General features: G+C 60.4%; 52 protein-coding genes and 2 tRNA genes (1 of these 54 only partly in view). 20 read left to right on the top strand and 34 right to left on the bottom strand.

From position 1 onward, the window contains the following. Positions 1–76: 76 nt before the first annotated feature. Positions 77–604, bottom strand: coding sequence for a YceD family protein (locus tag ACI2KB_RS24640; RefSeq protein ID WP_404638920.1), 528 nt, complete (start codon positions 602–604; stop codon positions 77–79). 106 nt (positions 605–710) lie between these two features. Here ACI2KB_RS24640 and ACI2KB_RS24645 point away from each other — a divergent pair, with 106 nt between their 5' ends. Further along, positions 711–1289: a Maf family protein gene (locus tag ACI2KB_RS24645; protein ID WP_404638922.1), complete on the top strand. Its 579-nt coding sequence runs from the start codon at positions 711–713 to the stop codon at positions 1287–1289. A gap of 49 nt (positions 1290–1338) precedes the next feature. On the opposite strand, the gene sppA is transcribed toward ACI2KB_RS24645, so the two are convergent. From sppA to rluC, 3 genes are read right to left on the bottom strand one after another with little or no spacing between them, the layout of a single operon-like run. Next, positions 1339–2331, bottom strand: a complete 993-nt coding sequence (sppA, locus tag ACI2KB_RS24650) for a signal peptide peptidase SppA (RefSeq protein ID WP_404638924.1) — start codon at positions 2329–2331, stop codon at positions 1339–1341. A gap of 7 nt (positions 2332–2338) precedes the next feature. Further along, entirely contained in the window at positions 2339–3019 is a 681-nt protein-coding gene (locus ACI2KB_RS24655) for an HAD-IA family hydrolase (protein WP_404638926.1), read from the bottom strand. Further along, on the bottom strand, positions 3009–3965 hold the full coding sequence (gene rluC, locus ACI2KB_RS24660) for a 23S rRNA pseudouridine(955/2504/2580) synthase RluC (protein ID WP_404638928.1): 957 nt from the start codon (positions 3963–3965) through the stop codon (positions 3009–3011). The genes ACI2KB_RS24655 and rluC overlap by 11 nt, the downstream gene beginning before the upstream one ends. Positions 3966–4681: 716 nt before the next feature. Between rluC and ACI2KB_RS24665 the strand changes: the two genes are divergently transcribed. Next, the gene (locus ACI2KB_RS24665; RefSeq protein WP_404638930.1) at positions 4682–7546 is read left to right on the top strand and encodes a ribonuclease E/G; all 2865 of its coding nucleotides are present in this window, start codon (positions 4682–4684) and stop codon (positions 7544–7546) included. Between the two features lie 69 nt (positions 7547–7615). Here the strand turns inward: ACI2KB_RS24665 and ACI2KB_RS24670 are convergent, their stop codons facing one another. The 8 genes from ACI2KB_RS24670 to ACI2KB_RS24705 all read right to left on the bottom strand — a co-directional run bounded on the left by ACI2KB_RS24670 (position 7616) and on the right by ACI2KB_RS24705 (position 14710). Next, positions 7616–8206, bottom strand: coding sequence for an NTP transferase domain-containing protein (locus tag ACI2KB_RS24670; RefSeq protein WP_404638932.1), 591 nt, complete (start codon positions 8204–8206; stop codon positions 7616–7618). An 84-nt stretch (positions 8207–8290) separates the two neighbouring features. Beyond that, positions 8291–9310 (bottom strand): UDP-N-acetylmuramate dehydrogenase, encoded by a 1020-nt coding sequence (gene murB / locus ACI2KB_RS24675; protein WP_404638934.1) that lies wholly within the window; start codon positions 9308–9310, stop codon positions 8291–8293. 37 nt (positions 9311–9347) lie between these two features. Further along, entirely contained in the window at positions 9348–10112 is a 765-nt protein-coding gene (gene kdsB / locus ACI2KB_RS24680; protein WP_404638936.1) for a 3-deoxy-manno-octulosonate cytidylyltransferase, read from the bottom strand. After that, on the bottom strand, positions 10109–10294 hold the full coding sequence (locus ACI2KB_RS24685) for a Trm112 family protein (protein WP_003179363.1): 186 nt from the start codon (positions 10292–10294) through the stop codon (positions 10109–10111). Before ACI2KB_RS24685 ends, kdsB begins: the two co-directional genes overlap by 4 nt. A 17-nt stretch (positions 10295–10311) precedes the next feature. Continuing rightward, positions 10312–11307, bottom strand: a complete 996-nt coding sequence (lpxK, locus tag ACI2KB_RS24690) for a tetraacyldisaccharide 4'-kinase (RefSeq protein WP_404638938.1) — start codon at positions 11305–11307, stop codon at positions 10312–10314. After that, positions 11307–11738, bottom strand: a complete 432-nt coding sequence (locus ACI2KB_RS24695) for an ExbD/TolR family protein (RefSeq protein WP_404638940.1) — start codon at positions 11736–11738, stop codon at positions 11307–11309. The genes lpxK and ACI2KB_RS24695 overlap by 1 nt, the downstream gene beginning before the upstream one ends. After that, positions 11735–12409: a MotA/TolQ/ExbB proton channel family protein gene (locus tag ACI2KB_RS24700; RefSeq protein WP_404638942.1), complete on the bottom strand. Its 675-nt coding sequence runs from the start codon at positions 12407–12409 to the stop codon at positions 11735–11737. The genes ACI2KB_RS24695 and ACI2KB_RS24700 overlap by 4 nt, the downstream gene beginning before the upstream one ends. Positions 12410–12493: 84 nt before the next feature. Next, positions 12494–14710, bottom strand: coding sequence for a DNA internalization-related competence protein ComEC/Rec2 (locus tag ACI2KB_RS24705; RefSeq protein ID WP_404638943.1), 2217 nt, complete (start codon positions 14708–14710; stop codon positions 12494–12496). Between the two features lie 155 nt (positions 14711–14865). Here ACI2KB_RS24705 and ACI2KB_RS24710 point away from each other — a divergent pair, with 155 nt between their 5' ends. After that, a complete protein-coding gene (locus tag ACI2KB_RS24710; RefSeq protein ID WP_404638944.1) occupies positions 14866–15390 on the top strand; it encodes a DUF2062 domain-containing protein in 525 nt (174 codons plus the stop codon). Positions 15391–15623: 233 nt separating this feature from the next. Here ACI2KB_RS24710 and ACI2KB_RS24715 read toward each other — a convergent pair whose 3' ends face one another. The 3 genes from ACI2KB_RS24715 to ACI2KB_RS24725 form a co-directional block, all read right to left on the bottom strand. Beyond that, positions 15624–16403, bottom strand: a complete 780-nt coding sequence (locus ACI2KB_RS24715) for an ABC transporter permease (protein ID WP_404638946.1) — start codon at positions 16401–16403, stop codon at positions 15624–15626. Next, positions 16400–17332 (bottom strand): ABC transporter ATP-binding protein, encoded by a 933-nt coding sequence (locus ACI2KB_RS24720; RefSeq protein ID WP_404638948.1) that lies wholly within the window; start codon positions 17330–17332, stop codon positions 16400–16402. The genes ACI2KB_RS24715 and ACI2KB_RS24720 overlap by 4 nt, the downstream gene beginning before the upstream one ends. A 198-nt stretch (positions 17333–17530) precedes the next feature. Continuing rightward, positions 17531–18154 (bottom strand): glutathione S-transferase family protein, encoded by a 624-nt coding sequence (locus ACI2KB_RS24725; RefSeq protein WP_404638950.1) that lies wholly within the window; start codon positions 18152–18154, stop codon positions 17531–17533. Positions 18155–18358: 204 nt separating this feature from the next. On the opposite strand from ACI2KB_RS24725, the gene ACI2KB_RS24730 reads away from it, so the two are divergent. From ACI2KB_RS24730 to ACI2KB_RS24740, 3 genes are all read left to right on the top strand, one after another. After that, a complete protein-coding gene (locus ACI2KB_RS24730; protein WP_404638952.1) occupies positions 18359–20803 on the top strand; it encodes an acyl-CoA dehydrogenase in 2445 nt (814 codons plus the stop codon). A gap of 149 nt (positions 20804–20952) precedes the next feature. After that, positions 20953–21156: a hypothetical protein gene (locus tag ACI2KB_RS24735; RefSeq protein WP_404638954.1), complete on the top strand. Its 204-nt coding sequence runs from the start codon at positions 20953–20955 to the stop codon at positions 21154–21156. A gap of 84 nt (positions 21157–21240) precedes the next feature. Further along, positions 21241–21651, top strand: a complete 411-nt coding sequence (locus ACI2KB_RS24740) for a PA2817 family protein (protein WP_404638956.1) — start codon at positions 21241–21243, stop codon at positions 21649–21651. Positions 21652–21827: 176 nt separating this feature from the next. Here ACI2KB_RS24740 and ACI2KB_RS24745 read toward each other — a convergent pair whose 3' ends face one another. Together ACI2KB_RS24745 and ACI2KB_RS24750 are read right to left on the bottom strand one after the other, a co-directional pair. Further along, positions 21828–22628, bottom strand: coding sequence for a class II aldolase/adducin family protein (locus ACI2KB_RS24745; protein ID WP_404638958.1), 801 nt, complete (start codon positions 22626–22628; stop codon positions 21828–21830). 123 nt (positions 22629–22751) lie between these two features. After that, positions 22752–23657 (bottom strand): LysR family transcriptional regulator, encoded by a 906-nt coding sequence (locus ACI2KB_RS24750; RefSeq protein ID WP_404638960.1) that lies wholly within the window; start codon positions 23655–23657, stop codon positions 22752–22754. 190 nt (positions 23658–23847) lie between these two features. Here ACI2KB_RS24750 and ACI2KB_RS24755 point away from each other — a divergent pair, with 190 nt between their 5' ends. The 5 genes from ACI2KB_RS24755 (at position 23848) to ACI2KB_RS24775 (ending at position 29839) form a co-directional block, all read left to right on the top strand. Beyond that, the gene (locus tag ACI2KB_RS24755) at positions 23848–24456 is read left to right on the top strand and encodes a cysteine dioxygenase (RefSeq protein WP_404638962.1); all 609 of its coding nucleotides are present in this window, start codon (positions 23848–23850) and stop codon (positions 24454–24456) included. Next, entirely contained in the window at positions 24453–26033 is a 1581-nt protein-coding gene (locus tag ACI2KB_RS24760) for a rhodanese-related sulfurtransferase (protein ID WP_404638964.1), read from the top strand. The genes ACI2KB_RS24755 and ACI2KB_RS24760 overlap by 4 nt, the downstream gene beginning before the upstream one ends. A 229-nt stretch (positions 26034–26262) precedes the next feature. Continuing rightward, entirely contained in the window at positions 26263–27273 is a 1011-nt protein-coding gene (locus ACI2KB_RS24765; protein WP_404638966.1) for an ABC transporter substrate-binding protein, read from the top strand. Positions 27274–27299: 26 nt separating this feature from the next. Then, complete coding sequence (locus ACI2KB_RS24770) at positions 27300–28667, top strand: LLM class flavin-dependent oxidoreductase (protein WP_404638968.1); 1368 nt, start codon at positions 27300–27302, stop codon at positions 28665–28667. Beyond that, positions 28664–29839: an acyl-CoA dehydrogenase family protein gene (locus ACI2KB_RS24775; RefSeq protein WP_404638970.1), complete on the top strand. Its 1176-nt coding sequence runs from the start codon at positions 28664–28666 to the stop codon at positions 29837–29839. Before ACI2KB_RS24770 ends, ACI2KB_RS24775 begins: the two co-directional genes overlap by 4 nt. Positions 29840–29903: 64 nt before the next feature. Here the strand turns inward: ACI2KB_RS24775 and ACI2KB_RS24780 are convergent. Together ACI2KB_RS24780 and ACI2KB_RS24785 are read right to left on the bottom strand one after the other, a co-directional pair. Beyond that, positions 29904–29979, bottom strand: a tRNA-Gly gene (locus ACI2KB_RS24780). Between the two features lie 4 nt (positions 29980–29983). After that, positions 29984–30059 (bottom strand) — tRNA-Glu (locus ACI2KB_RS24785). Between the two features lie 264 nt (positions 30060–30323). Here ACI2KB_RS24785 and ACI2KB_RS24790 point away from each other — a divergent pair. Next, a complete protein-coding gene (locus ACI2KB_RS24790; protein WP_404638972.1) occupies positions 30324–31097 on the top strand; it encodes a hypothetical protein in 774 nt (257 codons plus the stop codon). Positions 31098–31203: 106 nt separating this feature from the next. Here ACI2KB_RS24790 and ACI2KB_RS24795 read toward each other — a convergent pair whose 3' ends face one another. Together ACI2KB_RS24795 and ACI2KB_RS24800 are read right to left on the bottom strand one after the other, a co-directional pair. Further along, a complete protein-coding gene (locus ACI2KB_RS24795; RefSeq protein WP_404638974.1) occupies positions 31204–33075 on the bottom strand; it encodes an MFS transporter in 1872 nt (623 codons plus the stop codon). 346 nt (positions 33076–33421) lie between these two features. Continuing rightward, a complete protein-coding gene (locus ACI2KB_RS24800) occupies positions 33422–34567 on the bottom strand; it encodes a TDT family transporter (RefSeq protein WP_404638976.1) in 1146 nt (381 codons plus the stop codon). A gap of 327 nt (positions 34568–34894) precedes the next feature. Here ACI2KB_RS24800 and ACI2KB_RS24805 point away from each other — a divergent pair, with 327 nt between their 5' ends. Beyond that, positions 34895–38368 (top strand): NahK/ErcS family hybrid sensor histidine kinase/response regulator, encoded by a 3474-nt coding sequence (locus tag ACI2KB_RS24805; RefSeq protein ID WP_404638978.1) that lies wholly within the window; start codon positions 34895–34897, stop codon positions 38366–38368. A 115-nt stretch (positions 38369–38483) separates the two neighbouring features. Here ACI2KB_RS24805 and ACI2KB_RS24810 read toward each other — a convergent pair whose 3' ends face one another. From ACI2KB_RS24810 to cysK, 6 genes are all read right to left on the bottom strand, one after another. Beyond that, the gene (locus ACI2KB_RS24810; RefSeq protein WP_404638980.1) at positions 38484–39338 is read right to left on the bottom strand and encodes a DMT family transporter; all 855 of its coding nucleotides are present in this window, start codon (positions 39336–39338) and stop codon (positions 38484–38486) included. A 105-nt stretch (positions 39339–39443) separates the two neighbouring features. Then, positions 39444–39611 (bottom strand): hypothetical protein, encoded by a 168-nt coding sequence (locus tag ACI2KB_RS24815; RefSeq protein ID WP_404638982.1) that lies wholly within the window; start codon positions 39609–39611, stop codon positions 39444–39446. Positions 39612–39727: 116 nt separating this feature from the next. Then, a complete protein-coding gene (locus tag ACI2KB_RS24820; RefSeq protein ID WP_404638984.1) occupies positions 39728–41137 on the bottom strand; it encodes an alginate export family protein in 1410 nt (469 codons plus the stop codon). 3 nt (positions 41138–41140) lie between these two features. Beyond that, positions 41141–42004, bottom strand: a complete 864-nt coding sequence (locus ACI2KB_RS24825) for a glyoxalase (protein WP_404639143.1) — start codon at positions 42002–42004, stop codon at positions 41141–41143. Between the two features lie 207 nt (positions 42005–42211). Then, positions 42212–43150, bottom strand: a complete 939-nt coding sequence (locus tag ACI2KB_RS24830) for an aspartyl/asparaginyl beta-hydroxylase domain-containing protein (RefSeq protein ID WP_404638986.1) — start codon at positions 43148–43150, stop codon at positions 42212–42214. A 344-nt stretch (positions 43151–43494) separates the two neighbouring features. Continuing rightward, the gene (gene cysK / locus ACI2KB_RS24835) at positions 43495–44469 is read right to left on the bottom strand and encodes a cysteine synthase A (RefSeq protein ID WP_404639145.1); all 975 of its coding nucleotides are present in this window, start codon (positions 44467–44469) and stop codon (positions 43495–43497) included. Between the two features lie 157 nt (positions 44470–44626). On the opposite strand from cysK, the gene ACI2KB_RS24840 reads away from it, so the two are divergent. From ACI2KB_RS24840 to ACI2KB_RS24850, 3 genes are all read left to right on the top strand, one after another. After that, positions 44627–45703 (top strand): DUF748 domain-containing protein, encoded by a 1077-nt coding sequence (locus ACI2KB_RS24840; protein ID WP_404638988.1) that lies wholly within the window; start codon positions 44627–44629, stop codon positions 45701–45703. A gap of 270 nt (positions 45704–45973) precedes the next feature. After that, the gene (locus ACI2KB_RS24845; protein WP_081567723.1) at positions 45974–46819 is read left to right on the top strand and encodes a MoxR family ATPase; all 846 of its coding nucleotides are present in this window, start codon (positions 45974–45976) and stop codon (positions 46817–46819) included. Between the two features lie 15 nt (positions 46820–46834). Then, a complete protein-coding gene (locus tag ACI2KB_RS24850; RefSeq protein WP_401144761.1) occupies positions 46835–48013 on the top strand; it encodes a VWA domain-containing protein in 1179 nt (392 codons plus the stop codon). Positions 48014–48250: 237 nt separating this feature from the next. Here the strand turns inward: ACI2KB_RS24850 and ACI2KB_RS24855 are convergent, their stop codons facing one another. From ACI2KB_RS24855 to ACI2KB_RS24880, 6 genes are all read right to left on the bottom strand, one after another. Further along, positions 48251–49168, bottom strand: coding sequence for a biotin-dependent carboxyltransferase family protein (locus ACI2KB_RS24855; protein ID WP_404638991.1), 918 nt, complete (start codon positions 49166–49168; stop codon positions 48251–48253). Next, positions 49165–49869, bottom strand: coding sequence for an allophanate hydrolase subunit 1 (locus tag ACI2KB_RS24860; protein ID WP_404638993.1), 705 nt, complete (start codon positions 49867–49869; stop codon positions 49165–49167). Before ACI2KB_RS24860 ends, ACI2KB_RS24855 begins: the two co-directional genes overlap by 4 nt. After that, positions 49866–50618, bottom strand: coding sequence for a 5-oxoprolinase subunit PxpA (locus tag ACI2KB_RS24865; RefSeq protein WP_404638995.1), 753 nt, complete (start codon positions 50616–50618; stop codon positions 49866–49868). Before ACI2KB_RS24865 ends, ACI2KB_RS24860 begins: the two co-directional genes overlap by 4 nt. A 387-nt stretch (positions 50619–51005) precedes the next feature. Beyond that, a complete protein-coding gene (locus ACI2KB_RS24870) occupies positions 51006–51530 on the bottom strand; it encodes a DUF2937 family protein (RefSeq protein ID WP_404638997.1) in 525 nt (174 codons plus the stop codon). 13 nt (positions 51531–51543) lie between these two features. Continuing rightward, complete coding sequence (locus ACI2KB_RS24875) at positions 51544–52317, bottom strand: class II glutamine amidotransferase (protein ID WP_404638999.1); 774 nt, start codon at positions 52315–52317, stop codon at positions 51544–51546. 36 nt (positions 52318–52353) lie between these two features. Then, positions 52354–52857, bottom strand: coding sequence for an MFS transporter (locus ACI2KB_RS24880; RefSeq protein ID WP_404639001.1), 504 nt, complete (start codon positions 52855–52857; stop codon positions 52354–52356). A gap of 141 nt (positions 52858–52998) precedes the next feature. Between ACI2KB_RS24880 and ACI2KB_RS24885 the strand changes: the two genes are divergently transcribed. Continuing rightward, complete coding sequence (locus ACI2KB_RS24885) at positions 52999–55056, top strand: S9 family peptidase (protein ID WP_404639003.1); 2058 nt, start codon at positions 52999–53001, stop codon at positions 55054–55056. Positions 55057–55160: 104 nt separating this feature from the next. After that, positions 55161–55634, top strand: a complete 474-nt coding sequence (locus ACI2KB_RS24890; RefSeq protein ID WP_404639005.1) for a cyclic nucleotide-binding domain-containing protein — start codon at positions 55161–55163, stop codon at positions 55632–55634. Positions 55635–55694: 60 nt separating this feature from the next. Here the strand turns inward: ACI2KB_RS24890 and ACI2KB_RS24895 are convergent, their stop codons facing one another. After that, positions 55695–55979, bottom strand: coding sequence for a hypothetical protein (locus tag ACI2KB_RS24895; protein ID WP_404639007.1), 285 nt, complete (start codon positions 55977–55979; stop codon positions 55695–55697). A 144-nt stretch (positions 55980–56123) separates the two neighbouring features. Between ACI2KB_RS24895 and ACI2KB_RS24900 the strand changes: the two genes are divergently transcribed. After that, positions 56124–56486 (top strand): YajD family HNH nuclease, encoded by a 363-nt coding sequence (locus ACI2KB_RS24900; RefSeq protein ID WP_404639009.1) that lies wholly within the window; start codon positions 56124–56126, stop codon positions 56484–56486. Positions 56487–56563: 77 nt separating this feature from the next. Then, a protein-coding gene (locus ACI2KB_RS24905; protein WP_404639011.1) for an RNA methyltransferase crosses the window boundary here: on the top strand, positions 56564–56730 show its 5' end (the start). The gene runs 322 nt beyond the window's last position; the window shows 167 of its 489 coding nt (coding positions 1–167); the start codon lies at positions 56564–56566; its stop codon lies beyond the right edge, outside the window.

The following is a 56730-nucleotide window of genomic DNA, read 5'->3' on the forward strand; positions in this document are numbered from 1 at the left end:
AGCGTCGTGCCAACTCAGCATGTCACGGGAAGAGACGTAATATTTGTTCTCCTTAACATAAAAAATTGATTAACTCCTAAACGTTTGGGTCACGCTTTAACTGCGCCAATACACTGAACGGGTTGGACCGCGTTACCTCGTCCACGCTCGGCTCGGGCTCATCGAGGCCCGCCGGCTGCTGGCATTCTTTCGGATCATGAGCAGGCACAATGGGCAAGGCGAGCAACAGCTCTTCCTCGATCAACGCCAGCAGATCCAATGGATCTTCGCCGAGTTCCAGCACGTCATAGCCTTTCGGCAACGACTGGGTGTTTGCACCCTCCTTTACCACGGCGTAACTGCATTCGCTGTGGATCGGCAGGGTGACCAGCTCAAGACAACGCTGGCAAACCATTTTGACTTCGACGTCGATGTCGCTGTGGAAAACCACGGCGCGTCGCTCGTCTCGTTCAAAAACGAATTTCGCCTGCACTGTACCGAGATTGTCAGCAAGCGGGTCGCAGAGTCTCTCCAAATCAGCCAGCGGCAGCGCTCCCTGGAGAGTGGCGCCACGATCAGCTAATTTGCGCGGGTCAACGTGAGGTGGAATCGGGTCATTCAACATAGGCGCAGCATTCTAGGGACGACCCCGGCGACTGTCAAAGGAAATTCAGGGCTGTTCGCAACCTGACCCGCTGATTACACTCGACTTTCATGTTTCGGAGAACCCCATGCTGCCTCTGCTTCTCGCCTCCAGCTCGCCTTATCGCCGTGAATTGCTCGGCCGCCTGAACCTGCCGTTCGTCTGCGCGTCGCCTGATATCGATGAAAGCCACCGCCCTCAGGAGTCTGCTGTCGCACTGGTGAAACGCTTGGCACAGGAAAAAGCCATGGCCCTGGCAGCGCGGTTTCCAGACCACCTGATCATCGGTTCCGACCAGGTCGCGGTACTCGGCGAACACATCCTCGGCAAACCGCACACGTTCGAGCGCGCCGCTGAGCAACTCAGTGCCAGCAGCGGCAAAAGCGTGAGTTTTCTGACCGGTCTTGCGCTATACAACAGCCAGACCGGCCATTGCCAGGTCGACTGCGTGCCGTTCACCGTGCACATGCGCCAACTAGGTACAGATCAGATCAGCCGTTACCTGCACGCCGAACAACCTTACGACTGCGCGGGCAGCTTCAAGGCCGAAGGCTTGGGCGTAAGCCTTTTTCGAAGCACCGAAGGCCCCGACGCCACCAGCCTGATCGGCCTTCCTTTAATAAGGCTGGTGGACATGCTCATGAATGAAGGCGTGCTCATTCCCTGACAACAAAAAACCCGACCAATGGCCGGGTTTCTGTCACCTCGCAACGGTATCAGCGCAGCGAAGGCCCGCCAAAGCCGGCCCACATTGCGATCTTCTCAGCAACGCTGGAACCGATCTTCTTGGAGAACCGGTCCAGTGGCGACTCCTGAACGGTGTAATCGACAATCTCTTTCTCGCCAATCACATCACGCGCAACGTAGCTGGCACTGCCCAGACCATCCACCAACCCCAGCCCTACCGCCTGCTCGCCTGTCCAGACCAACCCCGAAAACAGCTCGGGATGATCCTTGTCCTTCAAGCGATCCCCTCGCCCAGCTTTCACGCTGGCAATGAACTGCTTGTGCGTCGTGTCCAGCACACCCTGCCAGAATGCCGTTTCATCAGCCTTTGGCGGCTGGAACGGATCGAGGAAAGCCTTGTGCTCACCCGAGGTGTAGACGCGACGGTCGACACCCAGCTTCTCCATGGTGCCCACAAAGCCAAAGCTTGCAGCCGTCACGCCGATGGACCCCACCAGACTCGCCTTGTCGGCGTAGATTTCGTCAGCCGCACTGGCAATGTAGTAAGCGCCGGACGCCCCCAGATCACTGATGACCGCATACACCTTGATGTTCGGCTTCTTCGCGCGCAGACGGCGGATTTCGTCATAGATGTAGCCTGACTGCACCGGACTGCCGCCCGGGCTATTGATGCGCAAGATCACACCTTTGGTCTTCTCGTCATCGAACGCAGCCCGCAGACTGCCGACGATATTGTCGGCACTGGCGGCCTCGGTGTCGGCAATCATGCCTTTGACTTCTATCAGGGCCGTGTGGCTGGCCTTGCGCGACGCGCCCTTGCCGAAATCCATCAGCGGCGAGAACAGCGCCAGCGCCGCAAACAGATAGATGAACGTCAGCGATTTGAAGAAAATCCCCCAACGCCGCGTGCGGCGATGCTCTTGAACATTCGCCAACAACGTTTTTTCCAGCAACTTCCAGCTTTTTGCATCCCCCGCGTCGTCCCGCTCTTGCGAAGACGGCGATTTCCATTCGTCCGACATAGTTCATTTACCCCAACAACGAAGATTCGGTGGCTCTCTTGCCTAGCCAGGTGCGCAACTCGGAAAAATGATCGATGGCCAAGCGTGGCGAATATTGAAGGAGAGCGTCCAGCGTCTGGGCGCCGTAACTTACAGCAACAGAATCCATGCCCGCATTGCGCGCCATCAGCAGATCGAAAGACGCGTCCCCGACCATCAATGCCTTTTCGGGCCTTACGCCACAATGCTGAAGAATCTGATTGAGCATCAGCGGATCAGGCTTGCTCGCCGTTTCGTCGGCCGCTCGGGTGGTATCGAAATAATCCAGCCAACCATGAGCCTTGAGCACACGATCCAGACCGCGGCGCGCCTTGCCGGTCGCCACCGCCATACGGTAGCCCTCGGCCCGAAAGGCTTCCAGAGACTCGCGCACGCCATCGAACAACTTGGACGGCTCGGCATCCATGGCCATGTAGCTGTCGGCGTAATGCTGGCGAAAATCGATCAGATCGTTGGCCGTGATGTCCGGGTACAGCGTACGAATCGCCTCTGGCAACCCCAGGCCGATGATGCCCTTGATCGCTTCGTCGTCTCGCACCGGTCGCCCGGCCAGACCTGCCGCCTGTCGCATCGCGTCGATGATCCGGCCAATGGAATCGGACAACGTGCCGTCCCAGTCAAAAATCAGCAGTTCGTAATCAGGGCGCACTCAATCGCTCCACGGTCTTGGCCCACATCTCGTCGACAGGCGCCTGTAATTCCAGCTTGCCACCATCAGGCAGCGGCACGGTCAGCGCGTAAGCATGCAGGAACAACCGCTTGCCGCCCAGATCCCGAATCTCGCGGGTGAAATCTTCGTCGCCGTACTTGCTGTCGCCCGCAATGCTGTGGCCCGCATGCAATGTGTGCACGCGGATCTGATGGGTACGCCCAGTGATCGGGCGCGCCTCGACCATGGTGGCGAAATCGCCGAAACGGCGCAGAACCTTGAACAACGTCAACGCCTCCTTGCCTTCGTCGTTCACCTCGACCATGCGCTCGCCGGACCGCAGATTGCTTTTGAGCAACGGAGCTCGCACCTGCTTCTGCGAAGTCGGCCAGTTGCCACGCACCAGCGCCATATAACGCTTGTCGACACCATCACCGCGCAGTTGCTCATGCAAATGCCGAAGCATGCTGCGTTTTTTCGCAATCATCAGCAGACCGGAGGTGTCGCGATCCAGGCGATGGACCAGTTCCAGTTCTTTGGCATCAGGACGCAACTGACGAAAGGCTTCGATCACACCGAAACTGAGGCCGCTACCACCATGAACCGCGATGCCAGCGGGCTTGTTGAGCACGATCAGGCCTTTGTCTTCGTAGACAATGGCTTCCTCCAGCCGCTGCAAAAGCCCTTGGGCCACCGGCACCGGCTCGTCGCGCTCAGGCACGCGAACGGGCGGAACACGCACGATGTCGCCCGCCTGAAGCTTGTACTCTGGCTTGACCCGCCCCTTGTTCACTCGCACTTCGCCTTTGCGCAATATGCGGTAAATCAAGGTCTTGGGAACGCCCTTGAGGTACGTGATCAGAAAATTATCGATGCGTTGACCGGCAAGTTCCGGCGCAACCTCTACCAGCTGAACGCCGGGGGTTGGGGGGGTGATAGTCGTCATGGCGCAAATCATAACAATTTTTTATGGATTTGAAGCACTTAATGATTGCTGCTATAGTCGCGAACGCCGCCAAAAGCGGCCTGGACAGCGGACAAACGGTAAGACTACCGGCCCTGCCCAACGCAATTCACAAGGGCGCGAGGCCGTCCTACGGGGCTTTCGGTGACAACGAATGGCCAGCCGGTGTAACGAGCGCAGGTGACATGAGGCCTGAAACAAGCCCGATCGCAGAGTGAAACACTCGCCGTCGAGGCCCACGTTCAAGGGCAGTTCACAAAGTGCAGTCGCCGGTGGTTGATTCGAGCGAATGCTTCGCAAACCACGCCTTAATTTGAGCCATGAGGCGCGAACTTCCCATCGAAGATCGCGTAAATGCAAACCCGCTGCGGATTCAGCGCGCGGCAGCACCCGAATTATCAGGGATACGTGTGGGGTGGAGACGCACAACCGTCGGACTGTGTAGCAAAAGGCTTTAATCAAGACGCTTCATATCGTCCGCTACCGATGGTTGATTCCTCCTCCTGACCAAGCTTTTGCTGACAGGGTGTCATTTGTCACCACAGCAAGCAGGAAACGTCGTCGCGACGATGGCCCATCTGGCCGGACATCGCTAGACACTGGAGTGTCCAAGCACTCCTGACGCGCCCTGACACCGACCGTGAGAAGTCGTGTGTGCCGAACGCCGTTTCCGGCAGCCCGGAAACCGACGGTACTACATGAAAAGAATGCTGATTAACGCGACTCAACCCGAAGAGTTGCGTGTTGCGCTGGTAGACGGCCAGCGCCTATACGACCTGGACATCGAATCCGGGGCCCGTGAACAGAAGAAGGCCAACATCTACAAAGGCCGGATCACGCGTATCGAGCCAAGCCTTGAAGCGGCCTTCGTCGACTTCGGCTCCGAGCGTCACGGCTTCCTGCCGCTGAAAGAAATCTCCCGCGAATACTTCAAGAAAGCCCCGGAAGGTCGCGTCAACATCAAGGAAGTCCTGAGCGAAGGCCAGGAAGTCATCGTTCAGGTCGAGAAAGAAGAACGTGGCAACAAGGGCGCGGCCCTGACCACCTTCATCAGCCTGGCCGGCCGTTACCTGGTGCTGATGCCGAACAACCCGCGTGCCGGTGGCATCTCGCGCCGCATCGAAGGCGAAGAGCGCAACGAACTGCGCGAAGCGCTGAACGGCCTGATCGCCCCTGCCGACATGGGCCTGATCGTGCGCACTGCCGGCCTTGGCCGCAGCAGCGAAGAAATGCAGTGGGACCTCGATTACCTGCTGCAACTGTGGACCGCCATCAAGGAAGCGTCCCAGGACCGCGCCGCGCCGTTCCTGATCTATCAGGAAAGCAATGTCATCATCCGCGCCATCCGCGACTACCTGCGCCAGGACATCGGCGGCCTGATCGTCATCGACTTCATCGACATGACGCCGGCCAAGAACCAGCGCGCCGTGGAAGAAAAAGTCCGCGAATGCCTGGAAGCCGACCGCGCCCGCGTACAGATCGGTCGCATCTCGCGCTTCGGCCTGCTGGAAATGTCCCGTCAGCGCCTGCGTCCATCCCTGGGCGAAAGCAGCGGCATCGTCTGCCCACGCTGCAACGGCACCGGCATCATTCGTGACGTCGAGTCGCTGTCGCTGGCCATCCTGCGCCTGATCGAAGAGGAAGCCCTGAAAGACCGCACCGCCGAGGTACGCGCTCAGGTGCCGATCCCGGTCGCGGCCTTCCTGCTCAACGAAAAACGCAACTCGATCACCAAGATCGAACTGCGCACCCGCGCCCGCATCGTCATTCTGCCGAACGACCACCTCGAAACGCCGCATTTCGAAGTGCAGCGCCTGCGCGATGACAGCCCGGAAGCCCACAGCCTGCAATCGAGCTATGAAATTGCTGCCGCCGCTGCCGAGGCCGAAGAGGTTCTGCCGACTGCCGCGACCCGCACCCTGGTTCGTCAGGAAGCTGCCGTTAAAACCGCTCCAGCCCGTGCCAACGCTCCGGTCCCGACCGAAGTGGCTGCACCGGTTGCCGCACCTGCGCCTGTGGCGCATGAGCCAAGCCTGTTCAAAGGTCTGGTGAAATCGCTGGTCAACCTGTTTGCCACCAAGGAAGAACCCGCCGCACCGGTCGCTGCCGTTGAAAAACCGACCGCCGAGCGCCCTGCCCGCAACGAAGAGCGTCGCAACGGTCGTCAGCAGAGCCGCAACCGCAATGGCCGCCGTGACGAAGAGCGCAAGCCGCGTGAAGAACGTGCACCGCGTGCGGAACGCGAAGAACGTGCACCACGTGAAGAGCGTGCTCCTCGCGAAGAACGCGCGCCACGTGAAGCACGTGAAGCACGTGAAGCACGTGAAGAACGTACACCACGTGAGCTGCGTGAAGCCCGCGACGACAGCGCCCCACGCGAAGAGCGTGCACCCCGTGCTCCGCGTGAAGAGCGTCAACCACGTGCCCCGCGTGAAGACCGCAAGCCTCGCGAGGAGCGTGTGCGTGAACTGCGCGAGCCACTGGATGCCGCACCGGCCGTCAACGTCCAGCGCGAAGAGCGCCCGGAGCGTGCGCCGCGTGAAGAGCGCCAGCCACGTCCGCCGCGCGAAGAGCGCAAACCTCGCGAAGAGCAGGCCGTTGCAGCCGCTGAAGACGAAACCTTGTTGAACAACGAAGAGCAGTTGGACGACAACCAGGAGAACGCCGAAGGCGATCGCCCGCGTCGTCGCTCCCGTGGTCAGCGTCGCCGCAGCAACCGTCGTGAGCGTCAGCGCGACGCCAACGGCAATGTGATCGAAGGTGCTGAAGGCAGCGAAGGCACTGAAGCCACTGCCGAAGTCCGTCAGGAAGGTTCCAGCGAAGAAATCGCTGCGGGCCTGGTCGTGACTGAAACGGTTGCCGAAGTGGTCATCAGCGCTCCCGCCGAAGCCGAAGCCAATCGCCAGGCCGAACGCGCAACCGCAGCAGTCGAAGCCCCTGTAGCCGAAGCCGCACCCGTCGAGAAGGCCGAAGCGCCCGTGGTTGAAGCGCCGGTCATTGAAAAGCCAGCAGCTCCGGCCAGACGTTCGGTCATGCCGGAAGTTGAAGTGGCACAGTTCGATGCGTCGCTGAGCCCGTTCGAGCGTCAGGTGAAAGCCGCCGCCGAGGCCGAAGCCCCGGCAGCGGTCCCAGCACCTGCCGCTGTGGAAGCGCCAGCCGTCGTTGAGACTCCCGCTATTGAAGCGGTGGTTGAGACGCCTGCACCCGCACCGGTCGTCGAGGCACCTGCTGCACCGTTTGAGGCACCGAAAGCGGTCGAGCCAGTGATCGAACAGCCTGTCGCTGTCGCTCCAGCCGTGATTGAAGCGCCAGTGGAAACCGCATCGCCGGAAATCGTCGCCGCACCAGTTGCCGCTGAAGCAGCACCTGCGCCAGCCCCGGCAGCCGTCGAGAAGCCGTCCCTGCCAATGGCCAGCACCGGCCGTGCAGCGAACGACCCTCGCGAGGTTCGTCGCCGCCGTCTGGAGGCCGAGCGCCTGCAGAAAGAGGCCGAGGCCGCCAAGCAGGTCGTGACTGAAAACGGTGAAGAGCTGGAAGAAAGCAAAGAACCAAAGCCTTTGTAATCTCCGCTAAATGAAAAGCCCCACCTGTGTGATGCAGGTGGGGCTTTTTTATGCCCGATGATACGGCGGCTACTTGTAGTACAAGGCGGCAGGCACATCCACATCCCACAACACGCCCGGATCGTCGACTGCCAGCTCGTTAATGTTCGCGCCTTGAAACAGCCGTTTTGCGCCCTTCTCTCCAGCCAGCCCCATCAAGGCCGAACCAAACCCGCGCCCAAATCCCACAGGATGACCATAACACCCGTCATGCACGGGCACGCTGATGGCGTCTGGCGCCACAGACTGGGCTACACATTTGAGGGTATTCACCTGAATGAAGGGCATATCACCCAAAACGATCAACCAGCCACGATGATCCGGCTCGGCGGCCACTGCCGCTGCGATGCTGTCACCCATGCCGGGCGAGTCCAGCACCACAACCTCGCAACCGTGGCGCAGACCCAGTTCGGCCACGCTGGTGTAGTCAGGGCGAGTGAGCAGCACGATTTTGTCGACGACAGGGCGCACGTTCACCAGCACATGCTCCAGCACTGCGCGCTCCACACCATCGCGCCCTGCGCATTGCGCCAGCAGTTTGTTGCGATGTGGACCGGCCACCTGCCGATAACGCGACCCATGCCCGGCGGCAAGGACGATGGCACACAGGGTTTCACGCATGCTTTGCCTCTGATCTGGAGGGAATCACATCAAAAAAGCAAAGGCCAGGCCAGAACGCACGTTCACACCCTGCCCTGGAGCAGATCAGTACAGGTTAGGCTCCATTTCCAGCGAAACGCCGAAACGCTCGTGGATGTCTGCCTGGATTCGTTGCGCCAGGTTCAGCAGGTCACGCCCCGAAGCAGCGCCATAGTTGACCAGCACCAGTGCCTGAAGCTGATGAACGCCGGCATCACCCTCACGAAAGCCCTTCCAGCCCGCCTGCTCGATCAGCCAGCCTGCCGCGAGCTTCACCTGCCCGTCCGCCTGCGGATAAGCCACCAGCCCCGGATGAGATTCACGAATGCGCGCGGCCAACTCGGCGGACACTAACGGATTCTTGAAGAAACTCCCCGCGTTGCCCAGCGTGACAGGGTCCGGCAGTTTTTCGCTGCGGATCGCACAGATCGCCCGGCTGACGTGAATCGGCGTCGGCTCGATCACGCCCTGCTCCTGCAAACGCTGGCGCACCGGGCCGTAGTCCAGGTGCAAGGTCGCCGAAAAGCTCAGGCGAAACCGCACCCGCAGAATCAGCCAGCGACCCGGCTGCTGCTTGAAAATACTGTCGCGATAGCCGAATGCGCATTCAGGCAGGGTGAACTCCCGCAGCTCGCCCGTCTGACGATCCAGCGCGGTCAGGCTGTGGAAAACGTCTTTAAGCTCGACCCCGTACGCTCCGATGTTCTGCATCGGGGCAGCGCCCACGGTGCCGGGGATCAGGCTGAGGTTTTCAAGCCCCGACAATCCCTGCGCCAGCATGTCCTGGACGAAGGGGTGCCAAGGCTCGCCCGCTTCTGCCTCGACAACGGCCATGCCGCAATCTTCGTGAGTGATGCGAACGCCACGACTGGCCATGCGCAACACCAGGGCATCGATGTCACGGGTCAACAGCAGGTTGCTGCCGCCGCCAATCACCAACAGCTCGACCTTGTGCTCGGCCGCATAGGCCAACGCTTCGCGCACATCAGCATCGCTGTGGGCTTCGGCGAACAGGCGGGCGCGAACGTCGACGCCAAAGGTGTTGAACGGCTTGAGTGAAACACCGGATTGAATCTGCAGGCTCATCGACGAACCTGCACAGCCACGCGACGGTCCATCACGGTCAGGCCTCCAGCAAGCGCCTGACGCGCTCCAGGTCTTCTGCCGTGTCGACACCCGCAGGTGGCGCTTCCAGTGCATCGGCCACATGAATGCGCACGCCATGCCACAGGGCACGCAGTTGTTCAAGGCTTTCGGTGTTTTCCAGCCAGCACGGCCCCCAACTGACGAAGTCATGCAGGAAACCGGCACGGTAGGCGTAGATGCCGATGTGGCGACGGTACGGCACGCCTTCGGGCAACACGTCACGGCTCTTGGCCAATGCATCACGCGCCCATGGCAACGGGGCGCGGCTGAACGTCAGGGCCAGGCCGTTGATGTCCGAGCTGACTTTGACCACGTTCGGATTGAACAGCGCCGCCACGTCATCGATCGGTTCGGCCAGGGTCGACATCCGTGCTTCCGGGTGTGACGCAAGGTTTTCGGCCACCTGATCGATCACAGACGGGGGAATCATCGGCTCATCGCCCTGCACGTTGACCACAATGGCATCGTTGGCCAAGCCCAATTGAGATGCCACTTCTGCCAGCCGATCGGTGCCTGAATTGTGATCATCGCGGGTCATCAGGACTTCCGCACCGAAGGCCTGGCAGGCTTCCACAATGCGAGGATCGTCAGTGGCCACGACCACGCGTTGCGCACTGCTTTTGCGCGCCTGCTCCCAGACGTGCTGGATCATCGGCTTACCCGCGATGGTTTTCAGGGGTTTGCCGGGAAAACGGCTGGAACCGTAGCGCGCAGGAATAACGACGGTAAACGCTGCAGTCATTTGTCCAGACGCTCATCAGTGGTCAGGGTGCGGGCTTCGCTTTCCAGCATGACTGGAATGCCATCGCGAATCGGGTAGGCCAGACCGGCGCCCTTGCTGATCAGCTCGGTTTTGTCGGCGCTGAGCTTGAGCGGGCCTTTGCAGACCGGGCAAGCGAGGATGTCGAGCAATTTGGTGTCCATAAAAAATCCTGAGCGAGTCATGGCAAAAGCCGGGTTAACTGCACATCGAACCAACTGACGAAGGCCGGAGAAGGCACCGCCTCCACCGCCAGATACCACCAGTCGGGCGCTGCGAAGGAGGTGCACTTCACGGCGTCTTTTTCGGTCATGACCACCGGCAGCACGGGCGTGAACGCCAGGGCCTCTGCGGTAAATTCGGCATGATCGGCGAATGCATGGGGAACAGGGCGCCAGTGTAGTCCTTCGAGGGTGTTGAAGAAACGTTGCGGATTGCCAATGCCCGCTACTGCGTGCACGGCCTGGCCCGCCGGAAAATGATCGACCGCCCGGCGCTCGCCGCTCAGCAGATTGACCAGTGCGCTCGGCTGCAAGGTGAAGGCGTACCCCTCGTCGCGGTCCTCGCGAGCACCGTTGTAAAGCAGCGCATCGACGCTCTTCAGGCGCTCGACCGGCTCACGCAAAGGACCGGCAGGCAGACAACGGCGATTGCCCAATCCGCGAGCGGCATCGATCAGCACGAGTTCCAGGTCGCGGGCGAGGCGGTAGTGTTGCAGGCCGTCGTCGGACAGAATCACGTCCAGCGGCCCGGCAGCGAGCAAGGCGCGCACGGCACGGGAGCGATCGGGATCGATCATCAATGGAACGCCGGTACGCTTGACGATCAGCAGCGGCTCATCCCCTGCCTGATCAGCAGGCTGCTGCGCAAGCACGCACCACGGCAGGCTGGGCGGCTTGGCGCCGTAGCCGCGACTCACCACGCCCACGCGCAGACCGCGCCGACGACAGTGTTCGATCATCCATAAAATCAGCGGTGTTTTGCCCGTACCGCCCACGGTGATGTTGCCGACGACGATGACCGGCACCGGAGCTTTGTAGATATCGCCTTCGCCCGCCACAAAACGTGCGCGCTTGTTGTTCACCACGCGGCGATACAGGACTTCCAGAGGACGCAGAAGTACCAGCGCCGGATGGCCGCCGTACCAGGCGTCGAGCAAACGATCCGTCAGTGCCATCAGTTAGCCGAGGCGGCCTCGACAGTGGTCATGCGCAAATGCGCGAAACCCAGCTTGCCCGCGGCATCCATGGCGGTGATGACCGCCTGATGCGGCGTCTTGCCGTCGGCGCTGATGGACAGCGGCAGGCTGGTATCACCACCGGACTCTTTCTGCAACGCGTCGATCAGGGTGTCCAGCTTGTTGTCGGCCAGCAGGGTGTTGTTCACCGAATAGACGCCATCGGCGTTGATCGTGATGTCGACGTGTTTCTTGTCGACATCGTCCGCCGATGCACCGGTCACGGATTGCGGCAGGTCCACGCGCATCTGCGTCTCGCGGGTGAAGGTGGTGGTGACCACGAAGAACAGCAGCAGGATGAACACCACGTCGATCAGCGACACCAGGTTGATGTCGATGGTCTCCCGGGCTTTGCGACGACGGAACTTCACTTCTTGCGACCCTCGCCACGGGCGGCGGCCTTGAGGTCCGGCTTGGCGTCGGTCAGGTCGACATCACGGTCGCCTTGCACCACCTCGACGAGCTTGATCGCTTCCTGCTCCATGCCGACCACCAGTTCATCGACACGGTTTTGCAGATAACGGTGAAAGAAGATGGTCGGAATCGCCACGGTCAGGCCCGATGCGGTACAGATCAGCGCCTTGGAAATACCGCTGGCGAGCATGCCCGCATTACCGGTCATGCCAGTGGCGGTGAACGAGCCGAAGATGTCGATCATGCCCAACACAGTACCCAGCAGGCCCAGCAGTGGCGCCATGGCGGCGATGGTGCCGAGCGTCGCCAGGTAGCGCTCCAGATCGTGAATGACCCGGGCAGCGGCCTCTTCGATACACTCTTTCATGATCTCGCGACCATGGCGGGAGTTGGCCAGGCCCGCGGCGAGGATTTCACCCAACGGTGAATCGGCGCGCAGCTCCTTGAGCTTGTCGCCGCTCAGTTGTTTGTCCTGAATCCAGCGCCACACCTGACCTAGCAGATGCGGTGGCGTAATGCGGCTGGCGCGCAAGGTCCACAGACGCTCGATGATGATCCCGACGGCGGCGATGGAACTCAAAATGATCGGCAGCATCATCCAGCCACCCGATTTGACCAGCTCCCACACAGCAACCACCCCCTGAAAAAAAGTGGCGCCACTCTACCATAGGGTGACGGCCTCGCCGAACCCGCCGATCAATGAACCTTCACTTCAGTTTCGCCAGAATCGACGAACCGCACGCTCGCTGATCACACCGCCGAATGCGCCTAATTGCAAGGTAATAGCACCCAGCTCGGCACTGTCGTGGGTGTCGATGCCCAGCCAGCGATAACGGGACATGACCAGCGGATGAGGATGGCCAAAGGCATTGTTTCGACCTCGGGAAATGAGCACGCCTTTCGGCGAAACAGTCTGTATGAAGCGCTTGGATGACGACGTGCGACTGCCGTGGTGCGGCGCTTGCAGCCAGTCGGCGCGCACATCGACGCCCTCCTCCAGCAGGGCGCGCTCGGCCTGAGCGTCGATGTCGCCGGTTAGTAACAGGCGTTCGCCCCTGGCGTCGATCATCAACACGCAGGAACCCTGATTGCCTTCTGCGGCCTGCCCCCAGATCCAGGTGGAAAATGTCACCTCGTTCCACGTCCATGCCTCACCGCTCTGGCAGCGCTCGACCGACAAATCGGGCGGCATTCGTTCGACGTCGCCACCCAGCAGTCGCGTAACCGGCAAGGCCTGCTGGATGGCCAGCGCGCCACCGGCATGATCGGCATCGGCGTGGCTGAGCAACATAACGTCCAACGCGCTGATCCCTGCGCGCCGAATCGCAGGCAACACCACGCGCTCGCCGATATCGAACTCGCCGAAACGCGGCCCGGCGTCATACAGCAACGCGTGATCGCGCGTGCGCAACAAAATCGCCAGCCCCTGCCCCACGTCCAGATGCTGCACTTCGACTTCTCCGACAGGAATGTTTTTCTGCGGCGCGAACACACACAACAGCAGCATGGGCCAGCCCAACGGGCGCATTGGCAATCCGTTGGGCAGCAATAAAAGCAGCGCGCCCAACAGACTCAAAGGCCAGACCCACATCGGCACCGCAGGCCCTGTCCACGCAGGCGCGGTCTGGGCGACATAAGAAAGAAACTGAAACAGCCCCGCCATCGCGCCTCCCGCCAGCCAGAGCAACGTCTCGCCAACCAGCGGAATCGCCAGAAAAAACGTGCCGAACAGCGCCAGCGGCAGGATGAAAACACTGACCCACGGCACCGCAATCAGGTTGACCAGTGGACCGCTTACGCTGACCGGCAGATTGAGCGCCAGCAACACCGGCAGTAGCCCGACAGCGATCAGCCACTGCGCCCGTGTCCAGCTTTGCAGCCAATGCCAGGTGCCGAGTCGACCGCCGAATATCAGGATCAGGATGCCGACCGCCGCAAACGACAGCCAGAAACCGGGGCGCAGGCTGATCAGCGGCTCGGCGAACAGCAACAGGTTCAGCGCAATCAGGAACGGCCAGACCACGCCCAGATGACGAAAACGCAACCGCCACAGCAGCACTAACCCCAGCATGACGCAAGCCCGTTGCACCGGGACGTCGAAACCGGCCAGAAAGCCGTAGGCCAACGCCCCGGCAAATGCCAGGACACAGGCCGAGGGCAGCCAGGGCACGGCACGCGGCCACAGCCCCCAACGAGCGAGGCTGGCCACCAGCCCGTAAAGCAGGCCTGCAAGCAACCCGATGTGAGTGCCGGAAATCACCAGCAAGTGGACGGTGCCCGTGTCCTGCAACACCTGCCAATTCTCGGGACTCAGCCCTGAATCGTCGCCGAGCACCAGCGCCGCCAGCCCGCCCTCATGGCCCTGCGCGTCGACGGCCAGCAAACGCTGGCGAACGTGATCGCGCCAAGGCGTTGCCGTGGCCTTCAGCAACTCGCCATCGACCACCGTTCCGGTCGCGCCAATGCGCTGCGCCAACAACCAGGCTTCGTAATCGAAGGCGCCGGGGTTGGCCAGCCCACCCGGTCGCTTGAGTTTGACCGCCAGCCGCCAGCGCTCACCACTGCTGACCGCCGGGCCGCCGTACCACGCCACACGAATGCGCTCGGGCAAACGTGCGCGGCGCGACACGGGATCTGCCAGTTGAAAGCGCACCACTGCGTCGACGGTGCTCGGCAAACCGACCACTTCCCCTTCCAGCCACAAGGTCTGGCCGTCGAGGCGTTCGAGCAGTCGGTCGTCCAGCGCGCCTTTGGCGGACACAACAGCCCACGTCAGTCCGAACAGAAAAAAGGCCAGTGGATAGGTGCGAAACGGCAACAATATGAGCCCGACGATCGGCATCGCCAGCATCAACCAGACCGGCGGCAACACCGGCAAAAAACGCAGCACCAGCAACCCCAGTGCAAGCGCCACCATCCCTGTGCGCATAAGGCTTTCCTTCATGGGCGGATGAAATTCACCTCCATGACTTAGCGCACTGAGTCCATCGTGCATTTATTAATTGTCACAATGTCTGAATTTCCATCCGCCATCATCCATGCATACTTTCCCGACTTCCCCGCCCAGCCCCCCGGATTTCCTGTATGCCACGCCAGTTGATCAAACGGTACATGCCCGATCCGAACAGCATTCGGGAACATAAATCCTTACGCTTTCTCGGCACCTTGCTGCATGATCCGAACCTCTGGCACCTCAATCGTCACTCAGTGGCCAGGGCCATGGGGATGGGGCTGTTCGCCGCGTTGATGCCCATGCCGTTGCAGATGCTGCTGGCTGCTTTTCTCGCCGTGTGGGTGCGCGCCAACATGCCGATTGCGGTGAGCCTGTGCTGGCTGACCAACCCGCTGACGATGCCGCCGGTGTTCTATTGCACCTACAAGATGGGCGCCCTGTTGATGGGCTTGCCGCCGAGAAACTTTCCGGACGAGATGAGCTGGGAATGGATCAGTGGGCAGTTGTCGACGCTGTGGCAGCCGTTTTTGCTGGGTTCTGTCGTAGCGGGAGTGATGCTGGGGGTGATCGGCTATTTCGCGACAATGGGGTACTGGCGCTGGTGGGTGGGGCGGCAGTGGAAAGCGCGTCAGCACAAACGCAGCTCTGGAGGCTGAACGCAATCCACTGTGGGAGATTCTATGTTGGCTGGTCAACCGCCTTCGTCGGAACGCCGCCCGCACCAAGGCGGCTCCCACAATAGCCGCGCCGGATTCAGGCCGTTTGTTCGACACCGACCTGTGGGGGCCGGCTTGCTGGCGACGGCGGTGGGTCAATCACAATAACGTTGAATGACACTCCGCATTCGCCAGCAAGCCGGCTCCCACAACGATCGGCATATCCAGCCCAACTACTGCCGCATCCCGCGTCCACTCACCAACAGCCGTGCGCAACCCAGGTAGAGCACGACCGTCGCCACGACCATGAACGCCAATGCGATGCTGATCTTGATGTCCGACACCCCGAGAATCCCGAAGCGGAACGCGTTGACCATGTGCAGCACCGGGTTGGCCAGCGATACGGTCTGCCAGAACGGCGGCAGCAGGTTGATGGAGTAGAACACCCCGCCCAGGTAGGTCAGCGGCGTCAGCACGAAGGTCGGGATGATCGAAATGTCGTCGAAGTTGCGCGCAAAGACCGCATTGATGAAGCCCAGCAGCGAGAAGATCGTCGCCGTCAGCAGCACGACCACCACCGTCACGCCCAGGTGATGCACCTGCAGGTCAGTGAAGAACATCGACAGGATCGTCACGATCACGCCTACTGCCAGACCGCGCAGCACGCCACCAATGGTGTAACCAATGAGGATGGTATGCGGCGACACCGGCGAGACCATCAATTCTTCCACCGAGCGCTGGAACTTGGCGCCGAAGAAGCTGGACACCACGTTGCCGTAAGAGTTGGTGATCACAGACATCATGATCAGGCCCGGCACGATGTACTGCATGTAAGTGAAGCCACCCATGTCGCCAATCTGGCGACCGATCAGGTTGCCGAAGATCACGAAGTACAGAACCATGGTGATCGCAGGCGGCAAAAGGGTCTGTGGCCAGATGCGCATGAAGCGGCGGACTTCGCGATAGACAATGGTGTTCATCGCGATCAGGTTGGGGCGCAGTTCCGAACTCATACCGCCACCTTCGACAGGTTCTTTTCCACCAGGCCCACGAACAACTCCTCAAGGCGATTGGTTTTGTTGCGCAGGCTCAACACCTGAACGTTCTGCAAGGACAACTGGCTGAACAACGCCGTGATCCCCACGGTCTTGTCGACCTGCACTTCCAGCGTGTGGTTATCCACAAGGCGCGACGGGTAGCCCACCAATTGTGGCGCGACCTGCATCGGGTCCTTGAGGTCCAGCAGGAACGTCTCGACGTGCAGCTTGTTGAGCAGCGTCTTCATGCCGGTGTTTTCGATGATCGTGCCGTGGTCGATGATGCCGATGTTGCGGCACAGTTGTTCAGCCTCTTCCAGATAATGGGTGGTGAGGATGATGGTGATGCCTTTCTCGTTCAGCTCGGTGAGGAAGGTCCACATCGAACGGCGCAGCTCGATGTCCACCCCCGCCGTCGGCTCGTCGAGGATCAACAGACGCGGCTCGTGAATCAGCGCGCGGGCGATCATCAGACGCCGCTTCATGCCACCGGACAGCGAGCGCGAGGGCACATTGCGCTTGTCCCACAAGCCCAGTTGCGTCAGGTACTGCTCGGCGCGCTCCTTGGCGACTTTCGCCGGAATGCCGTAGTACCCGGCCTGGGTCACGACGATGTCGAAGGTCTTCTCGAACTGGTTGAAGTTGAACTCCTGCGGCACCACGCCAATCGAGCGCTTGAGCTGCGCAGGGTTCTTGTCCAGATCGTTGCCAAAGATGTTTACAGAACCGGTGGTCTTGTTGACCAGGGTCGAGATGATCCCGATGGTGGTGGATTTGCCCGCACCGTTAGGGCCGAGCAAGGCAAAGAAATCGCCTTCGGCGACGTCCAGATCGATGCCCTTGAGGGCCTGGAAACCGTTGCCGTAGGTCTTGGTTAGCTGCCGGATGGACAGAGCTGAACTCATGACGGAAAACACACCAATAAAAGGAAATGGGAAAAGGGACGAATACAAAACACGCGGGCATTGCGCAGACCGAGGTGACGTGCCCGGCCTCAGAAACAATCTGTAGCAAACGCGACGCGGACCCCAATGTTGCGTGCCGACGTCGCGCAAGTACAGCGAGATCTATTGATAGTCGTTATTAATCTAACGCGCTAAGGCTTACGTCAGTTCCGTCATCACCGCCTTGCGGTAAGCCGGACGCTGCTTCAGACGCTCGTACCAGGCTTTGAGATGAGGCAGCTCGACACGTTCAATCGGCATTTCAAACCAGGCGTAGATAAAACTGCCCAGCGGGATGTCGCCCATGCCAAATTCAGCACCCGACAAATACGGCTGGTCGGCCAGCGCCTTGTCGACGATGCGCAGCAAACCTTCCAGCGTCACTTTGGCCGCGTTGATCTGTGTCCAGTCTTGCTGCTCGGCCGGGGTACGCAACACGCCCCAAAACACGGTACGGAATGGGCCTGCGAGGGTCGACGTGGTCCAGTCCATCCACTTGTCGGCCTGAGCGCGCGCCTTGGGGTCACTCGGATACAGCGCAGAATTGGCGGCGTGTTGCGCGGCCAGATAACGCACGATGGTGTTGGATTCCCACAACACGAAGTCGCCATCTTCGATCATCGGCACCACGCCGTTGGGGTTCTTGGCCAGGTATTCCGGCTGGTTGTTCAAACCGAAAGCCCCGCCAGCGTTGATCGCTTCATAGGTCAGCCCCAGCTCTTCGGCAATCCACAACGCCTTGCGAACGTTGGACGAATTCTTGCGGCCCCAGATTTTCAACATGGCTTCTTGTTCTCCTGTGCGCGAATGGACGAATTGCTGGCATATGCCTGCGGCCCGTCAGTCTACTCCGAGAAGGGGGTGTTCGAGCCACAACTTCACGCGCATCGGCCAGCGCCAGAACTCCCATGACGGCACGGGGTCACTAACGATGCGCGGGCCAGAGCGACCGCGTGCGAGATTGCGGGTCTTTCTGGAGGGATTCTTATGCTGTTGTTGTGGATCGTAGTGCTGGTGATCGGCGTGGCCTGGATGGCCCATCGGCGTATCGCGCCCTTCCCTGCACTGGGGATTGTGGCGATTTATCTGCTGGCGATGGGTGCGCTGAGTCATGCCCATGGCTGGATGATCATTCCCTGGGTGTTGTGGCTCGCCGTCGCGTTGCCGTTGGCCCTGCCGGACCTTAGGCGCAAACACTTCAGCGCGCCGATGTTCGCCTGGTTTCAGAAAGTGCTGCCGCCGATGTCGGAAACCGAACGCGACGCCATCGACGCGGGCACCGTCTGGTGGGACGGCGAGCTGTTCAGCGGTCGCCCAAACTGGAATACCCTGCTCGCCTATCCAAAAAGCCAACTCACCGAAGAAGAGCAGGCGTTTCTCGACGGCCCGACCGAAGAGCTGTGCGCGCTGGTCAGTGACTGGCAGATTGGTCAGGACATGGATCTGCCGCCCGAGGCCTGGGCACACATCAAGGAACACGGTTTCTTTGCACTGATTATCCCCAAAGAATATGGCGGCAAGGGCTTTTCGGCCTATGCCCACTCCCAGGTCGCGATGAAACTGGCCACCCGCAGCGGCGATCTGGCGTCCACTGTCATGGTCCCCAACTCCCTCGGGCCTGCTGAATTACTGCTGCATTACGGCACCGACGAACAACGCAATCACTACCTGCCGCGCCTCGCCCGGGGCGACGATATTCCCTGCTTTGCCCTCACCGGACCGCTGGCAGGTTCCGACGCGGGCGCCATGCCCGACACCGGCATCATCTGCAAAGGCCAATGGCAAGGAGAAGAGGTCGTTGGCCTGCGCCTGAACTGGGAAAAACGCTACATCACGCTGGGGCCGGTCGCGACCCTGCTGGGCCTGGCGTTCAAAGCCCATGACCCTGAGCACCTGCTGGGTGACGAGGAAGAATTGGGCATCAGCCTGGCCCTGATCCCCACGGACACACCGGGCGTGGAAATTGGTCGTCGTCACCTGCCGCTGGGCGCAGCCTTCATGAACGGTCCGAATTCGGGCAAAGACGTGTTCATCCCGCTGGACTACCTGATCGGTGGCCAGGCCATGCTCGGCAAAGGCTGGATGATGCTGATGAACTGCCTGTCCGTGGGCCGCTCGATTTCCTTGCCTGCCGTGGGCACAGGCGCGGCGAAATACACCAGCCTGGTGACCGGTCAATACACCCGCGTTCGCGAGCAGTTCAACGTGCCCCTCGCGGCTTTCGAAGGCATTCAGGAATCCATGGCGCGCATCGGCGGCAACGCCTGGCTGATGGACAGTGCCCGTATGCTGACCGCCAATGCCGTGGATCTGGGCGAAAAACCGTCCGTGCTGTCGGCCATTCTGAAATACCACCTGACCGAACGTGGCCGCGAGTGCATCACCCACGCCATGGACGTGCACGGCGGCAAAGGCATCATCATGGGGCCAAACAATTATCTGGGGCGCTCATGGCAAGGCGCGCCGATTTTCATCACCGTCGAAGGCGCGAACATTCTGTCGCGCAACCTGATGATCTTTGGTCAGGGCGCCATTCGTTGCCATCCTTTCGTCTTGAAGGAAATGGTGCTGGCCGGACGTGAGGATCGTGACCAGGCAGTGAAGGAATTCGACGACCTGTTGCTGCAACACATCGGTTTCGCGGTGCGCAACGCGGCCAGTACGCTGGTGCTGAATCTGGGATTCGGTCATTTCGACAGCATGCCCGGCGACCGCTTGAGCCAAGGCTATTTCCGCGCACTCAACCGTCAGGCCGCAGCGTTCGCGATGCTGGCCGACCTGAGCATGATGTTGCTGGGGGGCGAACTGAAACGGCGCGAACGGCTGTCGGCGCGACTGGGTGACGTGTTGAGCCATCTCTACCTCGCCTCGGCTGCGCTCAAGCGCTACCACGATCTGGATTATCCCGAAGCGCTGATGCCGCTGTTTCGCTGGTCGATGGAAGAAGCCCTGGGCGAGTCGGAACGTGCACTGGATGAACTGCTGAGCAACTTCCCGAACCGGGTGCTGGGCGGATTGCTTCGGGCAATCGTGTTCCCGCTGGGCCGCCGTCACACAGGCCCTTCGGATGCGCTGGATGCCGAGGTTGCGCAGATCATCGGTCGCACCAAAGGCGACCCGGCGCTGGAATCATTGCTCGCCGGTTGCTACCGCCCGACGTCGGAAAACGATCCGGTCGGTGCGTTGCAGCGGGCTGTGGATCTGTTGAATGACGCCAGACCGCTGTACGAAAAACTGCACCACGCAATGAAGGGCGGCCAGTTCAAAGCAGCGGGCGGCGAGCACGTGATCGATGCGGCATTGAACGCGGGCGTGCTGCAAGCGAGCGAAGCACAGAAACTGCACGCAGCGGAAGCGGCGCGACGCAAGGTGATCGATGTGGATGATTTTGATAAGGAGGAGTTGAAGCCCTCTGAAGGAAAAACCCGTTAACCCTGTGGGAGCGAATTCATTCGCTCCCACAGGTTTCGTATTCCACCAATTGAATGTGGTTTTCTTGAAATAGCGCTCTAGCCTGCACATTTCTCGAACCCTGTCCTACACTCCCCGGTAACAACAAGAAAACACCAAGGGGACGCATCATGATCGATCAACGCATGACTCATCGCTGCCTGCTCGCTGAAATCGCCTCGGGGGAGGATATCTTCAGCGGCAAACCCACCCAGACCCTACAAACCCTGCTGCTCATCGGTTTTGTCACGCGCCAGCCGAACCCCAACCATCCTTATGCGAATCTGGCCCTGACGGATGCCGGGCACCGTTATCTGGCCGGCTTATGGCATTGAACTGACACCCTGCTTCGGGGGATGCGTCGGCCTGCTCGGGGATCTATACTCCCGCGCCTGTTTTTTGTCTCTGAGGACTTCATCATGGCCGACGCCAATCTCGACCGCACTCTCAACCTGCTGACGCACCTGCGTGGCATTCTGGTCGCGCTCGGTGAAGCCGAACAGGTGCCCGAAGAAAGCCACGCGCTGTTCATCGAACGTTATGACGAGTTGCTGGCTCTGCTGCCGGTCGAGCCCATCGAAAGTCAGTATCTGGGCCAGGATTTACTGTGTCAGGTCATCCAGCGCTACCCGCAAATCGCGCACCTGGTGCCTCGCGACCTGCTCTGGTACTTCGGCGGCGATTGCCTGCATTACATGCCCGACGAAGAAATCGACCTGTACACCGCGCTGGAAGAGCGCCGCTACGAGGCCGAGCAGAACGAGGAACCGTTCGACTGGGACCAGGAAAAGCAATTGCTGGCGATGGGGCAAGATGGCTCGCGTCACTAAGCGGATTCAGCGCAACAGTCCCCCATGAACGCTGGGAAGGTCGCATGAATGTCACTCCTGATAGCGAAGGTTCTCTGGTGGTTTGAGGCCTGTAGCCGTCCGGTTTGCTGACGGTGGCGCCATCGAATTCGCTGCCGCCGGCAAGCCGGACCGCTACAGAAGACCATCCCCAGCCCCTACTCGCGGTACGCCGTCCCCTGCCGATCCAGTTCGCGGATCAACGCATTCCAGTGCCGCGCTACGCCAGGGCCTCTGCCGTCGTGAAACACTCTGGCCTGCTCCTCGACCTTCTTCACGACGTCCTCGGGCGGGAAGATCAGCTCTGCGTTGCCCGCAGCCTGCGCAGCGATCTGGATATTGCAGGCGTATTCCAGATTATGCAGTTGCTTGAACGCATGCTCGACACTGACGCCCGCCGTGAGCAAGCCATGATTTCTCAGAATCATCACGCTCTTGTCGCCCAAATCCGCCACCAGCCGTTCACGCTCGCCCAGATCCTGAGCGATGCCTTCGTAACCGTGGTAGGCGACACGCCCGGAAAACGCCAGCGCGTGCTGAGAGATCGGCAGCAAACCCCTCTTCTGCGACGACACTGCGATGCCATCGCGTGTGTGGGTGTGCAGCACCGCTTGCAGGTCGGGCCGCGCCGCGTGAATGGCGCTGTGGATAACATAGCCCGCGTTATTGATCCCAAGGCCGGTCGGGTCATCGACAAGGGTGCCGTCGATGTCGACCTTGACCAGATTCGATGCAGTGATTTCGTCGAACATGAGGCCGAAGGGGTTAATCAGGAAATGCTCGTCAGGCCCTGGCACCCGCGCTGAAAAATGCGTGTAGATGTGATCTGTCCAGCGCTTGAGTGCGGCGATGCGGTAGGCCGCGGCGAGCTTGACCCGTACGTCCCACTCTTCAGGACTGACCCGCTCTCGCACATTGTTTGAACCAGGCGGGACGGGCAAAGGACTGACGTTGCTCATGCATGACTCCCTGTAAGTCTGGAATAGACGTGTCGACGGAGCCTAAGCGTGCGCGAAAATGTTTAAAAATCACATTTTCTTCTAAGCTAATTATCAATATTTTTTATTATCATGACCAACGACTCAGGCTGCCTCTCGCGCCTGCTTCAACGCATCGGCTACCAATCGTCCGAACAGCGAGACCGGCGCCTGCAAGTTCCCCAGAAAGCGCGGGTAGATCAGCCACAAATCCAGCACGGGTTTGAAATCCTTCAGCGGCATCTCGGCCAGCAAATCGCGGTGGGCACTGCGCTCCAACAACGGACGCGGCACCAATCCCAGCCCCATGCCGTCCGCGACCAACCCCAATTGCAACTCAGTGCCAAAGGTCTCCAGATTGACCTTCAGGCTCAGGCCCTGATCAGCCAAGGTACGTTGCAGACCGGCACGAAAGCCACAGCCGTCGGGGTTCAGCACGAAGCCCTGCTCGAAACAATCGGCCAGCTTGACCGGCTTCTTCGGCAAACGCTCCTTGTCACAGACCACCACCAACTCCATCTTGCCGATGGATTCGCCAATGATCGCCTCGGGAAAAATCTTGCCTGCGGGGAACAGCGCCGCTGCGGCATCCAGCTCGCCATTCTCGATCTTGCCGATCAGGTGGCTGCCCCAGCCGGTGACCACCTGAGCGCGCAGGTCAGGAAATCGCCCGCGCATGTGCTTCAACGCGTCCAGCAGCACGACATCGCCGATGGTTTGCGGCACGCCTAGACGCAGAAGACCGCTGGGCGGCGTGTCGCTGGCCACCAGTTCACGCAGCGAATCCATTTCACGCAGAATCGCCAGACATTTCTGATACACCTGCATGCCCATGGCTGTCGGCTTGAGTGGCTTGGTATTACGGTCGAACAGCTCGACACCCAACGCTTGCTCGAAGTTCTGTACCCGACGGGTGATCGCCGGCTGGGTCAACTCCAGCGATTCAGCAGCGTGACTGATCGACTGGCAACGAATCACCGCCACGAAGGCATCGATATCATCAATTTTCATTCGGTTCGCACATGGAAAAAGAGAGACAAGATAGGCAAAAAGCATAATTCCAATCGACGTGGCTGGATACCCCGAGCGCCGACAGACGCCGAACAAATGCTTTTTCGTTATATCCTAATCATCAATAAATAGCATATTAATAACAATTATTATGCTTATATTGGCTAACCGAACTCGTCACGGAGCCGACATGAGCCAACCCCGACACCCCGAACGACTGCGCGCTTTCATTGGCGCACTGGCCGAACTGATTGACAGCAACCCGCGAGAGGGTGACCTGCTGCATCGTGGCGGAAAACTGCTCGGGCAACTGGTGAAACATGACGATTGGCTGCCCGATGAGTTCGCCGTACCCGATCCGACTCGCTATCAGCAATTCCTGCTGCACGCCGACTCCCGCCAGCGCTTTTCCGTGGTCAGCTTTGTCTGGGGGCCGGGGCAAAGCACGCCCATCCATGATCACCGTGTCTGGGGTCTGATCGGCATGTTACGCGGCGCCGAATATTCGCAAGGGTTCGCTCGCAGCGCCGATGGGCGTCTGGAAAAAGAAGGCACAGCCATTCGGCTCGAACCCGGCCATGTCGAGGCGCTGTCCCCCCGTAGCAACGACATACACCAAGTCAGCAACGCCTTCGACGATCAAGTGTCGATCAGCATTCATGTCTACGGCGCCAACATCGGCGCCGTGAAACGCGCCGTCTACCAGGCTGACGGCAGCGAAAAACTGTTCATTTCCGGCTATTCAAACGCTTACCTCCCGAACATCTGGGACCTGTCCAAAGAGAACCAAGCCCAATGACTCACAGCACTCGTTCATTTGCCGATATTCGCAACGCCCTGCTGGCCAAAGAAGAAGTGGCACTGGTTGACGTGCGCGAAGAAGCGCCGTTCGCAGAAGCCCATCCGCTGTTCGCGGCCAACATCCCGCTGTCGAAACTGGAGCTGGAGCTGCTGTCGCGCATTCCTCGTCGGGATACAGCCATTACGCTGTACGACAACGGCGAAGGGCTTGCGCAGATCGCCCTCTCCCGCTTGTCGGATCTGGGCTATAGCGATGTCAGATTGCTGGAAGGTGGATTGCAGGGCTGGCGCGAAGCAGGCGGCGAACTGTTCATCGACGTCAACGTGCCAAGCAAGGCGTTCGGCGAACTGGTCGAACATCATCGCCATACCCCGTCGCTGGCGGCGGAGGAAGTCAAACAACTGCTGGACGCCAAAGCCGATGTCGTCGTCCTGGATGCCCGCCGGTTCGACGAGTATCAGACCATGAGCATTCCGACCGGGGTGAGCGTGCCCGGCGCCGAACTGGTACTACGTGCCCGCGAGCTGGCGCCGAACCCGCAGACCCGCATCATCGTCAATTGTGCCGGGCGTACGCGCAGCATCATTGGCACTCAGTCGCTGGTGAACGCTGGGCTGCCGAACCCGATTTCTGCTTTGCGCAACGGTACCATCGGCTGGCTGCTGGCCGGCCAGACACTGGACCACGGGCAATCTCGGCGATTCCCGGCGGTCAGCGACGACACCTTGAACATAGCCCGCAGCGATGCCCGCAACGTGGCGGACAAAGCCGGGGTGAAGCGCGCCACCCGCGCCGATCTGAACGTCTGGCACGCTGACGCGACACGCACCACCTACCTGTTCGATGTGCGCACCCCGGAGGAATTCGAGGCCGGGCACCTGCCAGGCGCGCGCTCGACACCGGGCGGCCAACTGGTTCAGGAAACCGATCACTACGCCAGCGTGCGCGGTGCGCGGATTGTGCTGGTGGACGACAACGGCGTGCGCGCCGATATGTCGGCCTCCTGGCTCGCGCAACTGGGCTGGGAGGTGTACGTGCTCGATGGCGTGAAGGCTTCGGAATTCAGCGAAAAAGGCGCCTGGCATGCACCCATTCCGACGCCTTGGCAGGTCGAGGAAATCAGCCCGGACACCCTGCGCCAGTGGCAGCTGCGCGGCAGCGTGGCGGTGCTGGATTTCACAGCCAGCGCCAATTACGTGAAGCAGCACATTCCCGGCGCCTGGTGGACACTGCGTGCCGACCTGTCCAACGCCCTGCGCAAGATTCCGGCTGCCGAGCAGTACGTGCTGACGTGCGGCAGCAGCAAACTGGCGCGTCTGGCGGTCCCGGAAGTCGAAGCCCTGACTGGCAAACCGGTGTTTCTGCTCAACGGCGGAACCGCGAGCTGGGTTGCCGCCGGATTCGAACTGGAAAGCGGCGAAAGCCACCTCGCCTCGCCCCGCATCGACCGCTACCGCCGCCCCTATGAAGGGACCGATGCGCCGCGTGAAGCGATGCAGGCGTATCTGGATTGGGAGTTCGGGTTGGTGGAACAGCTGGGCCGCGATGGGACCCATGGTTTTCATGTGATCTGAGCCCGAAGCCACGTAGATATTTTGCTGCCGAACACACCTCCCGTGTGGGAGCCGCCTGGGTGGCGAAAGCAGTAGGGTCAGTCAGATCTCCCATAACTGACTCACCACTTTCGCCAGCAAGCCGGCTCCCACAAGAACGGCGTCTAACTCAAACACACTTACAACGCTATGCCGACCCCTTCTCCAGGCGGAGGCTGCCTACCTGACTTCAAGCCTGGAGAACACGACAATGTTCACCCTGTTTCCACCCCTGCGCCGACGCAAGCCATGGCTGCTCGGCGCGCTGTTCGCCCTGTCTTTCACTCAATTCGCCCACGCTGCCGAAGCCCTGCAACCGCTGCTGGTGGCCAACCAGAAATCCGCGCTGAAGGTCCTGCTGGACGTCTCCGGCGAGCTGAAAAACGTTCCCTACGAAATCAAGTTCTCCGAATTCCCCTCTGCTTCTCCACTCGGTGAAGCGTTGAACGCGGGCGCTGTCGATGTCGGCGCGCTGGGCGATGCGCCCTACGTCTTCGCCCTGGGCGCGGGCGGTCCGTTGAAGGTGATCAGCATCACCCACGTCAACGGGCGCTACACCACCGCGCTGATCGTACGCAATGATTCGCCGATCCAGTCCGTGGCCGACCTCAAAGGCAAACGCATCGTCACCGGGCGTGGATCCATCGGCCATTATCTGGCGATTCGTGCGCTCAACGAGGCCGGGCTGAAAACCAGCGATGTCAGCTTCGTCTATCTATTACCGAGCGAATCGCGACTGATCCTCGACAACGGCGACGCCGACGCCTGGGCCACCTGGGCGCCGTATACCACAGTCGCCACACAGAACGGCGCGCGCATCCTGCCCAACGGCCCGGACCTGCTGACCAACCACTCCTACCTCGCGGCCACGAGCAAGGCCATCACGGAAAAACGTGCGCAACTGGATGATTTCGTCGTGCGTCTGGACCGCGCCTATCGCTGGGTCAACGCCCATCCCAAGGAATACGCGGCGGCGCAGGCCAAGGTCACGGGGCTGCCCGTCGAGGTCCATCTGGCGGTCAATCAAGATACAAAAATGGAGCGTGTCAGCATTGATGACAACGTGATCCAGGGGCTGCAAAACACCGCCGACATCTACGAGCGCGAAGGCATCCTCAACAAGCACGTCGACGTATCCCACGGCTTCGATCCCCAATTCAACGCCATTCGCCTGGCCGCCGAACAGGCTGCCGAGAAAACCGATTCACAAGCGGCACGCTGAGCGGCCAGGAAAAGGAGAGCATTCCCATGAGCACACCTCGTCAACTCAAACTCGGCGCGATGGTTCACGGTGTCGGCCACGGCTGGGGCGAGTGGCGCCACCCGGATGCCGTCGCCGACGCGAGTACCAATTTCCAGTGGTACAAGGATCAGGCGCAGTTGGCAGAGAACGCGAAATTCGACTTCGTGTTCATCGCCGACAGCCTGCACATTCACGAGAAATCCAGCCCGCACTACCTCAACCGTTTCGAACCGTTGACCATCCTGTCGGCGCTGGCGGCCACGACCTCGAAGATCGGCCTGGTGGCCACCGTCACGGTCAGTTACACCGAACCCTTTCAAGTGGCTCGACAGCTTTCCTCGCTGGACCACATCAGCGGCGGGCGCGCGGGCTGGAACATCGTGACCTCCTGGCTCAGCGGCACCGCCGACAACTTCAGCAAGGCCGAACACCCGCCCCACGCTGTGCGCTATCGCATCGCCAAGGAGCATGTGGCGACGGTCAAAGGGCTGTGGGATTCCTGGGAGGATGATGCGCTCACGCGCAACAAGCAGACCGGTGAGTTTTTCGACCGCAGCAAGCTGCATACGCTGAACCACAAGGGCGAGTTCTTTCAGGTCAAGGGGCCGCTGAACATCTCTCGCTCCCGTCAGGGGCAGCCAGTGTTGTTTCAGGCGGGGACCTCGGAGGACGGTCGCAACTTTGCCGCTGAATATTCCGACGCGATTTTCGTCCATGCCGAGTCGTTCGAAGAGTCGAAGGCCTACTACGCCGACCTCAAACGTCGGGCCAAAGGCTTTGGCCGCAACCCGGACACGCTGTCGATCCTGCCGGGCATCCGCCCCATCGTCGGTCGCAACCCTGAAGAAGTGGAACACCGTTATCAGCAAGCCGTGGACCTTGTGAGCATCGAAGACGCTATCGTCGCCCTCGGTCGCCCGTTCAATGACCATGATTTCAGCCAATACCCATTGGACGCCCCGTTTCCCGACCTGGGCGATCTGGGGTCCAACAGCCAGAAAGGAGGCTCGGACCGCATCAAAAAGCAGGCCCGGGAGCACAACCTGACGTTGCGCGAGGTGGCACTGGACTTTTCCCGCCCCCGCCGTGAATTCGTCGGCACTGCGGAACAGGTCGCCGATCAGATTCAGCACTGGTTCGAGAACGGCGCCAGCGACGGGTTCATCATCAATTCGCTGCTGCCGGACGGCCTGAAATACTTCACCGAGCTGGTGATTCCCGTGTTGCAAAAGCGTGGACTGCAACGCAGCGAATACACAGGCTCTACCCTGCGCGAGCATTTCGGTCTTGAGTTTCCGGTCAATCGCTACACCGCCGCGCGAGACGACCAGACGTCGCTTGCCCCATCCCATAAAGCGCAGGTTTCAGCATGAACGCCGGATTGAACCGACGCACCGCGTTTATCGAACCGGAACAGGCTTTCACCGAATGCTTGCAGCGCCTTTCGGCGCAGTTTGCAGACACCGCACAACGCTACGACGAGAGTGGCGAATTCCCACATGACAACTTCCGTTTGCTGCATGAACACAAGTTGCTCGGCCTGACCGTCCCCACTGCGCTGGGTGGCGGCGGTGCGGATCTCAAACAGGCGCAGCAGGTCATCAGCGCCGTGGCCCGGGGCGAGCCGTCTACGGCGCTGATTCTGGTGATGCAATATTTGCAACACGCACGGCTGCACCAGACACCCCACTGGCCAGAGCACTTGCGTCGGCAAGTGGGACTGGACGCCGTTCATCATGGCGCGTTGCTGAATGCGTTACGGGTCGAGCCTGATCTGGGTTCCCCCTCACGTGGAGGGTTGCCTGTCACGACCGCGCGCCGCACGGATGAGGGGTGGCGAATCAGTGGCCGGAAAATCTACTCCACCGGCAGCCACGGCCTGACGTGGTTCAACGTCTGGGCACGCAGCGACGATGACGAGCCGTTGGTGGGGGTCTGGCTGGTGCGCAAGGACAGTCCAGGCGTGCGCATCATCGAGGATTGGGATCACTTGGGCATGCGCGCGACGTGCAGCCATGAAGTGGTGTTCGACGACGTGCTGGTGCCGCTGGATCACGCCGTCAACGTCAACCCGGCCAGCGCTCCCCAGCCGGAACTCGACGCGTCCGGGCAATTGTGGATGTCGGTGTTGCTGTCCTCGGTCTACGACGGCATCGCGCAGTCGGCAAAGGACTGGCTGGTGGATTTCCTCGAAACCCGCACCCCGTCCAACCTCGGCGCATCGCTGTCGACCCTGCCCCGCTTTCAGGAAGCCGTTGGTCACATCGACACGCTGCTGTTCGCCAACCGGACCCTGATCGACTCAGCCACCCACGGCCTGACGCCCGCCCGCCATGCGCCGCAGATCAAGTATCTGGTGACGTCCAACGCCATCCGCGCGGTGGAACTGGCCATTGAGGCCGCTGGTAATCCCGGCCTGTCGCGCAACAACCCATTGCAGCGGCACTACCGCAATGTCGTGTGTGGACGCGTGCACACGCCGCAGAACGATGTGGTGTTGCAGGGGATGGGCAAGGCGGTGTTTGCAGGGCGACGAGATCAATGATGGTGATCACCTAAAACGCGCACAAACAAAAACGCCGCTCTGTTGAGCGGCGTTTTCGTGAATTTGGAGCGGGAAACGAGACTCGAACTCGCGACCCCGACCTTGGCAAGGTCGTGCTCTACCAACTGAGCTATTCCCGCAATATGGCGTCCCCTAGGGGACTCGAACCCCTGTTACCGCCGTGAAAGGGCGGTGTCCTAGGCCACTAGACGAAGGGGACACGCTACAACATTCACTCCCTGCTGCGCTTCGCTGTGTGCTTTACGCTGCAAGTGGCGCGCATTCTATGGATCGTTGGTGAGGTCGTCAAGCCCCCAATGAAAATTTATTCAAATCAATGACTTCGCCCTCTAATTCGGTCATGGATGGCCGATACAAAAGGACGGGCAGGCATCTCTATTAATAGACGCGCCGATGACGAGCCTTCCCGCGATAGTGCGTAGCCACTACACTCGGCGCTTATCACTTGATCGAGGCTTGTACGGTGACACCACTCATTATCACCCTGTTGGTTGTAGCAGGCATCGTACTCCTGATCGCGATCGGCTACCTGAACCACGTCGCCGAAAGTAAAAAAGTCGAGCGCGCCCGCACCCTCGTCGAGCTCAATGACCGTCTGCGCCGCTGCAGCGAACTGTCCGAGACCTTCCCCGGCCAGTTGATGAGCCCGGCGCTCAAACTGCTGCTGGTGCGCCTTGAACTGAACGTGGTCAAGCGCCTGATCGCTCTGGAGCGTCGTAACAACCCTGCCATTCAGGAACACGAGACCGAACTGGAAGCGCAGGTGGCGCTGGGCGACAACATCAAAGTCAACAACCCGGTCAGCCCGATTCAGACTGAAGCCAAGGCCAAGGATGTGCGTTTCCTGCTGGAAGCGATGCACGGTCAGGTCACGCGCGCCGCCCACGACGGCTTTCTGCAAACGGCTGAAGCCAAGCACTGGATTCGCGAAATCCGCAACATGCTGGTGTTGCTGCACATTGAGTTCTTCAACAACCTGGGCCAGCAGGCGCTGAATCAGGATCAGCCCGGTCAGGCACGGCTGGCGTTCGAACGGGGTGTGCAGTATTTGAAGAACCAGCCAGAGCCCGCGCCGTGGAAAACGCATTTGCAGGCGATGGAACGTCAGTTGGCGCGGGTCAATGCCATGGTGCTTGACCAGATTGCCCCGACCGATGACGACCAAAACGAGCTGAGCGAAGGCTTGAAGGCGGACGCCGCCGATGCCGAATGGAAGAAAAAGGCCATCTACGATTAATGGCCTGAATCAGGCCTTGCGCTTCGCGGCGACTGCGGACCTTGTAGGAGCGAATGAATTCGCTCCTACAATGTCGCCACGTTAAAACCTGATATCCGTGGGGCGGTTACCGCACTTCCCCCCTCAACCCCGCCACTCGCTCGCGCACCAACGCAGGCTGGGTATCATCCCCGGCAATCGCGGGCCCGGCGACCAGCGTCACCCGCGACCACAACCGACGAAACACGCCCTTGTTCGGATCGCGGCTGAAGAAGCTGCCCCACAGCCCCTGCAACGCCATCGGAATCACCGGCACGTTGGTTTCTTCCAGAATACGGGTCATGCCACTCTTGAACTCGTCGATATCGCCCGTCGTGGTCAGTTTGCCTTCGGGGAAGATGCACACCAGCTCGCCATCGTTCAGGTATCGAGCAATGCGCTTGAACGCCTGGTCGTAAATCAGCAAATCCTCGCTGCGCCCGGCAATCGGGATCGCGCCTGCGGTGCGGAAGATGAAGTTGAGCACCGGCAAATTGAAAATCTTGTAATACATGACGAAGCGGATCGGTCGACGCACGGAGCCGGCAATCAGCAGCGCGTCGACGAACGACACATGGTTGCAGACCAGCAGCGCTGCGCCTTCGTCAGGGATCTGTTCCAGGTCGCGATGCTCCACGCGGTACATGGAATGGCTGAGCAGCCAGATCATGAAGCGCATGGTGAATTCCGGGACGATCTTGAAGATGTAGGTGTTGACCGCGATGTTCATCAGCGAGATGACGAGGAACAACTGTGGAATCGACAGTTTCACCACGCTGAGGAAGATGATCGAAACGATAGCCGAGACCACCATGAACAGCGCATTGAGGATGTTGTTCGAGGCGATCACCCGCGAGCGCTCTTTCTCCGCCGTCCGCGACTGGATCAAGGCGTACAGCGGCACGATGTAAAAGCCGCCAAAGACGCCAATGCCGAGAATGTCCAGCAACACCCACCACGCTTGGCCATAACCCAACACCGCCAGCCAATTGTTGGCCTGAACGTTTTGCGGAAAGTCGCCGGAATGCCACCACAGCAGCAAACCAAACACGGTCAGGCCCATGGAGCCGAACGGCACCAGACCGATCTCCACTTTGCGCCCGGACAACCGCTCGCAGAGCATGGAACCTGCGGCGATGCCGATGGAGAAGACCGTCAGGATCAGGGTGACGACGGTTTCATCGCCGTAGAGGAATTCCTTGGCGTAGGCCGGGATCTGCGTCAGGTAGATCGCGCCGACGAACCAGAACCAGGAGTTGCCGACAATGGAGCGGGACACCGCTTTGGTCTGCCCCAGGCCGAGCTTCAAGGTCGCCCAGGATTCGCTGAAGATGTTCCAGTTCAGGCGCATGTCCGGCGTTGCTGCAGCCGCAGGAGGAATGCCACGGCTGGCGAGGTAACCCAGACAGGCAACCAGCACCATGGCAATGGAAACAATGGGTGCGTAATGGGTGGCCGACATCATGATCCCGGCGCCAATGGTCCCGGCGAGAATCGCCAGAAAGGTGCCCATTTCCACCAGCCCGTTGCCGCCCACCAGTTCGTTCTCGTGCAGGTGTTGCGGCAGGATCGAGTATTTCACCGGGCCGAACAGTGCCGAATGGGTGCCCATGGCGAACAGGGCCGCGAGCATCAACGACAGGTGATCGAAGAGAAAACCGACAGCGCCGACCACCATGATGCCGATCTCCAGCACCTTGATCATGCGGATCAGCCTGTCTTTGGGGTATTTCTCACCGAACTGCCCGGCCAGCGCCGAGAACAGGAAGAACGGCAGGATGAACAGCAACGCGCAGAGGTTGACGTAAATCGAGCGGTCGCCGTCGATGGTCAGCTTGTAGAGGATGGCAAGGATCAGCGATTGCTTGAAGATGTTGTCGTTGAAGGCCCCGAGGGACTGGGTCACGAAAAACGGCAGGAAGCGCCGCTTGCCCAACAAACTGAACTGCGTCTGACTCATCGTCCATGGTCCTGAATGGCGCCGTTATCGGCTTACTGATTGGAACGCCTTAGCGCTGATCCGAGCCACATTGAAGACGTTGCGCGGTAGATTGTCGATAGCCCCAAATCGGGGCTACAGAAATGTCTGTGGGGGCCGGCTTGCTGGCGATAGCATTGGGTCAGATGCCCCAAAGATGAATGACACACCGCCTTCGCCAGCAAGCCGGCTCCCACAGTGATACGTGTCGAGCCCTGGATTTGTGATTGACGCTGATCCTGTGGGAGCCGCCTTTGGTGGCGAAAGCGATTGACCAGCCAACATAGAATCTCCCACAGGGTGGAACAGTGCAGGCAGAAAAATTCGATCAGGGCTTGAGTCCGGCGATACAAGGAGAAACAAACAGCTCTCCTTTATAAGCCCCCACCACCGTGCGCTTCATGATGACCAGCCACAACGCCGCCAACCCTGCGACCAACACACTGCCGAGCAGCGAGAAAAAGCCCAGATGCAGCACCGCACCCAGCTTCAACGTGGTCAGGGCGAACACGCCCAGCGGAAAGGTGAATCCCCACCAGCCCAGATTGAACGGGATGCCGTTGCGCAGGTATCGAGCCGTGATCAACACCGCAAGCAGCAGCCACCACACACCGACGCCCCACAGAACGATGCCGGCGATCAGTCCCAGCCCTGATGCGATCTCGCCTACACCCGCTAGCCCATTGGCGGCAAAGATGGCGGGAGAATCGGCGCCTAACACCATCAAACCGAACGCTCCGGTGCTGATCGGCCCCAGCGCCAGCCAACTCGACGCGGCCATGTTTTCGTGGGGCAGTTTGTGCAGGACCATGCGCAGCAACAAGATGGTCAGAATGCTGAACGCCACCGGCACTGACAGCGCCCACAGTGCATAACCGGTGATCAAGACGCTGAACTGGCTGTGCGCGTCAGCCAGGTGTGGCGCCAACAACCCTCCGCTGGCCGCTGCCACTTCGGCCGCCACCACTGGCAGCAGCCAGACGGCGGTCATTTGGTCGATGCTGTGCTGTTGACGAGTGAACATCATGAACGGGATCAGTACGCCACAGGCCAGCGACATCGCCACGTCCAGCCACCACAGTGTTTCGGCGAGCGGCAGAACACTGTCGCCCCAGCGTGGCAGGCCGAAGATCAGCAAACCGTTGATGATCGTCGCCAGCCCCATGGGGATCGTGCCGAAGAACATCGAGACCGTCGAATGCCCGAAGATCCGTCGCGCTTCGTCGAAGAACATCACCCAACGGGCGGTGTAGAGGAAGCTGAAGACCAGGAACAGGACGATGTTCAGCATCCACAAGGCTTCAGCCAGTTGAGACAGGCCCGGAATGTAAACGGGAAGCTGCGTCAGCACAGCCGACAGAATCCCGGTGCCCATGGTCGCGGCGAACCAGTTGGGGGTGAATTGACGAATGACTTCCCGCGGGTGGCTCAGTTGGCTGAACGGTTTGCGCGGCATACAAATGGCGTGGCTCATGGACGGCTCCTGTCCTCTTGTGAGGTGATCTCCATGTTATGCCGCTGGCTGATATCGACTAAGCGGGTAATTTCGCTATATGTCATAGATTTTGTAGATATACGAAAATCTCACGGCTGCCCTCGTCTTATGGGAGATTCTATGTTGCCTGGTGAAGGGCATTCGCCACCCCGTTGGCTCCCGCAATGATCGCGCTAAGCCAGTGACGGCCCGCGACACCCCGCCGCTCAGACCTTGGTCGAAACAGACGAACGTCACCCGGCGTGCGAGACTGTCTGGCCGGTGAGGGATCGCCGTCGACTGTCATTGCCTGGTTCTGGAGTTGTCATGTCACTGTCCAGCGGTTTGATCGCTGCCGTCGCCCTGGCCTATATGGCCATCATGTTCGCCATCGCCTTCTACGGCGACCGGCGCAGTGGTGCCCTGCCGCCGCGGTTGCGTGCCTGGGTGTACAGCCTGTCGCTGGCGGTGTACTGCACCAGTTGGACCTTCTTCGGCGCAGTCGGCCAGGCGGCCGAGCAGTTGTGGTCGTTCCTGCCGATCTACCTGGGTCCTATCGTGATGATGGTGCTGGCGCCCTGGGTGCTGCAAAAGATGGTGCTGATCAGCAAGCAGGAAAACATCACCTCCATCGCCGACTTCATCGCCGCCCGCTACGGCAAATCCCAGACCCTGGCCGTGGTAGTCGCGCTGATCTGCCTGATCGGCGTATTGCCGTACATCGCGCTGCAACTCAAAGGCATCGTACTGGGGGTGAACATCCTGATCGGCGCAGGTGCTGACGCCACCGGCACCCGCGCACAGGACACCGCGCTGATCGTGTCGCTTGTGCTGGCGCTGTTCACCATCGTGTTCGGCACGCGCAATCTGGACGCCACTGAACACCACCGAGGCATGGTGCTGGCCATCGCGTTCGAGTCGCTGGTCAAGCTGTTCGCATTCATGGCCGTGGGCGTGTTCGTGACCTTCGGCCTCTACGACGGCGTCGACGACCTGTTCAATCAGGCCATGCTGGCACCGCGTCTGGAGGAATACTGGAAAGAGACCGTCAACTGGCCCTCGATGGTGGTGCAGACCGCCGTCGCGATGATGGCCATCGTCTGCCTGCCGCGACAGTTTCATGTCACGGTGGTGGAAAACATCGAACCCCAGGACCTTCGCCTGGCCAAGTGGGTATTTCCCACTTACCTGCTGCTAGCCGGGCTGTTCGTGGTGCCGATTGCGCTGGCCGGGCAAATGCTGCTGCCCAACTCGGTGTTACCGGACTCCTTCGTCATCAGCGTGCCACTGGCCCACGCCCACCCGGCGCTGGCGATGCTGGCGTTCATCGGTGGCGCGTCGGCGGCGACGGGCATGGTGATCGTCGCCAGTGTCGCGCTGTCGACCATGGTGTCCAACGACATGCTGCTGCCCTGGCTGTTGCGGCGCAAAACCGCCGAGCGGCCGTTCGAAGTGTTTCGTTACTGGATGCTCTCGGTGCGCAGGGTCAGCATTGTTGCCATTCTGTTGCTGGCCTATGTCAGTTATCGCCTGTTGGGCTCGACCGCAAGCCTGGCAACCATCGGCCAGATTGCCTTTGCTGCCATCACTCAACTGGCGCCCGCGATGATCGGCGCGCTGTACTGGAAACCGGCTAACCGCCGTGGCGTGTTCGCCGGGTTGGCGGCCGGGGTGTTCATCTGGTTTTACACGCTGGTTCTGCCGCTGGCCGCCCACAGCATGGGCTGGTCGTTGAGCAGTTTCCCGCTGCTGGCGTGGTTGCACAGCAACCCGTTCAATCTGCCGATTTCACCGCTGACCCAAGGCGTTGTGCTGTCGATGGCGGGCAACTTCGCGTTGTTCGTCTGGGTATCGCTGCTGTCGCGAACTCGCGTTTCCGAACACTGGCAAGCGGGCCGTTTCATTGGCCAGGAGTTGAACGCCCGACCCAACAGCCGCTCGTTGCTGGCCGTGCAGATCGAAGACTTGCTCAAGCTGTCGGCCCGTTTTGTCGGGGAAGAGCGCGCTCAGCAAAGCTTCATCCGCTTCGCCTACCGCCAAGGCAAGGGCTTCAACCCGAACCAGAATGCCAATGGCGAGTGGATCGCTCACACCGAGCGCTTGCTGGCCGGCGTGCTCGGCACGTCTTCGACCCGGGCGGTGGTGAAAGCCGCCATCGAAGGTCGCGACATGCAACTCGAAGACGTGGTACGCATCGCCGACGAAGCCTCTGAAGTGCTGCAATTCAACCGTGCGCTCCTGCAAGGCGCGATCGAGAACATCACTCAGGGCATCAGCGTGGTGGACCAGTCCCTGCGGCTGGTGGCCTGGAACGACCGTTACCTTGAGCTGTTCAATTACCCGGATGGATTGATCAGCGTCGGACGGCCGATTGCCGACATCATTCGCTACAACGCCGAACGCGGTTTGCTGGGGCCGGGTGAGGCAGAGGTCCACGTCGCCCGACGCCTGCACTGGATGCGACAGGGCCGTGCACACACCTCCGAACGCTTGTTCCCCAACGGGCGAGTGATCGAGTTGATCGGCAATCCAATGCCGGGCGGCGGGTTCGTGATGAGCTTCACCGACATCACCGCGTTCCGCGAGGCCGAGCAGGCGCTCAAGGGCGTCAACGAAAGCCTTGAACAGCGCGTGGCCGAACGTACTCGCGAGTTGTCGCAGTTGAACCTGGCGCTGACCGAAGCGAAGGCCCACGCCGAAGCGGCCAACCAGTCGAAAACCCGCTTTCTCGCAGCGGTCAGTCACGACCTGATGCAGCCAATGAATGCTGCGCGGTTGTTCTCGGCGGCACTGCTGCATGTCGATGAGCAAATCCCCGATGAAGCTCAGAAACTGATCCAGCATCTGGACAGCTCGTTGCGCTCCGCCGAAGACCTGATCAGCGATTTGCTGGACATTTCCCGGCTGGAAAACGGCAAGTTCACCCCGACCATCGCGCCCTTCCCGCTTAACAACCTATTCGACACACTGGGCGCCGAGTTCAAGGCACTGGCTCAGGAGCAAGGCTTGGATTTCCGGGTGCGGGGCAGCCATTTGCGAGTGGCCAGCGATGCCAAGCTGCTGCGCCGGGTGCTACAGAACTTCCTGACCAACGCCTTCCGTTACGCCAAAGGCCCGATTCTCCTGGGCGTGCGGCGCAAGGGGAGCAATCTGAGCCTGGAAGTGTGGGACCGCGGCCCGGGTATCCCGGAAGACAAGCGCCAAGTGATTTTCGAGGAATTCAAACGCCTCGACAGCCATCAGACCAGGGCTGAAAAGGGGTTAGGACTAGGCTTGGCCATCGCCGATGGCCTGTGCCGCGTGTTGAGCCACACGCTCGAAGTGCGCTCATGGCCGGGCAAAGGCAGTGTATTCAGCGTCAACGTGCCGCTGGCCCGTACGCAAACCTTGCAGCAAACGGCGCCGATCGAACCGAAAAAGGCCGCGCTCAATGGCACTCAGGTGCTGTGCATCGACAACGAAGACAGCATTCTCATCGGCATGAACAGCCTGCTCAGCCGCTGGGGCTGTCAGGTGTGGACGGCGCGCAATCGAGACGAATGCCAGACCCTGCTCGACGACGGCATTCGCCCGCATCTGGCGCTGGTGGACTATCACCTGGACCATGGCGAAACCGGCACCGACCTGATGGCCTGGCTGCGCACGCAACTGGGCGAACCGGTGCCCGGCGTGTTGATCAGCGCCGATGGCCGCCCGGAACTGGTGGCACAAGTACACGCTGCCGGGCTGGAATACCTGGCCAAGCCGGTGAAGCCTGCGGCGTTGCGCGCGTTGTTGAGTCGGCATGTGAGCCTGAACTGATTTCACTGCGCGACTGTGTGTAGGAGATTCTATGTTGTCTGATCAACAGCTTTCGTCGGAGCGCCGCCCGGCCGCCCTCTCACAAAAGGCGCTTAGCGTAAGCCGATAGAGTGCGTTACCTCACCTTCCTGAACACAAACATCAACCCCACCACAATCAACACCATCCCCAACACGCTCAGCAGCGCCAGGCGGTTGCCGAAGATCAGGTAGTCCATGATCGCGGTCACCGCAGGCACCAGATAAAACAGGCTGGTGACGTTGACCAGATTACCCTGGGCGATCAATCGGTAGAGCAAGAACGTCGCCAGCACCGACACCACCAGCCCCATGTACAGCACTGGCACATAGAACCCGACACTGTGTTCGAAGTGAAACGGCTGGAACGGCACGAACACCGCGCACACCATTGTCCCGGCGAAATACTGCACAGGCAGCGTGCCAAGCGGGTTGTCGGTGATGCGTTTCTGCATGATCGAGCCGCCCGTCATGGCCAGCATGCCGAGTACGCCGAACGCCATTCCCGCCAATGAGCCGCCGTCACCGATACCCTGAAAGACCACCAGTACCAGCCCGGCCAGCCCCAGGCACAGACCGAACATCCGCGACGCTGAACGGCTGCGCTCCACCAGCACCGCCGTCAGAATCGGCTGCACCCCCATGATGGTCGCCATGACACCCGGTGCGACTTTCATGTCCAGCGCCAGCAGGTAGCAGATCTGATAGGCACCCAACAGCACGGCGCCGGTCATCAGTGCATAACGCATCGATTGGCGCGTGGCAGGCAGTTTGTAACCCAGGCTTGGAATCAGAATCCCCAGCGCGATCAACGCCAGCAAGAAGCGGAACAGCAGAAACGCGAAAGGCGAGGCGTGGGTCAGGCCCCACTTGGAAACGATGGCCCCGCTGCTCCAGAGCAGGACGAACAACGTAGTCGTGGCCAGCGAGGCCAAGGTTTTGTTAGCGAACATGGTGTCACCTGTGATTCAGACAAAATCGGACCCGGCGCAAAAAACCGGATTCACATACGTTTTGTTGGGTGATGCAGGCGAGGATCGACCGCGTCAGGCAGTCGATCAGCCCAGCACAACCACGGCGGGCGGTGCGACAACGCACACGACCGGGCTGCTCACAGGAGAAGGCGGTGGATAACGGGTGATAAAGGCGGCCTGCATGCACACGCGCGCTTCAGCATCCGCAAACGCTGCGGCACTGAATGCGAACGGTGGGCGGGATGCAGGCATTGTCTGCGCCTTTTCAAAAAGAGGGGGTAAATGTTGCGATGTGTTGCAACACCGGGGCCGACTATAACCAGCCACCGGTGCCCGTGCAACAAGCTTTTATGACGATGCGGCCGTGATCACCAACTGAACTTGAGTTCGACGCCCAAATAGTTGCTGTCATGCCCTCCGGCATCGCGCACGGCCTGACCCACATCGTAATGCACCGCCTCGATGGCACCGCTCAGGTTGTTGGTGAACGCGTAATCCGTGCGCACCTGGCCGTAGGCGCCGGTCCAGCGGCTGCCCTGCCCCGCCGTGCCGGCGATGGCGATGTTGGGCTGGACGTACACCGCGTCTTCCGTGGTTTCGCGCCACTGCAAACCGATGGCGGTCTGCACGCTGAGCTTGGCAATCGGCTTGACCGTGATCGACGGCTTCACATGCAGAATGTTCGCGTAACCGGTGTAGCCACCCAGCGAGAAGTAATAGCCGTTGGGGAACAGCGGGTTGAACGTGCCCAAGGTCCCGTCACCACTGTGGCGGTCGCCCGACGCGGCATCCAGTTGCAGGCCCAGACGCGGCGTCCAGGTCGTGTCCGCGAAGGTGTATCCCACCCGACTGCCCGCCGCCCACGCGCGAATGCTTTTGGAACCCACCGAACCGGTCTGCCCCATGGCTTCCAGGTCCCAGTCGTAACCTTCGGCAGCCCCGCCAAGGCGGGCGTCGAAAATGTTCCGGTGCTCGGCGCCGTTGGCGTCCAGGTAGCTGGCCTCATCGCGTTCGAACAGACCGACGTAGGCCGACAGTTCATTACTGCCACCGACCAGTCGTTCGACACGCAGCATGTGGAAACGGAATTCATGGTTGGAGCGGTCGTCGAAATGACGCTCGTCCTGATACTGCACCGGTCGGCTGGCGATCCCGATGAAACGCCACAGCCCGGTTTCCCAGTCCGCCCACAGGGCATCGAACGACTGGCGCACGTTCGGGCCGTCGCGGGAGGAAATGAAGCGCTGCAAGTCGAACGCGAAATCCTGCCGACCGACCCGCGCCTTGAAGGTGTTGTCGCCGAATTTATTGATGTATTCGAGAAACGCCAGACGCAGGTCCGTACGGTTCTGGTCGGCAGCACCGATGGTGGTCTTGTCGTAGGCGCGCACGTCTTCAAGCTGGGTGAACAGCCGCCAGTTCTCGTTGAAATGCAGGTCCGCGTGGACCTGAAAACGTTGCAGCAGATAGGCATCGCGCGCGATGTTACGGGTGCCAAAACTGCTGGCGTCGTTCATTTCGAAACGCTCACGCAACGTGCTGCCCAGCGACAGGTACGTTTGCGGGTCGGCCTCGGACAGCGAAATGTATTTGAGGCTGTCCAGCGGCTCGGTTCTGAGGGCCGGGTCCGCCAGGACCGACCAATCCTCCTGCCAGCGATTGGTCTTGATGGCGGGCCGCGAGGCACTGTCGTCGGCATGGGCCTGAGCGCCGATCAGCGGCAGACTCACCGCTAACCAGACGCCGCTCAGGCCCCGACTGAGTCGTCCACTGACCACCGGTCAGCCTGCTTTGGTGAGTTGGTGAATTTCAGCGACGTAGCCGCCCGGAAACTCCACCACCGCCGCTTCGCGGCCTTCACTGGTGAACGGCTCGACGAGGGTCTTCACACCCGCGGCCTTCGCCTTACCCAGTGTCTCTTGCAGGCTGCTGACTTCATAACCCGTGGTGTCATGACCGAACGGATACGGCAGGTGCCCGTCGGTGACCAGCACGACCATTTTGCCGAACGGCGATTCGATGCGAATGCGCTCGTACGTCACGTCAGCACGTCCGATTTCCACGCCGGGCGCCTTTTTCGTGTCGCTCACGACTTTGCCGTGAGAGAACGCCAGGAACGATTTGACGAAGGCCGACGCGCGATCTTTCGAGACGTAGACGCGGTTTTCCGGAATGGTCTGGAACGGCGCGTAGCTCGGCACCTTGGTGTGCCAGTACAACTGCATGTTGACGCCGCCCGGCCACTGCACCACAGCATCGCGACCAATCGGATCCGGGAAGTCAGACACGATCACGTCAGCGCCCGCCTTGCGTGCTTCCTTCAGCGCAACGTCCATGTCCTTGACCAGATAGCCGTTACGCTCCTGGCCGAACGGAACCGGGATCGGCGTGGTGAAACCGAACAGCGACACAGTGCCCACGGGCGTCTGGATCAGTTGCGAGGTGGTGCTGCTCGGCACCGGCAGGACGTTGACCACCACTTGCGGGGTGCTCTGGCCGCCGAACGTGGCGGTGAAACTCTGCACGAAACGGTCGACATCCGCCGGGGCGACGTAGACGTGAGAGGTGTCATATTGCGGCGCAACGGCGACCGCGATCGGTGTCGCTTGTGCAAAGGCTGCGGTAGGAGCAACCACGGCGGCCATCGGCCCGGCAAGGCCCAGAACGGTGGCTGAAATCATCAGAAATCGGGCGCGCATGCACATCATCTCCAGGAACGAATAATGCGTTCATGGTCGATGCGCGGGCCTGTGTGAGATTGAATGGACGTGCTATTTCGCCGGAAACGTGCGAGCCAAAAACGACAAAGCGCCGCGACACGACGTGCCGCAGCGCCCTGTTTTAGAAGGGTTTCAGCCGAACAGCCAGTAACCCAGAAGCGTCAGAACGACCACCGCCAGTACCGGACGCAGGATGCGATAGGCCTTGGGGTTGGCGCGCTTGAACTGCTTGACCTTGCCGCTGATCACGTTGCTGAAACGCTTGCTGAAGGCATAGGCCTGGTTAATCCCGCCAACGCGCTCGTCATCCGTGTTCTGCGGCGCCGTCGCACGACCGAGGAAGGCACTGACGCTGCGATTGATGCGGGTCATGAAACGGTTGCTCAGCGGACGCTCGATATCGCAAAACAGGATGACTCGCGTCACGTCCGTCTCGTTCTTCACCCAGTGCACATAGGTCTCGTCGAACATCACGTCCTCGCCATCGCGCCAGGCGTAAACCTTGCCGTCGACGAAAATCCGGCAATCGTCGGAATTGGGGGTCGACAGGCCCAGGTGATAACGCAGCGAACCGGCGAACGGATCACGATGCGGGTTCAGGTGGCTGCCACCCGGCAACAGCGCGAACATCGCGCCTTTGACGTTGGGGATGCGGCTGACCAGTTCAACGGTTTTCGGGCACAGCGCTTCGGCCGACGGCAGCGGTTTGTCGTACCACTTCAGGTAAAAGCGCTTCCAGCCTTTCTTGAAGAACGAGCCGAAACCGGCGTCGTTGTCCTTGGCCGCCGCGCGAATATACCCCTCGTCGAACAGGTGCATGGCTTCGTCACGAATGACTTCCCAGTTGTCCTTGAGCACATCGAGTTCAGGAAACTTGCTGCGGTCCAGATACGGCTTGGACGGCACACTGGAAAACAGGTACATCAACGCGTTATATGGGGCGAACAACGCAGAGTGGTTCACGAACTGGCGCAATACCGGCAACCGCGCCTTGCCACGCAAATGCACGTACAGCGTGCTGCCCAGAAACAGCAGCAGAATCGCCGCCTTGGCAGCGAAAGAAAGGGTCATGAAACTCTCCTTGGAACAGATTGATTCTGTGGAGCACGCTTCTGCCCGAAGGGCGTAGGAGCGTGGCTTGCCAGCGATCGGCTGCACAGCAGTCGTAAAACCTGACACCTCGGTACACCTGACGCAATCGAGTTGTATGGTTTTGCTGGCGCTTCGGGCCAGATCGCGGGTGAACCACGCTCCTACGGGCTGACGCCCAGAATCAAAAGCAGATCGAAGCCAAACATTCTAATCACTACAAAACCCCGCCCCGTGACCTGCATCAGGCCTGCGGCGGGATCTGAATGGCGGCCATCATAAGCCTTCGTCGGCCCGGTAAAAAGCCACAGCGCCTTGCGATACGACTATTGGGTCAGCTCCTGTTCAGTAAACAGGTCGCTGAACAGCATGCTCGACAGGTAACGCTCGCCCGAGTCCGGCAGGATCACGACGATGGTCTTACCCTGCATCTCTGGCTTCTCGGCCAGACGCACCGCTGCCTGCATCGCCGCGCCACAGGAAATCCCGCACAGGATTCCCTCCTCCTGCATCAGCCGCAGCGCCATGGCCTTGGCCTCGTCGTCGCTGACCAGTTCTACCTTGTCGATGATCGACAGGTCGAGGTTTTGCGGGATGAACCCGGCGCCGATGCCCTGAATCTTGTGCGGGCTTGGGGTGATTTCCTGCCCGGCGAGGGCCTGAGTGATAATCGGCGAAACCATTGGCTCGACGGCCACCGACAGAATCGGCTTGCCTTGGGTATTTTTGATGTAGCGCGAAACGCCAGTAATGGTCCCGCCGGTGCCCACGCCTGCCACGAGCACGTCGATGGCGCCGTCGGTATCGTTCCAGATTTCCGGACCGGTGGTTTTCTCGTGAATCGCCGGGTTGGCCGGGTTCTCGAACTGCCCCGGCATGAAGTATTTACCCGGCTCGTTCGCCACCAGCTCTTCGGCCTTGGCAATCGCGCCTTTCATGCCCTTGGCAGGTTCGGTCAAGACCAGCTCGGCACCCAGCGCCTTCAATACTTTGCGACGCTCGATGCTCATCGACGCGGGCATGGTCAGCATCAATTTATAACCACGGGCTGCCGCCACGAAGGCCAGGCCAATCCCGGTATTACCCGACGTCGGCTCGACAATGGTCATGCCCGGCTTGAGTTTGCCCTTGCTTTCCGCGTCCCAGATCATGTTCGCGCCGATGCGGCATTTGACCGAATACCCCGGATTACGCCCCTCGATCTTGGCCAGAATCGTGACGCCGCGTGGCGCAAGGCGATTGATCTGCACCAGCGGCGTGTTGCCGATGGAGTGGGCGTTGTCTGCGAAAATACGGCTCATGACCGGGTCCTTGAACAGGTGGCGGAAAAGCTCAAAGCCTATGCCTTGAGCGCGTATCGCGTCCAGTCGAAGCGAACGGATCACCGCGCCGACAGTCAATCCCTTCATGCAGCCCCACTCATTCAGATCAAGCTGGGGCACATCGGAGAACGCTGCCATGAAACGTCGCTATCGCTGGCCGCTGTGGACCGTTGTGGTCCTCGTCGTACTGCTGGTCGCCGCGCACATCGCCTTGCCCTACGTGGTGCGCAATTACCTCAATGAAAAACTCGCCGACATGGGCGACTACCGCGGCCACGTGACCGATGTGGACCTGGCGCTATGGCGTGGCGCCTACAAGATCAATGGGCTGAACATTGTCAAAGTGGACGGCAAAGTGCCCGTTCCTCTGCTCAAAGTCCCGCTGATCGACCTCTCGGTCAGTTGGCATTCACTCTGGTACGACCACGCCGTGGTGGCTCAGGTTGCCTTCGTCAGCCCCGAGCTCAACTTCGTCGACGGCGGCGCCGACAAACAGCAATCCCAGACCGGTGCCGGGACCGACTGGCGGGAGCAGTTGAACAAACTGCTGCCCATCACCCTCAACGAAGTGCGCGTCGAAGACGGCAAGATCACCTTCAGCAACTTCAACTCCACCCCGAAAGTGAAAATCGAGGCCGACAAAGTCGATGCCAGCGTCTACAACCTCACCAACGTCGTCGATCAGGCCGGTAAACGCGATGCCCGATTCGAAGGCAAAGCCCTGTTGATGGGCCAGGCGCCGCTGGAGACCAGCGCCACCTTCGACCCGTTCAGCAACTTCGAGGATTTCGATTTCAAACTGCGCGCCACCGACGTACAACTCAAACGTCTGAACGATTTCGCCTCGGCCTACGGCAAATTCGACTTCAACGCAGGCAGCGGCGACATCGTCATCGAAGCCCAGGCCAACAAAGGCCAGCTCAGCGGCTACATCAAACCCCTGCTGCGCGACGTCGACATCTTCAACTGGCAACAGGACGTGGAAAACCAGAACAAAGGCTTCTTCCGCTCGATCTGGGAAGCCATGGTCGGCGCCAGCGAAACCGTGCTCAAAAACCAGCGCAAGAACCAGTTCGCCACCCGCGTCGAACTCAGTGGCAGTGTGCACAAGCAGGACGTCAGCGCGTTTCAGGCATTCTTGCAGATCCTGCGAAACGCCTTCGTGCAGGCGTTTAACACGCGGTATGACAGCGGGAAGAGTGAGGCGAAGTGATCAGTGCTCGCTCTGTAGCAGTCCGGCTTGCTGGTGGTGACGTCCGGCAAATCGCTGCCGTCGGCAAGCCGTACTGCTCCAGAAGGCATCACCTCAGCGACACCTTTGGGTGATCCTGAAAATCAGTCAAACCCCGACCAGCTATTCAGCAACTGAATAAAGGGTCTGCGTTCACAGTCGAGCGGCCTGCGCGTTATAGTCGGCGCATTCTTATGACCATTTTTTTGCCGTGCGGCACTGCGTCCGTACGCCACGTTCGAGGATTTTCCGATGAAGTTCGAAGGCACTCGCGCCTATGTCGCCACCGACGATCTGAAGCTGGCCGTCAACGCGGCGATCACGCTGGAGCGTCCGCTGCTGGTCAAGGGAGAACCCGGCACCGGCAAGACCATGCTCGCCGAGCAACTGGCCGAATCCTTTGGCGCCAAGTTGATCACCTGGCACATCAAATCGACCACCAAGGCCCATCAGGGTCTCTATGAGTACGACGCGGTCAGCCGCCTGCGCGATTCGCAACTGGGCGTCGATAAAGTTCATGACGTGCGCAACTACCTGAAGAAAGGCAAGTTGTGGGAAGCCTTCGAAGCCGAAGAGCGGGTCATCCTGCTGATCGACGAGATCGACAAGGCCGACATCGAATTCCCCAACGACTTGCTGCAAGAACTCGACAAGATGGAGTTCTACGTTTACGAGATCGACGAAACGATCAAGGCGAAAAAACGCCCGATCATCATCATTACCTCGAACAACGAAAAAGAACTGCCGGACGCCTTCCTGCGCCGCTGCTTCTTCCACTACATCGCCTTCCCCGACCGCAACACGTTGCAGCAAATCGTCGACGTGCATTACCCGGACATCAAGAAAGACCTGGTCAGCGAGGCGCTGGATGTGTTCTTCGACGTACGCAAAGTCCCGGGCCTGAAGAAAAAGCCTTCGACCTCGGAACTGGTGGACTGGTTGAAACTGCTGATGGCCGACAACATCGGCGAAGCCGTACTGCGCGAACGCGACCCGACCAAGGCGATTCCGCCATTGGCCGGGGCCTTGGTGAAAAACGAGCAGGACGTTCAACTGCTTGAGCGGCTGGCGTTCATGAGCCGTCGCGGCAATCGTTGATCCGGAGCAATCCCCATGTTGCTCAATCTGTTCAACGAAATGCGCGCAGCCAAAGTGCCGGTTTCGGTACGCGAGCTGCTGGACCTGATCAACGCCCTGAAACAGCGGGTGACGTTCGCCGACATGGACGAGTTTTATTACTTGTCCCGCGCGATTCTGGTCAAGGACGAGCGCCATTACGACAAGTTCGACCGCGCCTTCGGCGCCTACTTCAATGGCCTCGAAAAGCTCGACGATCACTTGCAGGCGCTGATCCCTGAAGACTGGCTGCGCAAGGAGTTCGAGCGCTCGCTGACCGACGAAGAACGCGCGCAGATTCAGTCCCTCGGCGGCCTCGACAAGCTCATTGAGGAATTCAAGAAGCGTCTGGAAGAACAAAAAGAACGCCATGCCGGAGGCAATAAATGGATCGGTACCGGCGGCACCAGCCCGTTCGGTTCCGGTGGCTACAACCCCGAAGGCATTCGTGTCGGCGATGCGGGCAAACGCCAAGGCAAAGCCGCCAAAGTCTGGGACCAGCGCGAATACAAAAACCTCGATGATCAGGTCGAACTCGGCACCCGCAACATCAAGGTCGCCCTGCGTCGCCTGCGCAAATTCGCCCGTCAGGGCGCGGCAGACGAACTGGACATCGACGGCACCATCGACCACACCGCTCGCGACGCAGGCCTTTTGAACATCCAGATGCGCCCGGAACGGCGCAACACCATCAAGCTGTTGCTGCTGTTCGACATCGGCGGCTCGATGGACGCCCATGTGAAGATCTGCGAAGAACTGTTCTCGGCCTGCAAGACCGAGTTCAAACACATGGAGTATTTCTACTTCCACAACTTCATTTATGAATCGGTATGGAAGAACAACCTGCGCCGCACTTCCGAGCGCACCTCCACCCAGGACCTGCTGCACAAATACGGCGCCGACTACAAAGTGATTTTCATTGGCGACGCGGCCATGGCCCCGTATGAAATCACCCAGCCGGGGGGAAGCGTCGAACACTGGAACGAAGAAGCGGGCTACGTCTGGATGCACCGTTTCATGGCCAAGTTCAAGAAAATCATCTGGATCAATCCTTACCCCAAGGATGCGTGGGGCTATACCACCTCGACCAACATCGTGCGGGATTTGATCGAGGATCAAATGTATCCGTTGACGCTGCGCGGGTTGGAGGAAGGGATGCGGTATCTGGCGAAATAACCCCGCCCAACGACACATGACCCTATGGGAGATTCTATGTTGACTGGTCAACTGCATTCGCCACCAAGGTGGCTCCCACAGAGTCAGCGCCGATCACAAACTCAAGGCTCTACACACATCGCTGTGGGAGCCGGCTTGCTGGCGAATGCGTCATCCCAGACACGATGTGCCGTCTGACCCACTTCATTCGCCAGCAAGCCGGCTCCCACAGGGTTTAGCGTACCCCCCTAAGCCGGTTTACCCCAGCACCTGCAAACACCCCACCTGCTCGCGCCACGCCACTTCCTGCACCACCGCTCTCATCCGCACCACCGCCCCCGGCAGTTGCTGCGCGAGCCGCGCGAGTGACAGCGGGGTCAACGCGCCGAGGCGGGGGTAACCGCCGATGGTCTGGCGGTCGTTGAGCAGGATGATCGGTTGGCCGTCTGGTGGCACCTGGATAGCGCCAAGGGGAATGCCTTCGGAGATCATGGGCTTGCCTTGATAAACCAACTCCGGCCCCAGCAGGCGCATGCCCATGCGGTCGGCGCGGCTGTCGAGGGTCCAGTCGCTGTTGAAGGCGTCGAACAGGCTTTGCCCGCTGAACTGGCCGATCTGAGCGCCGAGCACGACGTCCAGCGGGCGGGTGTCTTCAAGGTTCGGAATCAGGTGATCGGGCAAGGGGCTCAATTCAAACGAGGTCCCTGAGTAGCTCAGTTGATCGCCCTGCTTCAGCGCTTTGCCACTGCCATCAAGGCCGCCCAGCCCTTCCCTTCCTACCGTCGCGCAGCTGCCCAGCACATCGACCGCATCGAAACCTCCGGGGGCGGCAAGGTAGGCTCGCGCACCTGAAATCGGCTGGATGAAGCGCAATTGCTGGCCTTTTCGGACAAAGAAACTGCGCCATGGCGCAATCGGGCGGTCGTCCAGCATCACGCCCAAATCCGCCCCTGCCAAGGCAAGGCAACAATCCGATTCAGCGACAAGCACCAACCCGCCCAAGGCCACTTCGACCACTGCGGCATCAAGCGGGTTATTCAGCAGCTTGTTTGCCCAGGCCATGGACAACCAGTCCAGCGCCCCGCCTTGGGTCACGCCCAGATGGCGCACACCAAAACGCCCCGCGTCCTGCAACAGACACAACGGCGTACTGCTTTTGACGGTCAACAGGCTCATGCCAGTGCCTCCAACGGGGTGTCGTCGCCGCCCAGGCGGATGAATTCGGCGTGATCGATGGGTTCATAACGCACGGTATCGCCGGGCTGCATCAGGCTGTAGCCGTCGATCTCACGATCAAACAGTTTCGCCGGGGTACGTCCCAAGATGTTCCAGCCACCGGGAGACTCCAGCGGGTAAGCCGCCGTCTGACGTTCGGCGATGCCAACGCTGCCTGCCGCGACGCGTTTGCGTGGAGTGTTGATTCGGGGGGCTGCGAGTATTTCCTCCACCAACCCCATGAACGCGAAGCCCGGCGCGAAGCCCAGCGCAAAGACCTGATATTCGCGCTGGCTGTGGCGTCGAATCACTTCATCCATCGGCAAACCACTGCGCTTGGACAGCAGCGTCAATTCCGGGCCGACGCTGAGGTCGTACCAGACCGGCAGCACATGCCGTCGCCCGCCTTTGCCTGCGTCCGGTGCAAGGTCGTTCAACGCCTCGATGATCAGTGCCCGCGCCTGCTGCGGCGCCAGCGCCATCAGGTCGTAATGCACCATCAGCGTGGTATACGACGGCACCAGATCGATCAACTGTGCACCGAAGCCCTCGCGCAGCCGCAGGCTGGCGGCGAGCATCCACGGCATGTTGGCTTCGTCGATGGCGTCGAACAGACGCACCATCAGGCAATCGATCGCGACGACTTCGATACGCAGATTCATAGGGCGGACGTCTTGCCCAGCGCCTCACGGATGCGCTGCACGGCGGCGATGGAGCTGGCGTTGTCGCCATGCACGCAAAGAGTGTCCACCTTGAGGTTCAGCTCGCTGCCATCACTGGCAATCAATGGTTCGCCGCGGGACAGGGTCAGTGCCTGCGCGATGATCAGTTCCGGATCGTGATGCACCGCGCCCGGCAGGTTGCGTGACACCAAGCGCCCTACGCTGTCGTAGGCCCGGTCGGCAAAGGCCTCGAACCACAAGGTAACGCCGAACTCATCGGCAATGGCTTGCGCGGCGCTGTTGTCACGCATCGAGAGCAGCATCAATGGCAGCTCGGGGTTGTAGCGGGCGATGCCTTCGATGACGGCACGCAGTTGGGTCGGGTTGGCCATCATGTCGTTGTACATCGCGCCATGGGGTTTGACGTAACGTACGCGCCCGCCCTGAGCGCGGGCCACACCATCGAGGCCACCGATCTGGTAATGGAGCAAGTCTTGAATCTCTTGCGGCGAACAGGCCATCGAACGGCGCCCGAAGCCCACCAGATCCGGATACGCCGGGTGCGCACCGATGATGACATTGTGGGTCAGGGCCAGGGCCACGGTCTTGCGCATGACGCTGGGGTCCCCGGCATGAAAGCCGCAGGCGATGTTGGCGCAATCGATGTACGGCATGACCTCGGCGTCCAGACCCATGGTCCACGCGCCGTAGCTTTCGCCGATGTCACAGTTCAATAACAGGCGGCCCAAGGGGTGATCTCCTGTGCGAATGAATGTCGGGGACGAGGCTTGAGTCTACGCGCGGGAAGCCGCTGAAACACGCCAGTCATGTGAAGGCGCATTCTTGGGTGAGAGGGGACAGGACGTCCAACGAATAAAAGCGCGGGGGTGGGATAAGAAAAAGTGAACGGGGTCCAAGGCGATGCGTTTTGCGGCGCCGGCTTGCTGGCGATAGCAGCGGGTCAGGCAGCATGGTTGTGTCTGGACTGCCGCTATCGCCAGCAAGCCGGCTCCCACAGGTTTAGCGGTGAATACGCAACTCGGATCGGGCGCGATCTTTGTGGGAGCCGACTTACTGGCGATAGCAATGGGTCAGGCGCATCGGCAATGGCTGACCGTCTACAATCGCGAGTAACCTCACTCCCACTCCCGATTGACCCGGCGCTTATACACTCGACCGACGAACAGCCAGTCAATGAACACCACAAAGCTTTCGATCACCAGTGAGAACAACAACGCGCAGGCCAGGCCCCAGCCGATGACTTCCGGCGACAGCAGGACCTGCCACGTGTAGCCGTTCCAGGTCTCGGTGCGGATGTCCGGGTCAGCCGCCGTCAGAACGTGCCAGGCGCGCAAATACCACGGACCTTGCAACGCCATGAACTCACGATCCAGCACTTGATTGCGGGTCAACAGGTTGCTGATGTTGTTGGCGTCGGTTTTGAACACCGGGTCATCGCTGCTGCGGTAGTGCTGGATCAGTGCCTGCACATCGCCATTGAAGAAGCGCTGAGCAGTTTCGTTGTAGCCCCGCAGGTTCTGCTGCGCTTCCATCAAATGCGCTTCGACGCGCTTGCTGTAATCGCTGATAAATCCGGGTATCTGCACGCCGATCAACAGGCCTGCGGTGAACAACACCAATCGCACATAGCTTCGCAGCATAGATCCCTCTCGATCAGGTTCGGCCTTCGGCCACGCACTCGCCACGACGCCACAAGCTCCAGTGGCCCGGTTCGTAGCGATTCCAGGTCTCGTTCTCCGTCAACGGCTCGGTGGCAATGACTGTGACCACATCGTTGGGGGTTGTTTCCGCCTGAAAATCGACGATCACGTCGACATCCTTCAATCGCGCGGGGCCAAACGGTGCACGGCGGGTGATGTGGACGAGTTTGGTAGAGCAATAGCAGAACAGCCAATCGCCATCACTCAACAGACCGTTGAATACGCCCTTGCTGCGGTATTCGTTGCAGGCCTGGACGAGCGTCGGCAACAACTGCTCGGCCTCAACAGGTTCAGGAAAGGCTTCGCGCACGCGGTTGAGCAGGTCGCAAAACGCCGCCTCACTGTCGGTATCCCCCACTGGCCGGTAGAACGTGGCGCTCGGGTGAAAGTCCGCCAATTGGCCGTTGTGAGCGAAGCACCAGTTACGGCCCCACAATTCACGCACGAAAGGATGAGTGTTGGACAGGCAGACCTTGCCGACGTTGGCCTGGCGAATATGCCCGATCACCACTTCGCTCTTGATCGGGTAGCGCTGCACCAGTTGCGCGACTTCGGACTCGCTGCTGGCCGCAGGGTCCTGAAACACCCGCAGGCCGCGCCCTTCGTAGAAACCGATGCCCCAGCCATCACGATGGGGACCGGTACGACCGCCCCGCTGCATCAGCCCGGTGAAGCTGAAGACGATGTCAGTCGGTACATTGGCACTCATGCCCAGAAGTTCACACATGCTCGGGTCTCGATGGTTCAGCGACGGGCTTTCAGGTCAAAGCTTGGGTTCAACCCGCGAGCGAACGCCGGGGCCAGCACCTCGGACAGGCGCCGCAGTCTGGCCGGCATAACGGGAAGTCCCCTGCGTGGCAAACGGCTCGTCGTCTGCCTTCTCCTCGGCAGCGGCCTGTGCGGCAGCCGCTTCAGCATGAGCCTGACGGGCCTTTTTCTTGCGCAGGAAAGGCAGACGGATCAGTGCGAAAATGACGTAAAGACCCAGGGCAATCGACCCGTAAGTCGACAGATCCAGCGCCGCACGCCAGACGTTGTTGCCCACTTTGAGGCCCAGATCAAGCACGCTGATAGCCAGCGCCGGGGCGTACTTTTCCTTGACCGGGTCGATGATGGTCGGGCAGAACAACAGCACCGCGCCGATCACGCGCAGTGGCTCACGCAGGTAGCGCCACATCCAGCCGGTGAGCTTGAACCACACCAACAGACAGCCCAACGCGGCGAACGCGTAAAGGCCCCAGGCAATCAGATAGTCGTTGTCGGTCATGACGTCCGTGGTAAGGCAGGTAAAGAGGCGCTTATGATAACGACTTTTCGCCAGCCTGGCTTACCCGGCTTCAGTTATCGGCCCGCTTCGCCAGCAAAACGCTCGCCCAAGCGGCCTGTTTCACTTTTGAGAGAGCCTCGCATGCCTTCATCCCTCAGCACTTCCAGCGCTCCAATTGCCCGCAAAGGCGACGGCGCCGATCCGTATGCCTGGCTGCAGAATCGCGATACCGACGAGGTGCTCGACTACCTCAAGGCCGAAAACAGCTATCAGGAACAGCAACTGGCCGATCAAGAAGCGTTGCGTGAAACCCTGTTCCAGGAGATCAAGGGCCGCATCCTCGAAACCGACCTGTCGTTGCCCTCCCCGTGGGGTCCGTACCTGTATTACACCCGCACCACCGAGGGTGACGAATACGCCCGCCACTACCGCTGCCCGCGCCCGGCAGACGATTCGCAAACCGTCGATGATAGCGCCGAAGAGCTGCTGCTGGACCCGAATGCGCTGGCCAACGGCGGGTTCTTTTCCCTGGGTGCCTTCAGCATCAGCCCGGACCACCAGCGTCTGGCCTATAGCACCGACACCAGCGGCGATGAGGTTTATCAGCTGTTCGTGAAGGAATTGAGCACCGGGACTGTCATCGGTCTGCCATTCGAAGAGTGCGACGGCAGCATGACCTGGGCCAATGACAGCCAGACCCTGTTCTTTGGCGAACTGGACGACACCCATCGCCCTCACAAGCTGTATCGCCACAAGTTGGGCACCGATGCAGCCGATCTGGTGTTCAGCGAACCCGACGGGCGCTTTTTTCTGCATTGCTATCGCACCAGTTCCGAGCGGCAACTGGTGCTGGCGCTGGACAGCAAGACCACTGGCGAGAGCTGGGTGCTGGACGCCAGCAAGCCCGAGCAGGCGTTCGTGTGTGTCGCACCGCGCAGCGAAGGCCATGAATATTCGGTCGACCACGGCCTGATCGACGGCACCTGGAGCTGGCTGATTCGCAGCAACCAGGCCGGTATCAACTTCGCCCTGTTTCATGCGCCGGAACAGGCCTGCGGCGTGCCCGACCGCAGCGACTGGCAAAGGCTGGTCCCTCACAGCGATACGGTCATGCTCGACGGCTTCAGCCTCAACGCTCGTGGTCTGACCTTGAGCCTGCGCGAAGGCGGGCTGCCCATCGTCGAAGTTCACCCACAGGGCTTGCCGCCTTATCGCGTGCAACTGCCGGACGCGGCCTACAACCTGTATGTGCAAGACACCCTTGAGTTCGAGAGCGACAAGATTCGTCTGCGCTATCAATCCCTGAATCGTCCGCCGCAGGTTCGTCAATTGACCCTGGCCACCGGGGAGCAAGTCGTCCTCAAGGAAACGCCCGTACTGGGCGTGTTCGACGCCGATGCCTACGTCAGCCAGCGCCTGTGGGCGACCGCTGCGGACGGCACGCAAGTACCGATCAGCCTTGTCGTCAAACGCGAGCTCGCCGGTCAGCCGGTGCCACTTTATCTGTACGGCTACGGCGCGTACGGCGAAAGTCTGGACCCATGGTTCTCTCATGCCCGGTTGAGCCTGCTCGATCGCGGTATCGCCTTCGCCATCGCCCATGTACGCGGCGGCGGCGAGTTGGGTGAGGCTTGGTACCGCACGGGCAAACAGGAACACAAGCAAAATACCTTCAGCGACTTTATCGCCTGTGCCGAGCACCTGATTGCGCAAAACCTGACCACCGCCGAGCAACTGGTGATCAGCGGCGGCAGCGCGGGTGGCCTGTTGATCGGCGCGGTGGTCAATCAACGCCCTGAGCTGTTCAAGGCGGCAATTGCCGAAGTGCCGTTCGTCGACGTACTCAACACCATGCTAGATCCGGACCTGCCGTTGACCGTGACCGAATATGACGAGTGGGGCAATCCTCAAGAGCCTGAGGTTTACGCCCGGATCAAGGCCTATGCGCCTTACGAAAACGTCAGCGCGCAGGCGTATCCGGCGATGCTGGTGATTGCCGGGTACAACGACAGTCGGGTGCAGTATTGGGAGGCGGCCAAGTGGGTGGCCAGATTGCGCGACACCAAAACCGACGACCATTTGCTGCTGCTCAAGACCGAACTGGGCGCCGGGCATGGCGGGATGAGCGGGCGGTATCAGGGATTACGTGACGTAGCGCTCGAATACGGATTTATCTTCAAGGTATTGCAACTGGCCTGAGGAACTCTCTTCCGACCATCTGTCCTATCAGACGGCTCCTGCTGACGTGTAGTCTGGAGCCGTTTTCCGAGTCCCGTTTTTACGACACTGACAAGAACATCGCCATGCCGACAGCTTCCTCTCTGAACAATGAAATCCGTGAAATGCTGATGGACTGTGGTCTGTTTCTCGCCCTGACGCCTGCGGACTTTTCTGCGGCGGCGGGCTATTTCAGCATCAGCAGCATCGAAAAAGGCGAAGCCATCTTCAACGAGGGCGACGCGGGCACCTTCATGTGCATCATTCATTCGGGCACGGTGTCGGTGCAGAAGCTCAATAGTGAAGGCAAGCCAGTGGAAACGGCCATTCTGCGCAGTGGCCGCGCCTTTGGGGAAATGGCGGTGCTAGATGGCGAACGCCGATCCGCGAGCTGCGTCGCAGCGTCGTCCTGCTACCTGCTGAACCTGGGCAAGGACTCACTGGACAAGATGCTCAACGACGCGCCGAAGGTGGCCGCCAAGATCATTCGCGCCATTGCCATCGCTATGTCCAAGCGCCTGCGCATGATGGATGGGCAGGTGTTGGCGCAGCAGGAGTAGCAACGCTCAGATTGTGGGAGCCGCCTTGGTGGCGAATGCGGTTGATCAGCCACCCTGGAATCAAGGGGCTGGCTTGGCAGGCGTCATCGCAGGCAATGGCTCATCATCCTTCGGCGGCCCCGGTTGCGGAATCTTTGGCAATAACGGCGGATTGCCCTGCCCTCCCACACGCGGGACGCTGGGGGGCGAGACCTGAGGGTACGGCGTTGGCGTGGCCGTTCCGGGCGAACCGGACGTCGCGGCAATCGGCTCGGGCGGGTTGAGGACAGGTTGCAACGATTCGGCAAACACGGGCGACATACCCACTGCCATCAGCGCAAACACCGCTGGAATGAACCCCTTCATCGTTGGCCTCCACAGCCAATCTTCTGTCATGACGCTCAGGCTACTCCTGCGCGAGAAAATTGCCACTGCCTGACATGGCTGTAGAACCCACGTCAACGCGCTAAACTCGCCCCATTGCCAACCGCACACGAAACAGGTGACACCATGAGCTCCACCAATACCTCCAAGCTCGACCGCATTCTGGCCGATGCCAAACGCGACAAGGAGATGGGCTACCGCGACAAAGCGCTGAAGATGTACCCCCACGTCTGCGGCCGCTGCGCCCGGGAATTTTCCGGCAAACGCCTGAGCGAACTGACCGTGCATCACCGCGACCACAACCACGACAACAACCCGCAGGACGGCTCGAACTGGGAACTGCTCTGCCTGTTCTGTCACGACAACGAGCACTCTCGCTACACCGACCAGCAATACTTCTCCGACAGCTCTCTCGGTTCGCCGAAAACGGCCAAGGCCACTCACAACCCGTTTGCCGCATTGGCCGGGATGATGAAGAAGGACGATTGAGATTCGCTCCGTAGCGGTCAGTTCATCTCCCGAGACCTGCGTATAATCCCGCGCTTTCCCCTAAGAGCACCCTCCCCGTGGCCAACAAACGCTATGCCTGCATCGGCTTGTACAACCCCAAATCCCCGGAAAACGTCGGTTCGGTGATGCGCGCGGCAGGCTGCTACGGCGTGGCGTCGGTGTTCTACACCGGCAAGCGGTACGAGCGGGCACGGGATTTTGTCACCGACACCAAGAAGATCCA

The sequence above is a fragment of the Pseudomonas sp. NPDC088444 genome, assembly GCF_044900175.1.
In the GTDB taxonomy this organism is placed as follows: domain Bacteria; phylum Pseudomonadota; class Gammaproteobacteria; order Pseudomonadales; family Pseudomonadaceae; genus Aquipseudomonas.

Bases quoted from the DNA above. Each gene is read 5' to 3' on its own strand.
- ACI2KB_RS24640 (WP_404638920.1), bottom strand. From the start codon at position 604: ATGTTGAATGACCCGATTCCACCTCACGTTGACCCGCGCAAATTAGCT.
- ACI2KB_RS24645 (WP_404638922.1), top strand. From the start codon at position 711: ATGCTGCCTCTGCTTCTCGCCTCCAGCTCGCCTTATCGCCGTGAATTG.
- sppA (WP_404638924.1), bottom strand. From the start codon at position 2,331: ATGTCGGACGAATGGAAATCGCCGTCTTCGCAAGAGCGGGACGACGCG.
- rluC (WP_404638928.1), bottom strand. From the start codon at position 3,965: ATGACGACTATCACCCCCCCAACCCCCGGCGTTCAGCTGGTAGAGGTT.
- ACI2KB_RS24665 (WP_404638930.1), top strand. From the start codon at position 4,682: ATGAAAAGAATGCTGATTAACGCGACTCAACCCGAAGAGTTGCGTGTT.
- ACI2KB_RS24670 (WP_404638932.1), bottom strand. From the start codon at position 8,206: ATGCGTGAAACCCTGTGTGCCATCGTCCTTGCCGCCGGGCATGGGTCG.
- murB (WP_404638934.1), bottom strand. From the start codon at position 9,310: ATGAGCCTGCAGATTCAATCCGGTGTTTCACTCAAGCCGTTCAACACC.
- kdsB (WP_404638936.1), bottom strand. From the start codon at position 10,112: ATGACTGCAGCGTTTACCGTCGTTATTCCTGCGCGCTACGGTTCCAGC.
- ACI2KB_RS24685 (WP_003179363.1), bottom strand. From the start codon at position 10,294: ATGGACACCAAATTGCTCGACATCCTCGCTTGCCCGGTCTGCAAAGGC.
- lpxK (WP_404638938.1), bottom strand. From the start codon at position 11,307: ATGGCACTGACGGATCGTTTGCTCGACGCCTGGTACGGCGGCCATCCG.
- ACI2KB_RS24705 (WP_404638943.1), bottom strand. From the start codon at position 14,710: ATGCGCACAGGGATGGTGGCGCTTGCACTGGGGTTGCTGGTGCTGCGT.
- ACI2KB_RS24710 (WP_404638944.1), top strand. From the start codon at position 14,866: ATGCCACGCCAGTTGATCAAACGGTACATGCCCGATCCGAACAGCATT.
- ACI2KB_RS24715 (WP_404638946.1), bottom strand. From the start codon at position 16,403: ATGAGTTCGGAACTGCGCCCCAACCTGATCGCGATGAACACCATTGTC.
- ACI2KB_RS24720 (WP_404638948.1), bottom strand. From the start codon at position 17,332: ATGAGTTCAGCTCTGTCCATCCGGCAGCTAACCAAGACCTACGGCAAC.
- ACI2KB_RS24725 (WP_404638950.1), bottom strand. From the start codon at position 18,154: ATGTTGAAAATCTGGGGCCGCAAGAATTCGTCCAACGTTCGCAAGGCG.
- ACI2KB_RS24730 (WP_404638952.1), top strand. From the start codon at position 18,359: ATGCTGTTGTTGTGGATCGTAGTGCTGGTGATCGGCGTGGCCTGGATG.
- ACI2KB_RS24735 (WP_404638954.1), top strand. From the start codon at position 20,953: ATGATCGATCAACGCATGACTCATCGCTGCCTGCTCGCTGAAATCGCC.
- ACI2KB_RS24740 (WP_404638956.1), top strand. From the start codon at position 21,241: ATGGCCGACGCCAATCTCGACCGCACTCTCAACCTGCTGACGCACCTG.
- ACI2KB_RS24745 (WP_404638958.1), bottom strand. From the start codon at position 22,628: ATGAGCAACGTCAGTCCTTTGCCCGTCCCGCCTGGTTCAAACAATGTG.
- ACI2KB_RS24750 (WP_404638960.1), bottom strand. From the start codon at position 23,657: ATGAAAATTGATGATATCGATGCCTTCGTGGCGGTGATTCGTTGCCAG.
- ACI2KB_RS24755 (WP_404638962.1), top strand. From the start codon at position 23,848: ATGAGCCAACCCCGACACCCCGAACGACTGCGCGCTTTCATTGGCGCA.
- ACI2KB_RS24760 (WP_404638964.1), top strand. From the start codon at position 24,453: ATGACTCACAGCACTCGTTCATTTGCCGATATTCGCAACGCCCTGCTG.
- ACI2KB_RS24765 (WP_404638966.1), top strand. From the start codon at position 26,263: ATGTTCACCCTGTTTCCACCCCTGCGCCGACGCAAGCCATGGCTGCTC.
- ACI2KB_RS24770 (WP_404638968.1), top strand. From the start codon at position 27,300: ATGAGCACACCTCGTCAACTCAAACTCGGCGCGATGGTTCACGGTGTC.
- ACI2KB_RS24775 (WP_404638970.1), top strand. From the start codon at position 28,664: ATGAACGCCGGATTGAACCGACGCACCGCGTTTATCGAACCGGAACAG.
- ACI2KB_RS24795 (WP_404638974.1), bottom strand. From the start codon at position 33,075: ATGAGTCAGACGCAGTTCAGTTTGTTGGGCAAGCGGCGCTTCCTGCCG.
- ACI2KB_RS24800 (WP_404638976.1), bottom strand. From the start codon at position 34,567: ATGAGCCACGCCATTTGTATGCCGCGCAAACCGTTCAGCCAACTGAGC.
- ACI2KB_RS24805 (WP_404638978.1), top strand. From the start codon at position 34,895: ATGTCACTGTCCAGCGGTTTGATCGCTGCCGTCGCCCTGGCCTATATG.
- ACI2KB_RS24810 (WP_404638980.1), bottom strand. From the start codon at position 39,338: ATGTTCGCTAACAAAACCTTGGCCTCGCTGGCCACGACTACGTTGTTC.
- ACI2KB_RS24815 (WP_404638982.1), bottom strand. From the start codon at position 39,611: ATGCCTGCATCCCGCCCACCGTTCGCATTCAGTGCCGCAGCGTTTGCG.
- ACI2KB_RS24825 (WP_404639143.1), bottom strand. From the start codon at position 42,004: ATGGCCGCCGTGGTTGCTCCTACCGCAGCCTTTGCACAAGCGACACCG.
- ACI2KB_RS24830 (WP_404638986.1), bottom strand. From the start codon at position 43,150: ATGACCCTTTCTTTCGCTGCCAAGGCGGCGATTCTGCTGCTGTTTCTG.
- cysK (WP_404639145.1), bottom strand. From the start codon at position 44,469: ATGAGCCGTATTTTCGCAGACAACGCCCACTCCATCGGCAACACGCCG.
- ACI2KB_RS24840 (WP_404638988.1), top strand. From the start codon at position 44,627: ATGAAACGTCGCTATCGCTGGCCGCTGTGGACCGTTGTGGTCCTCGTC.
- ACI2KB_RS24845 (WP_081567723.1), top strand. From the start codon at position 45,974: ATGAAGTTCGAAGGCACTCGCGCCTATGTCGCCACCGACGATCTGAAG.
- ACI2KB_RS24850 (WP_401144761.1), top strand. From the start codon at position 46,835: ATGTTGCTCAATCTGTTCAACGAAATGCGCGCAGCCAAAGTGCCGGTT.
- ACI2KB_RS24855 (WP_404638991.1), bottom strand. From the start codon at position 49,168: ATGAGCCTGTTGACCGTCAAAAGCAGTACGCCGTTGTGTCTGTTGCAG.
- ACI2KB_RS24860 (WP_404638993.1), bottom strand. From the start codon at position 49,869: ATGAATCTGCGTATCGAAGTCGTCGCGATCGATTGCCTGATGGTGCGT.
- ACI2KB_RS24870 (WP_404638997.1), bottom strand. From the start codon at position 51,530: ATGCTGCGAAGCTATGTGCGATTGGTGTTGTTCACCGCAGGCCTGTTG.
- ACI2KB_RS24875 (WP_404638999.1), bottom strand. From the start codon at position 52,317: ATGTGTGAACTTCTGGGCATGAGTGCCAATGTACCGACTGACATCGTC.
- ACI2KB_RS24880 (WP_404639001.1), bottom strand. From the start codon at position 52,857: ATGACCGACAACGACTATCTGATTGCCTGGGGCCTTTACGCGTTCGCC.
- ACI2KB_RS24885 (WP_404639003.1), top strand. From the start codon at position 52,999: ATGCCTTCATCCCTCAGCACTTCCAGCGCTCCAATTGCCCGCAAAGGC.
- ACI2KB_RS24890 (WP_404639005.1), top strand. From the start codon at position 55,161: ATGCCGACAGCTTCCTCTCTGAACAATGAAATCCGTGAAATGCTGATG.
- ACI2KB_RS24895 (WP_404639007.1), bottom strand. From the start codon at position 55,979: ATGAAGGGGTTCATTCCAGCGGTGTTTGCGCTGATGGCAGTGGGTATG.
- ACI2KB_RS24900 (WP_404639009.1), top strand. From the start codon at position 56,124: ATGAGCTCCACCAATACCTCCAAGCTCGACCGCATTCTGGCCGATGCC.